General features: G+C 58.2%; 50 protein-coding genes and 1 riboswitch (1 of these 51 only partly in view). Of the genes, 17 read left to right on the top strand and 33 right to left on the bottom strand.

What is annotated here, in order from left to right; all coding sequences use genetic code 11:
- A protein-coding gene (locus LU196_RS09070; protein ID WP_232758971.1) for a Na/Pi cotransporter family protein crosses the window boundary here: on the top strand, window positions 1-1,061 show its 3' portion. 565 nt of this gene lie to the left of the window's left edge; the window shows 1,061 of its 1,626 coding nt (coding positions 566-1,626); its start codon lies off the left edge, out of view; its stop codon occupies window positions 1,059-1,061.
- Window positions 1,062-1,093: 32 nt separating this feature from the next.
- On the opposite strand, the gene gntU is transcribed toward LU196_RS09070, so the two are convergent.
- The 3 genes from gntU to gntR all read right to left on the bottom strand — a co-directional run bounded on the left by gntU (window position 1,094) and on the right by gntR (window position 4,110).
- Entirely contained in the window at window positions 1,094-2,434 is a 1,341-nt protein-coding gene (gene gntU, locus LU196_RS09065) for a gluconate transporter (protein ID WP_232758970.1), read from the bottom strand.
- Window positions 2,434-2,973 carry a gluconokinase gene (gene gntK / locus LU196_RS09060; RefSeq protein WP_232758969.1) on the bottom strand — a complete coding sequence of 180 codons (540 nt, stop codon included), beginning with the start codon at window positions 2,971-2,973 and terminating at the stop codon, window positions 2,434-2,436. Before gntK ends, gntU begins: the two co-directional genes overlap by 1 nt.
- A 141-nt stretch (window positions 2,974-3,114) precedes the next feature.
- A complete protein-coding gene (gntR, locus tag LU196_RS09055) occupies window positions 3,115-4,110 on the bottom strand; it encodes a gluconate operon transcriptional repressor GntR (RefSeq protein ID WP_232758968.1) in 996 nt (331 codons plus the stop codon).
- Between the two features lie 316 nt (window positions 4,111-4,426).
- Between gntR and LU196_RS09050 the strand changes: the two genes are divergently transcribed.
- A complete protein-coding gene (locus LU196_RS09050; protein ID WP_232758967.1) occupies window positions 4,427-4,924 on the top strand; it encodes a GNAT family N-acetyltransferase in 498 nt (165 codons plus the stop codon).
- A gap of 46 nt (window positions 4,925-4,970) precedes the next feature.
- Here LU196_RS09050 and ggt read toward each other — a convergent pair whose 3' ends face one another.
- The gene (gene ggt / locus LU196_RS09045; protein ID WP_232758966.1) at window positions 4,971-6,722 is read right to left on the bottom strand and encodes a gamma-glutamyltransferase; all 1,752 of its coding nucleotides are present in this window, start codon (window positions 6,720-6,722) and stop codon (window positions 4,971-4,973) included.
- Window positions 6,723-6,924: 202 nt separating this feature from the next.
- Here ggt and LU196_RS09040 point away from each other — a divergent pair, with 202 nt between their 5' ends.
- Window positions 6,925-7,215: a DUF2756 domain-containing protein gene (locus LU196_RS09040; protein WP_232758965.1), complete on the top strand. Its 291-nt coding sequence runs from the start codon at window positions 6,925-6,927 to the stop codon at window positions 7,213-7,215.
- Here the strand turns inward: LU196_RS09040 and ugpQ are convergent.
- The 10 genes from ugpQ to LU196_RS08990 all read right to left on the bottom strand — a co-directional run bounded on the left by ugpQ (window position 7,212) and on the right by LU196_RS08990 (window position 17,271).
- Window positions 7,212-7,955: a glycerophosphodiester phosphodiesterase gene (gene ugpQ / locus LU196_RS09035; RefSeq protein WP_232758964.1), complete on the bottom strand. Its 744-nt coding sequence runs from the start codon at window positions 7,953-7,955 to the stop codon at window positions 7,212-7,214. The two genes, LU196_RS09040 and ugpQ, sit on opposite strands and share 4 nt — an antisense overlap.
- Window positions 7,952-9,025, bottom strand: a complete 1,074-nt coding sequence (locus tag LU196_RS09030; protein ID WP_232758963.1) for a sn-glycerol-3-phosphate import ATP-binding protein UgpC — start codon at window positions 9,023-9,025, stop codon at window positions 7,952-7,954. The genes ugpQ and LU196_RS09030 overlap by 4 nt, the downstream gene beginning before the upstream one ends.
- On the bottom strand, window positions 9,026-9,868 hold the full coding sequence (gene ugpE, locus LU196_RS09025; protein WP_232758962.1) for a sn-glycerol-3-phosphate ABC transporter permease UgpE: 843 nt from the start codon (window positions 9,866-9,868) through the stop codon (window positions 9,026-9,028).
- Window positions 9,865-10,755, bottom strand: a complete 891-nt coding sequence (gene ugpA / locus LU196_RS09020; protein ID WP_232758961.1) for a sn-glycerol-3-phosphate ABC transporter permease UgpA — start codon at window positions 10,753-10,755, stop codon at window positions 9,865-9,867. Before ugpA ends, ugpE begins: the two co-directional genes overlap by 4 nt.
- Window positions 10,756-10,810: 55 nt before the next feature.
- Entirely contained in the window at window positions 10,811-12,127 is a 1,317-nt protein-coding gene (ugpB, locus tag LU196_RS09015; protein ID WP_232758960.1) for a sn-glycerol-3-phosphate ABC transporter substrate-binding protein UgpB, read from the bottom strand.
- Between the two features lie 219 nt (window positions 12,128-12,346).
- Window positions 12,347-13,060: a high-affinity branched-chain amino acid ABC transporter ATP-binding protein LivF gene (livF, locus tag LU196_RS09010; RefSeq protein WP_232758959.1), complete on the bottom strand. Its 714-nt coding sequence runs from the start codon at window positions 13,058-13,060 to the stop codon at window positions 12,347-12,349.
- Window position 13,061: 1 nt separating this feature from the next.
- Window positions 13,062-13,829, bottom strand: coding sequence for a high-affinity branched-chain amino acid ABC transporter ATP-binding protein LivG (livG, locus tag LU196_RS09005; protein WP_232758958.1), 768 nt, complete (start codon window positions 13,827-13,829; stop codon window positions 13,062-13,064).
- The gene (locus LU196_RS09000) at window positions 13,826-15,097 is read right to left on the bottom strand and encodes a high-affinity branched-chain amino acid ABC transporter permease LivM (protein ID WP_232758957.1); all 1,272 of its coding nucleotides are present in this window, start codon (window positions 15,095-15,097) and stop codon (window positions 13,826-13,828) included. Before LU196_RS09000 ends, livG begins: the two co-directional genes overlap by 4 nt.
- Window positions 15,094-16,020, bottom strand: a complete 927-nt coding sequence (gene livH, locus LU196_RS08995) for a high-affinity branched-chain amino acid ABC transporter permease LivH (RefSeq protein ID WP_232758956.1) — start codon at window positions 16,018-16,020, stop codon at window positions 15,094-15,096. The genes LU196_RS09000 and livH overlap by 4 nt, the downstream gene beginning before the upstream one ends.
- Window positions 16,021-16,143: 123 nt before the next feature.
- A complete protein-coding gene (locus tag LU196_RS08990; RefSeq protein ID WP_232758955.1) occupies window positions 16,144-17,271 on the bottom strand; it encodes a branched-chain amino acid ABC transporter substrate-binding protein in 1,128 nt (375 codons plus the stop codon).
- 403 nt (window positions 17,272-17,674) lie between these two features.
- Here LU196_RS08990 and panM point away from each other — a divergent pair, with 403 nt between their 5' ends.
- Window positions 17,675-18,061, top strand: a complete 387-nt coding sequence (gene panM, locus LU196_RS08985; RefSeq protein WP_232758954.1) for an aspartate 1-decarboxylase autocleavage activator PanM — start codon at window positions 17,675-17,677, stop codon at window positions 18,059-18,061.
- A gap of 68 nt (window positions 18,062-18,129) precedes the next feature.
- Here panM and rpoH read toward each other — a convergent pair whose 3' ends face one another.
- From rpoH to ftsY, 4 genes are all read right to left on the bottom strand, one after another.
- Window positions 18,130-18,987 carry an RNA polymerase sigma factor RpoH gene (gene rpoH / locus LU196_RS08980; RefSeq protein WP_145886382.1) on the bottom strand — a complete coding sequence of 286 codons (858 nt, stop codon included), beginning with the start codon at window positions 18,985-18,987 and terminating at the stop codon, window positions 18,130-18,132.
- 239 nt (window positions 18,988-19,226) lie between these two features.
- Window positions 19,227-20,225, bottom strand: coding sequence for a permease-like cell division protein FtsX (gene ftsX, locus LU196_RS08975; protein ID WP_232758953.1), 999 nt, complete (start codon window positions 20,223-20,225; stop codon window positions 19,227-19,229).
- The gene (ftsE, locus tag LU196_RS08970; RefSeq protein WP_232758952.1) at window positions 20,215-20,883 is read right to left on the bottom strand and encodes a cell division ATP-binding protein FtsE; all 669 of its coding nucleotides are present in this window, start codon (window positions 20,881-20,883) and stop codon (window positions 20,215-20,217) included. Before ftsE ends, ftsX begins: the two co-directional genes overlap by 11 nt.
- A 5-nt stretch (window positions 20,884-20,888) precedes the next feature.
- Window positions 20,889-22,382, bottom strand: a complete 1,494-nt coding sequence (gene ftsY / locus LU196_RS08965) for a signal recognition particle-docking protein FtsY (protein WP_232758951.1) — start codon at window positions 22,380-22,382, stop codon at window positions 20,889-20,891.
- Window positions 22,383-22,612: 230 nt separating this feature from the next.
- Here ftsY and rsmD point away from each other — a divergent pair, with 230 nt between their 5' ends.
- Window positions 22,613-23,212, top strand: a complete 600-nt coding sequence (gene rsmD / locus LU196_RS08960) for a 16S rRNA (guanine(966)-N(2))-methyltransferase (protein WP_232758950.1) — start codon at window positions 22,613-22,615, stop codon at window positions 23,210-23,212.
- A complete protein-coding gene (locus tag LU196_RS08955) occupies window positions 23,202-23,471 on the top strand; it encodes a DUF1145 family protein (protein ID WP_232758949.1) in 270 nt (89 codons plus the stop codon). The genes rsmD and LU196_RS08955 overlap by 11 nt, the downstream gene beginning before the upstream one ends.
- 30 nt (window positions 23,472-23,501) lie before the next feature.
- Here the strand turns inward: LU196_RS08955 and LU196_RS08950 are convergent, their stop codons facing one another.
- Window positions 23,502-23,858, bottom strand: coding sequence for a DUF2500 domain-containing protein (locus tag LU196_RS08950; protein WP_232758948.1), 357 nt, complete (start codon window positions 23,856-23,858; stop codon window positions 23,502-23,504).
- 160 nt (window positions 23,859-24,018) lie between these two features.
- On the opposite strand from LU196_RS08950, the gene LU196_RS08945 reads away from it, so the two are divergent.
- Entirely contained in the window at window positions 24,019-24,648 is a 630-nt protein-coding gene (locus LU196_RS08945; RefSeq protein WP_232758947.1) for a lysoplasmalogenase, read from the top strand.
- 90 nt (window positions 24,649-24,738) lie between these two features.
- A complete protein-coding gene (locus tag LU196_RS08940; RefSeq protein WP_232758946.1) occupies window positions 24,739-26,997 on the top strand; it encodes a zinc/cadmium/mercury/lead-transporting ATPase in 2,259 nt (752 codons plus the stop codon).
- Here the strand turns inward: LU196_RS08940 and tusA are convergent.
- Window positions 26,994-27,245: a sulfurtransferase TusA gene (gene tusA, locus LU196_RS08935; protein WP_232758945.1), complete on the bottom strand. Its 252-nt coding sequence runs from the start codon at window positions 27,243-27,245 to the stop codon at window positions 26,994-26,996. The two genes, LU196_RS08940 and tusA, sit on opposite strands and share 4 nt — an antisense overlap.
- Before the next feature lie 215 nt (window positions 27,246-27,460).
- Here tusA and LU196_RS08930 point away from each other — a divergent pair, with 215 nt between their 5' ends.
- Window positions 27,461-28,126 (top strand): 7-cyano-7-deazaguanine/7-aminomethyl-7-deazaguanine transporter, encoded by a 666-nt coding sequence (locus LU196_RS08930; protein ID WP_232758944.1) that lies wholly within the window; start codon window positions 27,461-27,463, stop codon window positions 28,124-28,126.
- Window positions 28,127-28,242: 116 nt separating this feature from the next.
- Window positions 28,243-28,800, top strand: coding sequence for a DcrB family lipoprotein (locus tag LU196_RS08925; RefSeq protein ID WP_232758943.1), 558 nt, complete (start codon window positions 28,243-28,245; stop codon window positions 28,798-28,800).
- Window positions 28,801-28,877: 77 nt separating this feature from the next.
- Here the strand turns inward: LU196_RS08925 and glgP are convergent, their stop codons facing one another.
- The 6 genes from glgP to asd form a co-directional block, all read right to left on the bottom strand.
- Window positions 28,878-31,325 (bottom strand): glycogen phosphorylase, encoded by a 2,448-nt coding sequence (glgP, locus tag LU196_RS08920; protein ID WP_232758942.1) that lies wholly within the window; start codon window positions 31,323-31,325, stop codon window positions 28,878-28,880.
- Window positions 31,326-31,344: 19 nt separating this feature from the next.
- The gene (gene glgA, locus LU196_RS08915) at window positions 31,345-32,778 is read right to left on the bottom strand and encodes a glycogen synthase GlgA (RefSeq protein ID WP_232758941.1); all 1,434 of its coding nucleotides are present in this window, start codon (window positions 32,776-32,778) and stop codon (window positions 31,345-31,347) included.
- Window positions 32,779-32,839: 61 nt separating this feature from the next.
- Window positions 32,840-34,132, bottom strand: a complete 1,293-nt coding sequence (gene glgC, locus LU196_RS08910) for a glucose-1-phosphate adenylyltransferase (RefSeq protein WP_232758940.1) — start codon at window positions 34,130-34,132, stop codon at window positions 32,840-32,842.
- 10 nt (window positions 34,133-34,142) lie between these two features.
- Window positions 34,143-36,122 (bottom strand): glycogen debranching protein GlgX, encoded by a 1,980-nt coding sequence (gene glgX / locus LU196_RS08905; RefSeq protein WP_232758939.1) that lies wholly within the window; start codon window positions 36,120-36,122, stop codon window positions 34,143-34,145.
- Window positions 36,122-38,308: a 1,4-alpha-glucan branching enzyme gene (gene glgB / locus LU196_RS08900; RefSeq protein WP_232758938.1), complete on the bottom strand. Its 2,187-nt coding sequence runs from the start codon at window positions 38,306-38,308 to the stop codon at window positions 36,122-36,124. Before glgB ends, glgX begins: the two co-directional genes overlap by 1 nt.
- A 359-nt stretch (window positions 38,309-38,667) precedes the next feature.
- Complete coding sequence (asd, locus tag LU196_RS08895; RefSeq protein WP_232758937.1) at window positions 38,668-39,777, bottom strand: aspartate-semialdehyde dehydrogenase; 1,110 nt, start codon at window positions 39,775-39,777, stop codon at window positions 38,668-38,670.
- 228 nt (window positions 39,778-40,005) lie between these two features.
- On the opposite strand from asd, the gene LU196_RS08890 reads away from it, so the two are divergent.
- On the top strand, window positions 40,006-40,599 hold the full coding sequence (locus LU196_RS08890; RefSeq protein WP_232758936.1) for a YhgN family NAAT transporter: 594 nt from the start codon (window positions 40,006-40,008) through the stop codon (window positions 40,597-40,599).
- Between the two features lie 36 nt (window positions 40,600-40,635).
- Here LU196_RS08890 and panS read toward each other — a convergent pair whose 3' ends face one another.
- A complete protein-coding gene (gene panS / locus LU196_RS08885) occupies window positions 40,636-41,562 on the bottom strand; it encodes a ketopantoate/pantoate/pantothenate transporter PanS (RefSeq protein WP_232758935.1) in 927 nt (308 codons plus the stop codon).
- 256 nt (window positions 41,563-41,818) lie between these two features.
- Entirely contained in the window at window positions 41,819-43,174 is a 1,356-nt protein-coding gene (gene lysC / locus LU196_RS08880; RefSeq protein ID WP_232758934.1) for a lysine-sensitive aspartokinase 3, read from the bottom strand.
- Between the two features lie 109 nt (window positions 43,175-43,283).
- Window positions 43,284-43,478, bottom strand: a riboswitch (Lysine riboswitch).
- Between the two features lie 400 nt (window positions 43,479-43,878).
- Between lysC and pgi the strand changes: the two genes are divergently transcribed.
- From pgi to LU196_RS08855, 5 genes are all read left to right on the top strand, one after another.
- Window positions 43,879-45,525, top strand: a complete 1,647-nt coding sequence (gene pgi, locus LU196_RS08875; RefSeq protein WP_232758933.1) for a glucose-6-phosphate isomerase — start codon at window positions 43,879-43,881, stop codon at window positions 45,523-45,525.
- Between the two features lie 592 nt (window positions 45,526-46,117).
- Window positions 46,118-46,366, top strand: coding sequence for an exopolysaccharide production protein YjbE (yjbE, locus tag LU196_RS08870; RefSeq protein ID WP_232758932.1), 249 nt, complete (start codon window positions 46,118-46,120; stop codon window positions 46,364-46,366).
- 75 nt (window positions 46,367-46,441) lie between these two features.
- On the top strand, window positions 46,442-47,089 hold the full coding sequence (locus tag LU196_RS08865) for a YjbF family lipoprotein (protein ID WP_232758931.1): 648 nt from the start codon (window positions 46,442-46,444) through the stop codon (window positions 47,087-47,089).
- A complete protein-coding gene (locus LU196_RS08860) occupies window positions 47,086-47,823 on the top strand; it encodes a capsule biosynthesis GfcC D2 domain-containing protein (RefSeq protein ID WP_232758930.1) in 738 nt (245 codons plus the stop codon). The genes LU196_RS08865 and LU196_RS08860 overlap by 4 nt, the downstream gene beginning before the upstream one ends.
- Window positions 47,823-49,913: a YjbH domain-containing protein gene (locus tag LU196_RS08855; RefSeq protein ID WP_232758929.1), complete on the top strand. Its 2,091-nt coding sequence runs from the start codon at window positions 47,823-47,825 to the stop codon at window positions 49,911-49,913. Before LU196_RS08860 ends, LU196_RS08855 begins: the two co-directional genes overlap by 1 nt.
- A 4-nt stretch (window positions 49,914-49,917) precedes the next feature.
- Here the strand turns inward: LU196_RS08855 and LU196_RS08850 are convergent, their stop codons facing one another.
- Window positions 49,918-50,136: a hypothetical protein gene (locus LU196_RS08850; protein ID WP_232758928.1), complete on the bottom strand. Its 219-nt coding sequence runs from the start codon at window positions 50,134-50,136 to the stop codon at window positions 49,918-49,920.
- 54 nt (window positions 50,137-50,190) lie between these two features.
- Between LU196_RS08850 and iclR the strand changes: the two genes are divergently transcribed.
- Window positions 50,191-51,024, top strand: a complete 834-nt coding sequence (iclR, locus tag LU196_RS08845; protein ID WP_232758927.1) for a glyoxylate bypass operon transcriptional repressor IclR — start codon at window positions 50,191-50,193, stop codon at window positions 51,022-51,024.
- Here the strand turns inward: iclR and aceK are convergent.
- The 4 genes from aceK to metA form a co-directional block, all read right to left on the bottom strand.
- Entirely contained in the window at window positions 51,021-52,754 is a 1,734-nt protein-coding gene (aceK, locus tag LU196_RS08840; RefSeq protein WP_232758926.1) for a bifunctional isocitrate dehydrogenase kinase/phosphatase, read from the bottom strand. The two genes, iclR and aceK, sit on opposite strands and share 4 nt — an antisense overlap.
- Before the next feature lie 46 nt (window positions 52,755-52,800).
- Complete coding sequence (gene aceA / locus LU196_RS08835) at window positions 52,801-54,102, bottom strand: isocitrate lyase (protein WP_232758925.1); 1,302 nt, start codon at window positions 54,100-54,102, stop codon at window positions 52,801-52,803.
- Between the two features lie 16 nt (window positions 54,103-54,118).
- Window positions 54,119-55,717 carry a malate synthase A gene (gene aceB / locus LU196_RS08830; protein WP_232758923.1) on the bottom strand — a complete coding sequence of 533 codons (1,599 nt, stop codon included), beginning with the start codon at window positions 55,715-55,717 and terminating at the stop codon, window positions 54,119-54,121.
- A gap of 272 nt (window positions 55,718-55,989) precedes the next feature.
- Window positions 55,990-56,919 carry a homoserine O-succinyltransferase gene (gene metA, locus LU196_RS08825; RefSeq protein WP_232758921.1) on the bottom strand — a complete coding sequence of 310 codons (930 nt, stop codon included), beginning with the start codon at window positions 56,917-56,919 and terminating at the stop codon, window positions 55,990-55,992.
- Window positions 56,920-57,384 lie beyond the last annotated feature (465 nt).

The following is a 57,384-nucleotide window of genomic DNA, read 5'->3' as shown; positions in this document are numbered from 1 at the left end:
TGGCGGCGGTGCTGATCACCGCCACGCTGACTGCCGCTGGGGTGATCTCGTTCAAAGTGGCGCTCTGTCTGGTGATTGGCGCCAATCTCGGCAGCGGCCTGCTGGCGATGATCAATGCCAGTACCGCCAACGCTGCGGGCAAGCGCGTGGCGCTCGGCAGCCTGCTGTTCAAGCTGATCGGCAGCCTCGCGGTGCTGCCTTTTATCGATCACCTCGCGCTGTGGCTGGACAAAATGCCGGTCAACGACGAAGAGCTGGTGATCTTCTTCCACGTGTTCTACAACCTGCTGCGCTGCATCCTCATGGTGCCGTTTGCCGATGCAATGGCCCGCTTGTGCCGCCGCATGATTGACGACGACGCCGAGACCGACGCCACGCTCAAGCCCAAACACCTTGATCGCAGCGCGCTGGATACCCCGGCGCTGGCGCTGGCCAATGCCTCGCGCGAAACGTTGCGCATGGGTGACGTGGTGGAGCAGATGCTGGAATCCTTTAGCAAAGTGGTGCACGGCGAGCTGCGCGCGGAACGCACCGTGCGCCGGCTGGATGATGACGTTGACGTGCTCTACACCGCGATCAAACTCTATCTTGCCCGCATGCCCAAAGAGGATCTGGCGGATGAAGATTCTCAGCGCTGGGCAGAAGTGATTGAGATGGCGCTCAACCTTGAACAGGCAGGTGACATTATTGAGCGCATGTCGGTGGAGGTGGTGGATAAATCGCTGCACGCGCGCCGCGCCTTTTCCGCGGAGGGCATTGAAGAGTTGACCACGCTGCAGGCGAAACTGCTGGAGAATTTGCGCCTGAGTTTATCGGTGTTTCTGTCGCACGATGTCACCAGCGCCAAACGCCTGCGCCGCGCCAAGCACCGTTTTCGCATCCTGATACGCCGCTTTTCCCACACCCACGTTGAACGGCTGCACATGCAAAACGTGCAGAGCATTGAGACCAGCTCGCTGCATCTTGGTCTGCTGGGGGATTTAAAACGCCTGAACTCGCTGTTCTGCGCGGTAGCCTATACGGTACTGGATCAGCCGGAAGATGAGCGGGAAGAGGATTAACAGACAGGCCGCTCAACGGCGGCCTGTAGAGATTACGACAGCAGGCTAAAGGCGATCATGCCGACCACCGCGCCGGTGGTGCCCAGAATGGTCTCCATCAGCGTCCAGGTCTTCAACGTCTCCGCCTCGGTGGCGCCGGTAAAGCGGCCGAATAGCCAGAAGCCGGCGTCATTCACGTGGCTGATAATGATTGAGCCGCCGCCAATGCAAATTGACAGCGCTGCCAGCTGCGCGCCGCTGTAGTGCAAGGGTTCAATCACCGGCATCACCAGCCCTACAGTGGTTAAACAGGCCACGGTAGCCGACCCCTGAATCACGCGGATGGCGCCTGACAAAATAAAGCACGCCAGCGCCACCGGCATGCCTGCGCCGGTTAACGCATGGCCCAGCACCGGGCCGACGCCGGAATCCACCAGCACCTGCTTGAATACGCCGCCTGCGCCGATCACCAGCAGAATGATGCCCGCGGGCTGCAGCGCGCTGCCGCAAACCTGCATCACCTTCTCTTTATCCATGCCCTGGCGGTAGGCCAAACCGTAGATGGCCACCAGACACGCCAACAGAATGGCGGTAAATGGATGGCCGATAAACTCCAGCCATGCGTAAAGACGCGAGTCCGGCGCAGTGAAGCGCGCGCCAATGGTTTTCAGCCCCACCAGCAGCAGCGGGAACAGGATCAGCGACAAACTGACGCCAAATGACGGCAGTCTCGCCGCGTCTACGTCGGGCTGATGATCTTCCGGCGGCGCGCTAAAGGTCACATGGCGCGCAATCAGCTTGCCGAACAGCGGTCCGGCAATCAGCATGCCGGGGATAGCGGCGCACAGGCCCAGCAGGATCATCCAGCCAAAATCCGCGTGCATCTGCGACGCCAGCAGCATCGGCGCGGGCCCCGGCAGCAGGAACGCCGCTGCGGCGGCCACGCCAGCAAACAGCGGGATCACCAGTTTTACCAGGTTGTCGTGGGTGCGGCGCGCCACGGCGAAGGCGATGCTGATCAACAGCACCACCGCCACCTCGAAAAACAGCGGCAGCGCGCAGATCAAACCGGCAATCCCCATGGCATAGTGCGCGCGGCTCTCGCCAAACACCTTAAGCATGCGGATCGCGATTTGGTCCACCGCGCCGGTTTCATGAAGAATCTTGCCGAACATGGCGCCCAGCGCCACCACAATCGCGAGAAAGCCAAGCGTGCCGCCCATGCCCTTTTGCATGGTGTCGGCGATTTTATCCAGCGGCATGCCCGAAAACAGACCGGCGCCAATCGACACCAACATCAGGGCGACAAAGGCGTGCATGCGCGCTTTCATCACCAAAAACAGCAGCAGCAGGACCGAGCCTGCTGCCGTTAACACCAGCGTTGCGGTACTCATTACTGACCCTTGTTGATGGCTTCCTTAATGGTCGCAACCGTGGCCGCAACAACGTCATCCAGCGTGTGATCGATATTCACCGCCAGCACATCCGGCTCATCCGCGCCGGGCTCTTCCAGGGTAGCAAACTGCGTCACCAGCATTTGCGGCTTGAAGAAATGGCCTTTACGCGCCTTTAGACGCGCTTCGATGGTGTCGAACTCGCCTTTCAAGTAGATGAATTTCAGGTTGTGATTGCCTGCGCGCAGGATGTCGCGGTAGGACTTTTTCAGCGCGGAGCAAACAATGATAGAGATGGCCTGCGTGCGCTGCATGGCAAACGCTGCATCATTCAGCGCCTGCAGCCACGGCTGACGATCCTGGTCGTCCAGCGGATGGCCTTCCGCCATTTTCATGATGTTGCTGCGCGGATGCAGGAAATCGCCATCCAGAAAGGCGGTGTTGAGCTGATGAGAAACCTGGTTAGCGACGGCAGATTTTCCGCTGCCGGAAACGCCCATCAGGATAAAAACGTGGTGCGAAGGTGATGGCGTGGTCATGGTTATGCACTCCGGCAGCGTAGCCTGCCAATGTTACCGATAACAAATTAAGAAGCCATTGTCGGAGGCCGTCTGAACCCTGACAACCTTTGACCGCCTGAAAAGCACAGAAGTGTGAGCTGATTCAAAAAAATGCCTGAATCAGATACTGCCCCCTTCGTCGATTTCAAACCCCACATCCAACGGCTGCTGCACGCTGCGATCGCCGCCAATGCGCCCCAGCAGTAGCCCTGCGGCTTCCCGGCCCATGGCTTCACGGGGCGTCAGTACCGTGGCAAGCCGCGGCGTGACCACTTGAGTAATATCATGGCCGTGAAAACCGGCGATCGCCATCTGCTCGGGTACGCGCAAGCCCTGACGCTGGCACTCAAACATCGCGCCCACCGCCAGATCATCGTTGGTACAAAACAGGCTGTCGGTGTCGGGATAGCGCCGCTGCGCTTCGCGCAGCAGCATCGCCCCGGCGCTGAACGACGAGGCTTCTTCCATCATGACGCTGTGCGCAGTCAGTCCGGCCTCGCGCATGGCGATTTCGTAGCCCTGCTGCTTTTGTAGCGTGCGTTCGTCGAGGCGTGCACCGAGGTAGACGGTGTGGCGGTGCCCTTTTTGCAGGATGGTGTGCGTCATCTGCCGCGCCGCCTCAACGTTATCAAACCCCACGGCCATATCGAGGGAGGGCGTGACGCAGTCCATGATCTCAATCACCGGAATACCTGCCACCTCGAGCATGCGCAGGGTGCCTGGCGTGTGCGTACGCTCAGAGAGGATCACGCCGTCAATATTCCAGCCCAGCAGCGAGCGCAGCTGGCGCTCCTCTTTTTCAGCGTTGTAGCCATAGTGCGCCACCAGCGTCTGATAGCCCGCGTCGTCGGTGACGTTTTCAATGCCGCGCAGCACGTCGGCAAACACCTGATTGGTAAGGGAGGGCAGCAACACGCCAATGGCGCGACTGGTGGCGTTGGAGAGCATGTCAGGCGCGCGATTGGGGATATAACCGAGCTCATCCAGCGCCACGGCAATCTTTTCGCGCAGCGCGCTGGAGACCTGATCGGGGTTACGCAGGTAGCGGCTGACGGTCATTTTTGTGATGCCGACACGATCGGCAACGTCCTGTAATACCGGTCTTTTCTTCTTCATCGTATGCGCCTGAAATCGGGAATACGCTGAGTCTACCATTTTTGCGCCCAGCGGGATCGTCCCCCGTCTGCGCTCTTATCCGCCGTCGCAGCGGCAAAAAAAAAGCCAGCACCCAAGCTGGCTTAAATAATACTGGAAGCAATGTGAGCAATGTCGTGCTTACCCGTGAGGCCGAGGCCTGTTGAGCTCGCATGACAATAATAATCATTATCATTCTCGTCTGTAAACATTTTTCTTCGCTTTTTTTTCATTGACGTCTCGACCAAACTCCTTAATGTTAATAGGGATTTCACTCAACTATTCAAGGAGTTGTCCGATGAGCCCGATCGCGATTCGTCACGCCGTTCCCGAAGATGCTGCCGCTTTAATGTACTTGTACAGCCAGCCGGAAACCCAGGCGAATACGCTTCATCTCCCGCATATGTCCCCGGCGCTATGGCAGGAAAAGCTGGCCAATATCGGACCTGGCGTGCAGATGCTGGTGGCGGAGCGTGACGGGAAGATCGTTGGGCAGCTGACGCTGGAAGTGCAGTCCCGTGCGCGACGGCGCCACGTGGCCGCGTTCGGCATGGGGGTCGACCCCGCTTTCCACCGCGGCGGTGTGGGATCAGCGCTGATGGCGGCGCTGGTGGATCTCTGCGATAACTGGCTGCAGGTAACGCGCATTGAATTAACCGTGTTTAGCGATAACCTCGCCGCAGTGAAGCTGTATCAGAAGTTTGGTTTTGTGATTGAGGGCACCGCCGCGCGCTTTGCCGTGCGCGATGGGGCGATGGTTGATGCGCACTATATGGCGCGCATCAAGCCGCAGTAGCCTTCCTGCGCCGCGCCAGCCTTCTTACGCTGACGCGGCGCGCGCATTAATAACCGGCGCTCAGGTCGTCCACAGAACGCGGATCGGAAGCGCCGTAGCGCATGCCGTCTGGCCCGATCATAATGCTTTGCGTGCTGCCCATTGCGGGCATCACTTTGACGTGCTGGCCTTTGCTCTCCAGCAGGCGCAGCGTATCCGGGCTAAAGCCTTTCTCGACGCGCAGCTGATCCGGCAGCCACTGATGGTGGAAGCGCGGTGCATTGGTGGCTTCTGCCACGTTCATACCGAAATCAATGCTGTTCACCACCATTTGCAGCACAGTGGTAATAATACGGCTGCCGCCTGGGCTGCCGGTCACCAGCCAGGTTTTCCCGTCTTTCGCCACAATGGTCGGCGACATCGACGAGAGCGGACGCTTGGCGGGCTGCACCGCGTTGGCTTCGCCACCCACTAAACCATAGACGTTAGGCGTACCGGGCTTGGCGGAAAAATCATCCATCTCGTTATTCATTAAAATACCGCTCTGGCCGGCCACGATGCCGCTGCCGAAATAGGTATTCAGCGTGTAGGTGACCGCCACCGCATTACCGTCTTTATCCACCACCGAGAAGTGCGTGGTTTGATTGCTTTCGTAGGGTTCCAGCTTGCCCGGTTTGATCTCACTGGATGGACGCGCTTTATTCACGTCAATCTGCTGCGCCAGGGTTTTCGCATAGGCTTTGCTGGTGAGCGCCTGCTGCGGCACCTTGACGAAGTCGGGATCGCCAAGGTACTCAGAGCGGTCGGCGTAAGCGTATTTTTCCGCTTCCGCCATCACCTGCATCGCGTCGGCGCTGCCGAAGCCCCATTTCGCCAGATCAAAGTTTTCCAGAATATTCAGGATCTGCACGATATGAATGCCCCCCGACGACGGCGGTGGCATTGAGAAGACTTCATAGCCGCGATAGGTGCCGCTCACTGGCTTGCGCTCGACCGCGCGGTAGGCGGCGAGATCCGCTTTGCCAATCAGTCCGCCGTGCTGCGCCATCTCACCGGCGATCTCATCGGCAATCTTGCCTTTGTAGAAGGCGTCCGGTCCCTCACGGGCAATCAATTGCAGGCTGTGCGCCAGATTTTTCTGCACCAAACGATCGCCCTTGGCATACGGCTTTCCGTCTGCCTTATAGAAAATGGCGCGGCTGTTATCATGGTTGATCAGGTTCTCTTTGCCATAGGTGGCGAGATCGTCCGCCAGCGCGTCGTTGACGACAATGCCGTCGCGCGCCAGTTTAATGGCGGGGGCCAGCAGCTTACTCAGCGGCAGCGTGCCGTACTTTTGCGCGGCCAGCGCAAAACCGGCCACGGTGCCCGGCGTGCCCGAGGCCAGATGTGAGGTCAGCGACAGTTTGCTGTCAGCGTTGCCCTGTTTATCAAGGAACATGTCGCGCGTGGCGCGCGCGGGAGCCATTTCACGGAAATCAATCGCCGTGGTGCGTCCGGACGCGGTGCGCAGCAGCATAAAGCCGCCGCCGCCCAGGTTACCCGCCTGCGGATGCGTCACCGCCAGCGCAAACCCTACCGCGATGGCCGCGTCAACCGCGTTCCCGCCCTGACGAAGAATATCGACGCCCACCTGGGTGGCCATCGCATCCACCGACGCCACCATGCCGTGCCTGGCTTTCACCGGATGGAAGGTGTCGCTGTCGACGCCGTACGAAATTGGCGGTGCGCTGGCGGGTGCCGCGGCGGCGCCTTGTATCACCGTAAAACTCATCAGAAGCGCCCAGCCAAGCTGACGCATGTTGCCCTGTTTCTTCATCCTGCCCCATCCTTTTCACTTATTTAAATTTGTAATTGCGTGATGCAAGTGTTTGCTATTGCGCCAAAAAGCCTAACACTAAGCCAAATTCAGCGCACTCCTGGATAAGGGGTTTGTGATATCGCATAAACTTATGACAGCAGCCCGTCACGCGCGGCGCGTATGGCGAACACACAGCAGGCTGCCTGAACGGAGGATAATCATGAAAAAATGGCTGATTGTGATTGCCGCCCTGCTGCCGCTGAGCAGCATGGCGAATATGTTGACCAACACGAACGAGCCCTATAAACCGGGCTACAACCCAAGCCAACAGCGGATGCAAACCCAGATGCAGGGCCAGCAGCTTCAGCAACAGCAGAAGCTGCGACAGGACCAGCAGCAGCAGAATCAGGAGATGCAGCGCAAGCTGCAGGAGCGCCGAGACAGCGCCCAACAGCGCGTGATCACCAACCAACCGGGTCAGCCGAACGCGACGTCCAACAGCAGTAACTAACGGAAGTCAGGTCCTATCTGATCGATGCGATCGGTGCAGATCGCGTCCACGCCCCATGACAGCAGCTCGCGCGCTCGCGCGGGCTGATTCACGGTATACACCAGAATACGCAGCCCGGCGGCTTTGATCGCCGCCGTGCGCGCCGCATCCAACAATTTGTGGTTCAGATGCAGCGAGACGCAGCCCAGCGCGTGCGTGAGCGCCTGCCAGTCCGCGTGCCACTCATCCAGCAGTAAACCGCGCGGCAGTTCGGGCGCAGCGTCTTTGGCCGCGTCCAGTGCGCTGTAGGAGAACGATGAGAGCAGCGGTGCTGGCTGGTCTTGCCACAGCGCACGTGCAGCCAGCGCCACCGCACGGCCCGTTTCAACGTCCATGCCGGTGGTGGGTTTGATCTCGATGTTAGCCATCATGCGATGTTGACGGCAGCGTGCCGCCACGTCGCTGAGCAGTGCCAGCGGTTCGCCGTCAAAGTCGCCGCCAAACCAGCTGCCCGCGTCCAGCTGCGACAGCTTGTCCCACGGCTGTTCACCCGCCACGCCCCAACCGTTGCTGGTGCGATCCAACGTGTCGTCGTGCAGCAAAAAGATCTGCTGATCCTGCGAGAGTTTGGCGTCAAACTCGATCATGGTGTGGCCGTACCTGGCCCCCACGTCGATCGCCGCCAGGGTATTTTCCGGTGCCAGTTTCCCGCCGCCGCGATGCGCGACGATGTGCGGGTAAGGCCAAGAGGATTCGCTCATTCCAGACGTTTTCCATTGGTAGAATCGAAGAAGTGTAACGCATCTGTCGGCAGATGTAGCCACAAGGTGCTGCCCGCCTGCGGACGCTCGCTGTGCGGCAGACGCACCACCAGCCGCGCGGCGCCGAGGCGGCCGTGCGCAAGATTATCGGCGCCAAGCATCTCCAGCGTGTCCACAATCAGCGGCACCCCGCCTTCCTCCCGGCCGACGAGCCGGATGTGTTCGGGACGGATGCCCAGCGTCAGGGGGCGGTTGGCCCATTTCGCCTTGATCTCCCCCAGCGGCAGGCTGTGCGGCGCATCCAGGGTAAAGTGGGTGCCGTGGCTGTTGATCTGCCCGCTCAGCAGATTCATCGCCGGCGCGCCAATAAATGAGGCCACGAACAGACTCGCGGGCCGTTCGTACACGTCCACCGGCGTGCCCACCTGCTCCACCACGCCTTTGTTCATCACCATCACGCGCTGCGCCAGCGTCATCGCTTCAACCTGATCGTGCGTGACGTATAAGCTGGTGGTTTTCAGGCGGCGGTGCAGCTGCTGTAGCTCCAGACGCATCTGGACGCGCAGGCGGGCATCCAGGTTCGACAGCGGCTCATCAAACAGAAATACCGCAGGCTCACGCACGATGGCGCGCCCCATTGCCACGCGCTGGCGCTGTCCGCCGGAAAGCTCTCGGGGACGGCGGCTGAGCAAGTGATCGAGTTCGAGGCTGCGGGCGGTCTCCAGCACGCGCTGCGCAATCTGCGCCTTGCCCATGCCGCGAATTTTCAGGCCGTAGGCCATGTTCTCTTCGACGGTCATGTGCGGATAGAGCGCGTAGTTCTGGAAGACCATCGCGATGCCGCGATCTTTCGGTTCCAGCTCGGTGACGCGCTGTTTATCAATGTAGATATCGCCAGAGCTGACGCGCTCCAGGCCCGCCACCATGCGCAGCAGCGTGGATTTCCCGCAGCCGGAGGGCCCCACCATCACCATAAATTCCCCGTCGTTAATGGTGATGTTCAGCGGTTGAATAATCGTATTTTTACCGTCGTAAGACTTGGTTACGGTTTGCAGGGTTACAGCTGCCATTTATTTGTCACTCTCCACCAGACCGCGCACAAAGGCGCGCTGCATTACAAGCACCACCACAACCGGTGGAATTAGCGTGAGTAAGGTGGCGGCCATCACCGCATTCCACTGCGTGGGACCACCGCTGGTATTAATCATGCTTTTTATACCTGCCACCGCCGTGCTCAGGCCGGCATCGTTGATGATCAGCAGCGGCCAGAGATACTGGTTCCAGCCGTAGATAAAGGTGATCACAAACAGCGCGGCAAGATTGGTTTTGGACAGCGGCAACACGATGTCCCAGAAAAACCGCATTGGGCTGGCGCCATCAATGCGCGCTGCTTCAATGAGCTCGTCGGGCAGCGACATAAAGAATTGGCGGAACAGAAACGTCGCGGTCGCGGAGGCCATCAGCGGCAGCGTTAAACCGCTATAGCTGTCGAGCATGTGCAGCGTAGAGATCACATCGACCGTCGGGAAAATACGCACTTCGACGGGCAGCATCAGCGTGATGAAAATCAACCAAAAGAACAGTCCGCGCAGTGGAAAGCGGAACCACACCAGCGCGAACGCCGACAGCATGGAAACGGTGATTTTGCCGACCGTAATGCCCAACGCCATGATCAAACTGTTAAGCAGCATGGTGCCGAACGCGGCGCTGCCGTTCACGCCCTGCGTCCAGATGTGGACGATGTTTTCCAACAGGTGACTGCCCGGCACCAGCGTCATCGGCACCTGATACACCGCGTCGTTATCCAGCGTTGCCGCGACAAACGCCACATAGAGCGGGAACACAATGGTTAACACGCCGAGCACCAGCAAGGTGTGGCTGAAAATATCCAGCCCGCGTCGATTTTCAATCATTGGTATTGCACCTTACGTTCGACAAAGCGGAATTGCAGGATAGTCAGGCCGATCACCAGCACCATGAGTACAACAGACTGCGCCGCCGATGAGGAGAGATCCAGGCCGGTGAATCCTTCACGGTAGATTTTGTAGATAAGCGTAGTGGTGGCCTGCACCGGGCCGCCGCCGGTGGCGGCATCAATCACCGGGAAGGTGTCAAAGAAGGCGTACACCAGATTCACCACCAGCAAGAAAAAGCTCACCGGGGTAATCAGCGGCAGCGACAAATTAAAAAAGCGGCGCACCGGCCCGGCGCCGTCGATAGCGGCGGCTTCGGTCAGCGATTTGGGGATGGATTGCAGCGCCGCGAAGAAAAACAGAAAGTTGTAGCTCATTTGCTGCCAGATGGACGCCAGCACGATCAGGAACATCGCTTGCCCGCTGTTTTGCGCATAGTTCCAGTTATAGCCCAGCTGATTGAGCAGGTGGCTGAACAGTCCCAGCCCCGGATTAAACAAGAACATCCACAGCACCGCCGCCACCACCGGTGCCACCGCGTACGGCAGCAGCAGCAGCGTCTGATAGAACTTCTTCAGGCGCAGCACGTAATCCACCAGCGCCGCCAGCAGCAGCGAGAACGTCATGCCGCACACGGTCACCAGCGCGCTGAACGTGAGCGTGGTCCAAAAGGAATCAAGGTAATAAGGATCGCTAAACAGGCGACGGAAGTTTTCCAGCCCGACAAACGTACTGGAAATGCCAAAGGGATCGATGCTCTGCAGCGAGTACCACAGCGCTTCCCCCGCGGGCCATAAAAAGAAGATTGCCGTGATGATCAGCTGAGGTGCCAGCAGCAAATACGGTAATAGCCGGCCACGGAACACCGGACGAGAAGATGAAGGCATAGCGAACTCACGCTGAAAGCGGGAGCGACGCAGCGCCGCTCCCGGTGGATCGGATTTATTTCACCTGCTGGGCAAAGCGGCGCAGCAGGTCGTTGCCGCGTTTGACCGCATCGTCCAGGGCTGCTTGAGGCGTCTGCTTACCGGTCCAGACCGCTTCCAGCTCTTCATCAATCACCGTGCGGATCTGCGGCATGTTACCGAGGCGCATGCCTTTGGTGTACGGCAGCGGATCTTTGTTGAGCATCTGCCGGGTGGCAATATCCGCGCCCGGGTTCTTCTCATAGAAGCCCTGCTGCTTGGTCAGCTCATACGCGGCGGTGGTGATCGGCAGGTAGCCGGTTTTCTGATGCCACTCGGCAGCGATCTCCGGCTGGGCGAGGAATTTCATAAACTCGGCGGCGCCTTTGTAGGTGGCCGCATCTTTGCCCTTCATCACCCACAGGCTGGCGCCCCCAATCAGGGCGTTCTGCGGCGCGTTGGGCACGGTGTCGTCATACGGCATCATGCCCACGCCAAAGTTGAATTTGGCGTAGTGTTTGATATCGGCCAGCGAGCCTGACGAGGCGGTAGTGATGCCGCAGTCGCCGTTATAGAACTTGGCAGTGGACTCATCTTTACGTCCAAAATAGGTGAAATCCCCTTTCTTGTTCATCGCTTCCAGCATGGCGATATGGCGTACCTGCACCGGTTTGTTGAACTCCAGCTCCGCGTCGGTGCCGTCAAAACCGTTGTTTTTGGTCGCCACCGGTAGGCCGTGCCAGGCGCTGAAGTTTTCAATCTGGATCCAGCCCTGCCAGCCGCTGGCGTAGCCGCAGCTCATGCCTGCCTTGCGCAGTGCTGCGGCATCGTTGGCCAGCTCCTGCCAGGTTTTGGGCGGCTGATCGGGGTTAAGGCCGGCTTTCTTAAACGCGTCTTTGTTGTAGTAGAGCACCGGGGTGGAGCTGTTGAACGGCTGGGAAATCAGCTGGCCGTTGCTGTCGCTGTAGTATCCGGCCACGGCGGGCACAAACTGCTTCGGATCCATTGGGATACCGGCGTTTTTAAACACCTCGTGCACCGGCACAATCGCCTTTGAAGCCATCATGGTCGCGGTGCCCACTTCGTAAACCTGCAGCAGCGCAGGCGCTTTGCCATTGCGCACGGCGGCGATGCCGGCAGCCAGGCTTTGCTCGTAATTGCCTTTGTAAGTGGGAACAATTTTGTAATCGGGATGCGTCTGATTAAAACGCTGTGCCAGAGAGTCAACTTCTTTGCCTAATTCCCCTTCCATGGAGTGCCAGAAAGGAATGTCGGTCGCAGCCAGCGCGTTACCGCTGAGTGCCAGACCCAGCAATACACTCATCAAACGGGGACGAAGCGTTGAAGCGGTCATAAAGTTTTCCTGTGCTTTTAGGTACGCGCGATATCACGCATTTTTTGTTCGCGGAGTAACATGACACGGGAAGATGATAGAAAAATAACCGAAATATGACAGAGATGTGACACACAGAAACGGCGCAGCCAGGCGGCAAAACGTTAACGTTGCGCACATTTTTAAGGAAAAAAGCGGGCAGGAAGAGGCGATCCGACCGGGTGTCGGATCGCCTGAGGATCAGGCACCCAGATAGGCGCTGCGTACTGCTTCGTTAGACAGCAGCGCCGCGCCGCTGTCTTCCAGCACCACGTGACCGTTTTCCAGGACGTATCCGCGATCGGCCAACTTCAGCGCCTGGTTGGCGTTCTGCTCTACGAGGAAGATCGTCATGCCCGCCTGACGCAGCTGTTCGATAGTGTCGAAAATCTGCTGAATAATGATCGGTGCCAGCCCCAGCGACGGTTCATCCAGCAGCAGCAGGCGCGGCTGGCTCATCAGTGCACGACCGATCGCCAACATCTGCTGCTCACCGCCAGACATGGTGCCGGCGCGTTGAATTTTACGCTCGGCCAAGCGCGGGAACAGCTGATACACCCGCTCAATACGCTCATGATACTGCGCGCGCGTGGCGAAGAAACCGCCCATCGCCAGGTTCTCTTCCACCGTCATGCGAGAAAACACGCGGCGCCCTTCCGGCACGATGGCTATCGCCTCGCGCATGATCTTCGCTGTTTGCCAGTCGGTAATGGTTTTGCCATCAAACACAACGGTACCGCTGGTGGCGCGCGGTTCACCGCACAGCGTGCCGAGCAGCGTGGTTTTACCCGCGCCGTTGGCGCCGATCAGCGTGACAATTTCGCCCTGGTTGATATGCAAATTGATGTTGTGCAGCGCCTGAATCGGGCCGTAATGGGCGTTGACACCCTGCAAGGTTAAAATCGGGTTTGCCATGTTACGCCTCACCTAAATATGCACGGATCACATCCGGATTGTTACGCACCTCTTCCGGTGTCCCGTTTGCCAGCGGCGTGCCCTGATTCACCACATAGATGCGGTCAGAAATGCCCATCACCAGCTTCATGTCATGTTCAATCAGCAACACCGACACCTTGTGCTCGCCGCGCAGCTCGGCAATCAGCGCGTCCAGCTCATGCGTTTCGCGCGGGTTAAGCCCGGCGGCGGGTTCGTCGAGCATCAGGATCTCTGGCTGCGTCACCATGCAGCGGGCAATCTCCAGACGACGCTGCTGACCATAGGCCAAATTGCCCGCCTGACGATTCGCCAGCGCCAGCAGTCCAATGCGTTCCAGCCACGTGGCGGCGCGATCCAGCGCTTCACTCTCGCCGCGACGAAAAGCGGGCGTTTTGAACAGCCCGGAAAACACGCCGCTTTTCAGGTGCTGGTGCTGCGCCACCAGCAGGTTTTCAATCACCGTCATTTCCCGGAACAGGCGCACGTGTTGAAACGTGCGCACAATGCCCATGCGTGCAATTTTTTGCCCCGGCAGCCCTTGCAGCTGACGGTCACGCAGCGTAATGGTGCCGCCGGTGGGTTTATAAAAACCGGTGAGGCAGTTGAAGACCGTGGTTTTACCGGCACCGTTAGGGCCGATCAGCGAAACAATTTCCTGCGGATGCAGCGCCAGGGATACGTTGTTCACGGCCAACAGGCCGCCGAAGCGCATCATCAGGCCTTCAACGGCTAATAAAGGCTGACTCATGCCTGCTCTCCTTGTTTACGGCTTTTCAACTTCAGATGCGGACGCTTCATTGGCAACAGGCCCTGTGGACGCCAAATCATCATCAACACCATTAATCCTCCCAACACCAGCATGCTGTACTCGTTAAGGTCACGCATCAGCTCGCGTGAAACCACCAGCAAAATCGCCGCGAGGATCACCGCCAGCTGCGAACCCATGCCGCCCAGCACCACAATCGCCAGCACAAATGCCGACTCCACAAAGGTGAACGATTCGGGGCTGACAAAGCCCTGACGCGCGGCAAACAGCGTACCGGCGAAACCGGCAAACACGGCGCTGATGGTGAAGGCCGTCAATTTGATGCGCGTAGGGCTGAGGCCCAGCGAGCGGCAGGCAATTTCATCCTCACGTAGCGCTTCCCACGCCCGACCCAGCGGCATACGCAGCAGGCGGTTGATCACAAACAGCGTCAATCCCACCAGCAGCAGCGCCACCAGATAGAGGAAGATCACGCGATCGTTGGGGTCATATTTCAGGCCAAAGAAATCGTGGAAGGTGCTCCAGCCGCCTTCGCTCACGCGACGGCCAAACTCCAGGCCGAACAGGCTGGGTTTGGGGATCTGCGCGATGCCGTTAGGCCCGCCGGTGATCGCCGTGTTATTGAGCAGCAGGATACGCACGATTTCGCCGAAGCCCAGCGTGACAATTGCCAGATAGTCGCCGCGCAGGCGCAGCACCGGAAAACCGAGCATCAGGCCAAACGCGCCGGCCACCAATCCGGCCAGCGGCAGGCTTTCCCAAAAGCCGAAACCGTAGTAGTGATTGAGCAAGGCAAAGGTGTAAGCGCCGATGGCGTAAAAGCCGCCGTAACCCAGCACCAGCAGGCCAGAGAGCCCAACCACCACGTTCAGACCTAGCCCGAGCATCACGTAGATCAGCGTCAGCGTGGCGATATCGACGCTGCCGCGCGACACGAAGAACGGCCACGCGATCGCCACCGCCAGCACCGCCGCCATCAGCCACTTCTGCTTCGCGGTAGAACCGTCAAAGCTTGGCAGCACCATACCTTTACCGCTGCGGGCAAACTTGCCGTGCAACAGCGGACGCAACAGTTGGAAAAGAAATACCACGCCGCAGCCGACGAAGATCCAGTTCCAGCGTACCTCGCCTGCGTTCGCGACCACTAATTGTGTGCCGTTTAAGTCGAGGCGCATCCCCATGAAGAAGGTGGCGAGCACCAGCAGCATCACCGTTGAGACAACGGCGTTAACCAGTCCGAGGCGTTTCATACTTTCTCCACCTCCGGGCGGCCCAGAATGCCCGTAGGCATCACCAGCAACACCACAATCAGCAGCGCAAACGACACCACATCTTTATATTCGGTCGACAAATAGGCCGACGTGAGCGCTTCGGCAATCCCCAGCACCAGGCCGCCTATCATCGCGCCCGGAATGCTGCCGATGCCGCCTAACACGGCAGCGGTAAATGCCTTCATCCCAGCCATAAAGCCAATGAACGGGTTAATGGAGCCGTAGAACTGGCCCAGCAGGACGCCCGCCACCGCCGCCATAGCTGCGCCGATCACGAACGTCAGTGAAATCACGCGGTCAGTGTTGATACCGAGCAGGCTCGCCATTTTCAAATCTTCCGCGCAGGCGCGGCAGGCGCGCCCCATGCGCGAGTAGCGAATGAACAGCGTCAGCGCCAGCATGGCCAGGAAGGTCACGACCCAAATCACCAGCTGCATGGTGGAGAGCGTGGTGGCGAAGCCGTTGCTTTCCCCGAGCGTCCACTGGCCGGTAATCAAACTGGGCAGCGCCAGGTCCCGCGAGCCCTGCGTCAGACTGACGTAGTTTTGCAGGAAGATCGACATGCCGATGGCGGAAATCAGCGCGATCAAGCGCTTAGAGGAGCGTACCGGCTTGTAGGCCACGCGCTCAATGCTCCAGCCGTAGGCGCTGGAGATGATCACCGCCATCACGAATCCGGCGGCGATCATCAGCCAGGTGCTGTCGATGCCCATCATCATCAGGGCGGCAATCACAATGAAAGAGACGTAGCTACCGATCATGTACACCTCGCCGTGCGCGAAGTTGATCATGCCGATAATGCCGTAAACCATGGTATAGCCAATGGCGATCAGCGCATAGGTGCTCCCGAGAGTAACCCCGTTGAACATCTGCTGAGTGAAATAGAGAAACTGCTCGGACATAACAATTACCTTAAAAACGCCCGCGATGGGCTGACGCGCGCGGCGTGAATCCGATCGGGGTGGATAAAGGGCGGCCCTGCGGCCGCCCCGTCGTTCGTACTGAAGGGTGACGCTTAAGCGGGATTACTTCACGGCAGTGGAAGAACCGTCTTTGTGCCATTTGAAGACGCCAAACTCGAAGCCTTTCAGATCGCCTTTCTGATCCCAGCTCAGGTCGCCCATCACTGTGGGTACCGGGGCACCGGTTTTCAGGTCTTTGGCAATGGCATCAGGCTCGTCGCTTTTGCTGCGCTCAATACCGGCCACCAGCGACTGAATCGCAGCGTAAGTGGTCCAGACAAACGGTCCGGTCGGATCTTTGCGGTTAGACGCAGTGTTGGCTTTGATCGCCTCGACAATGCTTTTGTTCTCTGGCAGCTGGTCGTAGCGCTTCGGCAGCGTCACGTACAGCCCTTCAGATGCATCACCGGCAATGTTAGACAGTGAGGCGTTGCCCACACCTTCCGGCCCCATAAAACCGGCTTTCAGGCCAGCTGATTTTGCCTGGCGCAGAATTTGTCCCAGCTCTGGGTAGTAGCCGCCGTAATAGACAAAGTCGACGTTCTCTTTCTTCAGGCGCGCAATCAGGGTGGAGAAATCTTTATCGCCGGCGGTGATCCCTTCGAACAGCACCACGTTGCCGCCTTTGGCTTTCAGGGTTTTCTGCACGGATTCCGCCAGCCCTTGACCGTACTGCTGCTTGTCATGCACCACCGCGATGCGCTTCGGTTTGATTTCGCTCAAAATGTAATTGGCGGCGGTCGGGCCCTGGTCGGAGTCGAGACCGGTGGTGCGCATCACGTCAGCGTAACCGCGCGCGGTCAGCTCAGGTGCCGTGGCGGCCGGGGTAATCATCAGAATCCCTTCATCGTTGTAAATATCCGATGCAGGCTGGGTAGAAGAAGAGCAAAGGTGGCCAATGACGTATTTGATGCCATCGTTAACCACTTTGTTGGCCACGGCCACGGCTTGTTTGGGGTCGCAGGCATCGTCGTATTCCACGCCAACCAGTTTGTCACCGTTGACGCCGCCTTTGGCATTGATGTCCTTGATGGCCTGCGCGGCACCGGTAAATTGCATGTCGCCATATTGCGCAACCGGACCGGTTGCCGCGCCAACGATAGCAATTTTAATGTCTTTGGCCAGTGCCGCGTGGCTTAGGGCCAGCGCCACGCAACCCGCCAGTAAAGCGCGTCCTTTACTCATTTTCATGCGTACTTCCCCATCTGTTGTGTCGTGTGTCTGTTGTGATTGGCTATTTTTCTGCCAGTGAAAAGGAAAACTGATTCCATAAGAAGGAGTTAGCGCTTTTTCTGGCATTATTAGTGAATAAGGCTTTATTTTTCAGGTTATTAAACAGGAACTTTCTTCTTTAAATCAACTGACATATTCAGTAATGAGCGGGTTATACAGCAGAATCATCTGGTTTTTATGGCCATGTTTTCGCCAGCTTGCCAGCGGCTTATGCTACCTTTTTCGACAAATACCGCAGGCTTACTCCACAATCCTGGCAAACCGGCTGCCATTTGACCTCTTTTTATCGCAAAAAAGTGACAGCACACTGACCGTCTAAATTCGCTACACTGATGCCTTTCTGGCAGTACAGGTAAAGGGTATGAAGCTCACGATTCAGCGGCTCACCGCGCTGACCACGCAGGACAGAACGGATTTAGCCAAAATCTGGCCGCAGTGCGATCTTGCACAGCTAGAAGCGGAACTCAGCGAGACGCAGCGCCTGTATGCTGCGCGGTTCAACGATCGTCTGTTGGCGGCCCTGCGGCTCACCCTGAGCGGCACCTTGGGCAAGATCACGCATCTTGAAGTGCGTGACGTGACTCGGCGCCGCGGCGTGGGACACTATTTGCTGGAAGAGACGCTCGCGCAGAACGGTGGACAGACGAGCTGGTGGATCGCTGACGACGGCAACGCCGATCAGCGCGTGCGCGCCGCGTTTATGCAGGCATGCGGCTTTCGGGCGCAAAGCGACGGCTGGGTGCGCTAACCACACGCGACTGGCGCGCAGGCATAAAAAAAGCGACCCGCAGGTCGCTTTTTTTTGCTGAAGGGCTGTTAAGCCTCGATCGCCATGCGTAATTTCTTCATGGCGTTTTTCTCCAGCTGACGCACGCGTTCGGCGGAGACGCCATACTGGTCAGCCAGCTCCTGCAGCGTGGTTTTGTTGTCATCATCCAGCCAGCGGGCGCGGATGATATGCTGGCTACGCTCGTCAAGGCTCAACATCGCATCGCTCAGCTTGTCCGCCGCGTGCGCGTCCCAGTTGTCCTCTTCGATGCCGTCAGCAAAGTCTGAGGTTTTATCCTGCAGATAAAGCACGGGCGCCATCGGCTTGCCTTCGCCAGCGTCGTCGTCAGAGGACATATCAAAAGTCATGTCCTGTGCGGCCATGCGCGATTCCATTTCGAGCACGTCTTTGCTGCTCACGCCCAGCTCGCGCGCAACCATCTCAACTTCATCCTGGTTAAACCAGCCCAGACGCTGCTTGGTTTTACGCAGGTTAAAAAACAGTTTGCGCTGTGCTTTGGTGGTGGCGACCTTCACGATACGCCAGTTGCGCAGTACGTATTCGTGAATTTCCGCTTTGATCCAGTGCACGGCGAAAGAGACGAGACGCACGCCCACTTCAGGATTGAAGCGGCGCACCGCCTTCATCAGGCCAATGTTACCTTCCTGAATCAGGTCAGCCTGCGGCAGGCCGTAACCGGAGTAATTACGAGCGATATGAACAACAAAGCGCAGGTGAGACAGGATCAGCGTCTTGGCTGCATCCAGATCGCCCTGGTAATGCAGCTTCTCAGCCAATGCTTTTTCCTCTTCTGCCGTCAGTACCGGCCAGTTGTTAGCCGCCCGGACGTAAGACTCCAGGTTGCCAAGAGGCGCAATCGCTAAAGTTTGCATTTCTTTGGTCATTCAAACCCTCACAAATTCAATGGACTTGCTGCATGATTCTTTGCGCAGCCGCTACATTATGTCAGCGCTGCAGAAAAACCAAAAGCAATGTGTGCTTATTGGACGACAAAGTTATCCACAAGTTCAATTATAGCAGTGAATAAGATAAGCACAGCTGTCGGCGGGGGATTTTGGGAAGAATCCTCTGCTCCCGTTCGTCGGCAGCAGAGGAAGAGTATATCAAAAAACGTTGCGGAGGGTTACTGGGGCGTAAATCGACGTAAATGTTGCGCCGTCGCCAGCCAGGCGGCGATCCAGCCGATGATCGCCGCCACCAGCAGCAGCAGCAGGCCTTCATCCCAGGAAAAACCTTCCAGCACGAAGGTGGTGCCAAACACCGAAGCCACCTGCGCCACCACTGACTGCAGGCGGAGCACTAACACCTCAGAAAGGATCAGCGAGAGCACGGCGCCCGAAAGTCCCAGCAGCGCGCCGCCGTAAAGAAACGGACGCAAAATAAAGCCGTCGGTAGCGCCGATCAGCTTCTGCACGTTAATGGTGTCGCGCCGGGCAAAAATACTCAGGCGAACGCTATTGCCAATCACCAGGAACACCGCGACCACCATCAGCAAGCCAATCATCGAGGCAACCTGTCCTACCAGCCCGGTCAGGGCCGCCAGGCGCGCGAACCAGCTGTCATCCATGCGCACTTCGTCCACCCCCTGCACTTTCGCCACGCGATCGCGCAGGTTTGCCATGGTGTCGGAATTTTGGAAATTGAGCTTCGGCGTGATGATCGCCACAGCAGGCAGCGGATTCTGCTCCAGCATGTCCATGGCACCGCCAAAGCCCGACCAGTTGCGGAACTCACTCTGCGCCTCTTCGCGCGTCATGTAGTTAACGTGATCCACGCCGTCGAGCTGCTTAAGCTGCGCGGTAACATTTTCTGCCGCCGTGTCATCCAGCGACTTATCCAGATACACGGTGAGCTGCGGAGCCGGATACCACTGCGCCGCCGCTTGGCTAACGTTTTTCCACACCATGTAACAGACGCTCGGTAGCGTCAGCGAGATGGCAATGACCATTACCGTCAACAAGGTTGCCAGCGGTTGGCGATACATATCAGAGAGCGTGCCGCGCCAGGCATAACGCCACTGCTCTTGCCAGCCGCCTTTAAGCGCTTTACTTTTCGACGGCTGTTTCGACGGTTGTTTTGCCGCTTTGGTCGCAGCCGGGCGCTTATTGCGTTTATTGACCATCGTGGCCTCCGTGCAGACGTCCCTGATTCAGCGTCATCACGCGGTAATTGCGGCGTGAGATCAGCCCAATGTCGTGCGTCGCCATTAACACCGTTACGCCCACGCGATTAAACTCTTCAAACAGGCGCAGAATGTCTTCGGACAACGCGTTATCAAGGTTGCCAGTGGGCTCATCCGCCAGCAGCACCGCGGGTTTGTTCACCACGGCGCGGGCAATGCCCACCCGCTGCTGCTCACCGCCGGAAAGCTGGATGGGGAAACTTTTCGCTTTGTCGAGCAGGCCCACCTTATCCAGCGCGGCAGAGACGCGACGACGAATGTCCTCGCCGCTGGCACCGGAAATGATCAGCGGGATCGCCACGTTCTCGTATACCGACCGATCCATCAGCAAATGATGATCCTGAAAAATCATGCCGATCTGACGACGCAGGAAAGGCACTTCACTGCGGCGCAGGCGCGATATGTCATGCCCGCTAAACCAGATCTGCCCGGCACTCGGGCGTTCAATGCCACAAATCAGCTTCAGTAAGGTACTTTTTCCCGCGCCGGAATGGCCGGTGAGGAACGCCATTTCGCCGGGGCGCAGATGAAAATCGACCCCTTGTAGCGCCTGGCGTCCGCCCAGGTATGCTTTACTTACCTCTTGAAAGCGAATCATCCCACTTATTCCTCTCGGGCAAACAGTGCCTCAATAAAATCTCCGGCCTTAAATGGCCGTAAATCCTCAATGCCTTCCCCAACACCAATGTAGCGAATCGGGATGCCGAACTGATCGGCGATCGAGAAGATCACCCCGCCTTTCGCCGTGCCGTCGAGCTTGGTCAGCGCAATGCCGCTTAGGCCCACGGCGTCATTAAACAGTTTGGCCTGGCTGATCGCGTTCTGCCCGGTGCTGGCATCGAGGGTCAGCATCACTTCATGTGGTGCGTCGTTATCCAGCTTTTTCATCACGCGCGTGATTTTTTTCAGCTCTTCCATCAGGTGCGCTTTGTTTTGCAGGCGTCCGGCGGTATCGGCGATGAGTACGTCCACGTTGCGCGCTTTCGCCGCCTGAATGGCATCAAAGATCACCGAGGCGGAATCCGCACCGGTGTGCTGCGCCACCACGGGAATATTGTTGCGCTGCCCCCACACTTGAAGCTGCTCGACCGCAGCGGCACGGAAAGTGTCACCGGCGGCCAACATGACGGATTTACCTTCTGACTGATACTGGCGCGCAAGCTTACCAATGGTCGTGGTTTTACCCACGCCGTTGACGCCGACCATCAGGATCACAAACGGCGTTTTACCGCTGACATCGAGCGGCGCGTCAACCTTGTTCAGAATCTCCGACATCTCGGTTTTCAGCAGGCCGTACAGCGCTTCCGCGTCACGCAGCTGTTTGCGGCTCGCCTGCTGGGTCAAACTGGTGATGATGCGGCGCGTGGTTTCTACCCCTACATCCGCAATCAGCAGCTGCTCTTCCAGCTCGTCAAACAGATCGTCATCAATTTTCTTGCCGCGGAACAGGCTGACAAAGCCAGAACCCAGATTTTCACGGGTTTTCACCAGACTGCGCTTCAGACGGGCGAAAAAGCCCTCTTTGGTCGGACGCTCTTGCTCCTGCGCAACCAGCGGCGCCGCAGCCAGCGGCAAATCGCTCACGGTATCCGCCACTTCGGCTTCGGCGTCTTCGGCGTAGGTTTCCGCCAGCGCCAGCGCTTCCAGCTCTTCATCGCTCAGCGGCGCGTCGTCCTGCGCCTGTGTCGCTGGCTGAGAGGCGTCCTCGGGAACGACGATCGCCGGTTCTGGCAAGTGTGCTTCCTGCTGCGGTTCTGGTTCGACCGGTGCGAGACCCGTTTCAGGCAGATCTTCCGGCAAAACCGCCGCTTGATGCGCGGTGACGCTATCGGGCTGAGCGGTCACTTCCTCTTCCGGCAGGATCTCTTCTTCGATATGGGTGATGGGCGCAGCGTCAGTGTCATCGTGCGTCGCTTCAGCGGTATGCTCCGCATGCGCTTCTGCCTGCGCCTCGGCGCGCGCGTGCGCACTCTCGTCGACGTCAGGTTCAGGTTGCTGCACAGCGTCGTGCTGCGGCACTTCCGCAGGCGGCTGCGCCTGTTCTTCTTTGCCAAAGCCTAGCCAGGAAAAAAAGCCGCGTTTCTTCTCTTTTGCCATTGTGTGACCACACTCCTCGATGGCTTATTCCCGGTGATTCGTTTTCCCAGGGGATAAAATTTAATGCTTTCGCGCATGAGCGGCGTAAAAATCAGGCAATTACGCGCGCGATACCAACTCAATAGTCTAACACTTTCCAGCCAGCGCACCACAGCACCCTTTTTTTAACGTTTCTTCTGCCCGCAGCGCCCGTTAAACTACGCAACAAATTATGACGAGTTATGAGCGACATGCCTAAATCCCCCCGCAGCAGCAGCGCCGCAGGCCAGATCCGCATTATTGGCGGGCAGTGGCGCGGCCGAAAACTTCCCGTTCCCAATAGCGATGGGTTGCGTCCCACCACCGACCGCGTGCGTGAAACCCTGTTTAACTGGCTGGCACCTGATATCCAGCAGGCCCGCTGCCTGGACTGCTTTGCCGGCAGCGGGGCGTTAGGATTGGAAGCGCTGTCGCGCTATGCGGCCTGCGCGACACTGCTGGAGCTGGACCGCAGCGTGGCCCAGCAGCTGACGCAAAATCTCCATACGCTGCGCGCTACGCAGGGCGTCGTGGTGCAGGCCAATACGTTGCAGTGGCTGAGCCAACCCGGCACGCCGTTTGATATCGTGTTTGTTGATCCGCCGTTCCGTAAAGGGCTACTGCAGGAAACCCTCACGCTGCTGGAGCAAAACGGCTGGCTGAGCCATCAGGCGCTAATCTATGTAGAGAGTGAAGTGGAACACGGCGCACCCGTCGCTCCGGCCAGCTGGGATTTATACCGCGAGAAGATTGCCGGACAGGTGGCTTATCGCCTTTATCAACGCCAACAGGAGACGCACGATGTGGCTTAATCTAGGACGCTTACTGATGGTCGGCGTGTGGGCTTTTTTACTGCTGAACCTGGTGCATCCGTTTCCGGTGCCGCTGCGCTATTTTGTGCACGTCGCCCTGTTCTTTATGGTGATTATGCACGGCCTCCAGCTGGTGCTGCTGCGCGCCACCCAGCCCAAAGAGGCGCCCAAGCTCAGCCGCGCCACCCAGGCGAAAATTTTCTTTTTTGGGGTGTTTGAACTGCTGGCGTGGCAGAAACGGCATTATCCTAAAATGTAACCCCAGCGCGCGCCTTCACGGCGCGCCAGGTTAGCGCGCGGGCGTAAAGCTTACAAAGCGGCTGCCCTGCATCTTTAACTCGCCTTTCACGCCTTTGTCCATGCGGTGATAGTCATCCGCGCTGAGCGCAACCTTAAAATCGCCCGCCCCATTTAGCGGGTGAAACCATGCTTCATATTTCATGTTTTCCGCCACGATTTGCTCGCGCTGGCGCGAGCGCAGATTCGGTGACGGCACCTCACGCTTGGTTTTGACCTCCACGGCCATGACGCGTACCGGTGACGCATCGTTCACGGCCGCTTCGCGGCGCTGCTTGATAAACTGACGGGTCGCCAAAATGGCAATGATCGCCAGAACGATAAAAAAGATTAGCGGTGGTTTGCTCATGTTTTCTCTCGCGCTTTGCGGTGGTGTCGGGAACGGTTTCAAGCCGTAAAGGATACAACCAGACGACACCGACTGTCACATTCGTCGGGGGTAACTTAAACTGAGAAGGCGATGTTGGGAAAATTAACGCTGAACGTGGAGTTCAGCAAAGGGAGAAATCATGCTGTGGTCTTTTCTTGCTGTACTTTTTTCCGGTTGGCTGTATGTCGACGCCTCCTACCGTGGTCCCCAGTGGCAGCGCTGGTTATTTAAACCCGTTACGCTGCTGCTGCTGGTCGCCTGGGCCTGGCAGGCCCCCACGCGCAATACCACGGACTATCTGATCCTCGCGGGGCTGGTTGCCACGCTGGTGGGCGACGCGCTGATGTTGCTGCCGCGTCAGCAAATGCTCTATGCGCTGGGCGCGTTCTTCTTGTCTCATCTGCTGTATACCATTAGCTTTGCCGCCCAAATGACCGTGAGCTTCTACTGGCCGATTCCCGTGACGCTGCTGGTGATGGGTGCCGTGGTCATTGGCATCCTGTGGAGCAAACTTGACGCTCTGCGTTGGCCAATCTGTACGCTGATTGGCATGACGCTGGTCATGAACTGGCTCGCCGCTGAAAATTACGTTTTCCGCCCAACGGATTACAGCTTTTCGCTGCTGGTAGGGGCCGGGTTGCTGCTGCTGGCCAATATTATTTGGTTTATTAGCCACTTTCGCCGTCGCTTCAGCGCCGACAGCGCGCTGGTGGCCGCCTGTTACTTCGCGGGCCATTTCATGATCGTGCGTTCTCTCTGGCTCTACTAACTCAGCGGCTCCTGCTTGACTCTGGAGTGGACTCCAGAGTGTAAGCTTCAGGACGTGGGCACGTGCTCACGTCCTGAACGCGGAGATCTTATGCATGCACCTTCCTCTTCCTGCCGCTGCGGCGTGTCTCACAGCGCGTTGCAACCTTGCTCACGCGCGGCTCACCGCCCGCACTCCCTCACCATTTCTGCCGCCACCCCCACCGTGCCGGAACCAGAGCGCTGCTGCGCGGCAGGTGAAACGGCTACGCCCGGAGAGGATGCAGAACCCGACGGCCCCGCGTCGGCTGCCGCACTCGCGTGGCGCATTCGCGGCATGGATTGTCCGTCCTGCGCGCGCAGCATTGAAACCGCCGTTCGTCAGCTGCCACAGGTGCGCGCGGCGCGCGTGCTGTTTGCCAGCGAAAAACTGGTGGTGGAGTCCGATTGCGACGTTGGCGGCGCCGTTGAGCAGGCGGTTAAACGCCTCGGCTTCACGCTATACGCTCATGCCGCGCCGCCGCCGGCCCCTTCCCGCTGGCCGTCGCAGTTTGGCCTGCTGCTACTGGCCCTGCTGATTGCCAGCAGCTGGCTGCTTGGCCGCGTGACGCCGCTGTGGGGCGATCGGCTGTTTGTGCTGGCGACCTTGGTTGGCCTCGCCCCCGTGGCGCGCAGCGCATGGCGGTTGCTGCGCAGCGGATCGCCTTTCAGTATCGAAACGCTAATGACGGTGGCGGCCGCCGGTGCGCTGGCGCTGGGGGCCCACGCCGAAGCCGCGATGGTGCTACTGCTGTTTCAGATTGGCGAACGGCTGGAGCGCTATGCCGCCACGCGCGCGCGACGCGGCGTGACGGCTTTGATGGCGCTGCGCCCGGCAACCGCAACGCGCCTGCGCGATCGGCGGCGTGAGCAGGTGGCGCTTGAGGCGCTGCGGCCAGGGGATGTGATTGAAGTGGCCGCCGGCGGTCGTCTCCCCGCCGATGCTCAACTGCTGAACGCCAGCGCCAGTTTTGATGAGAGCGCCCTTACCGGCGAATCGCTGCCGGTGCTGCGCGAGCCGGGTGAAGCCGTGATGGCCGGTGCCACCAGCGTAGATCGCCGCGTGACGCTTACCGTGCTGTCGCAGCCGGGGGAAAGCGCCATTGATCGCATCCTGCGCCTCATCGAAGAGGCCGAAAGCCATCGTGCGCCGGTTGAGCGCTTTATCGATCGCTTTAGCCGCATTTATACCCCTGCGATTATGCTGCTGGCGCTGCTGGTGATGGTGCTTCCCCCGCTGCTGGACGCGGGCGCGTGGTCAGCGTGGATCTACAAAGGCCTGACCCTGCTGTTGATTGGATGTCCCTGTGCGCTGGTGATTTCCACCCCCGCCGCCATCACGTCGGGTCTGGCTGCGGCGGCCCGTCAGGGCGTGCTGATCAAAGGCGGTGCGGCTTTGGAAACGCTCAGCCGCATTCAGGCGATTGCCTTTGATAAAACCGGCACGCTGACCGTGGGACAACCGCAGGTCACGCAGATCATTCCCCTGGCAGAAGGCGACGAAAACACGGTACTGCGCATGGCTGCGGCAATTGAGCAAGGCGCGCGGCATCCGCTGGCGCGCGCCATTGTGACGGAAGCGCAACAGCGCCAGCTCGCGCTGCCCGACGCCGAGCAGCAACAAACACTCGTGGGCAGCGGCATTTGCGCCCACATCGACGGGGTGAAATGGCAGCTGCGCGCACCGCGCGACGTCACCGACCTGAAGCCGGACGCGCAACAGCGCATTGCGCGACTGGAAGCCGAGGGCAATAGCGTGGTGGTCTTACTTCGGGATCAGCAGGCCGAGGGCATTATCGCCCTGCGCGATCGGCTGCGCGACGAGGCTGTCAATGCGCTGCAGGCCTTACGCGCGCTGGGGATCCGCAGCATCATGCTGACCGGCGACAATCCGCGCGCGGCGGCGGCGATGGCGGGACAGCTGGCAATCGATTACCGCGCCAGTCTGTTACCGGGCGATAAGGTGCAGGCGGTACGCGAACTGCGTCATCGCCAGCCGCTGGCGATGGTGGGCGACGGCATTAACGATGCGCCCGCCATGAAAGCGGCGGATATGGGCATTGCGATGGGCAGCGGCACCGATGTCGCCCTGGAGGCCGCTGACGCCGCCCTAAGCCACAGCAACCTCAACATTCTGCCGCACAGTATCGCACTGGCGCGTCGCACCCGGGCGGTGATTCGGCAAAACATCGCGATAGCGTTGGGACTCAAAAGCCTGTTCCTGATCACCACGCTGCTTGGATTTACCGGCCTGTGGCTGGCAGTGCTGGCGGATTCTGGTGCCACCGCACTGGTCACCGCCAACGCGCTGCGTCTACTGCGGCAGCGTTAAGCCGCCGCGCCTTTCTGGATGAGGTACTGGTATGGCAACGTGTCGGTTTGCTGTGCCAGCAATTGATGATCCATATAGCGGCAAAAGCCGGGGATGTCGCGCGTGGTGGCCGGATCGTCAGCCACGATCAGCAGGGTTTCACCTGCCTGCATGGTGCGCACCGTTTTGCGCACCATCATGACGGGCTCAGGGCAGCGCAGGCCGAGCGCATCAAGCGTGTGGTCCGGCGTAGAAAAGGCATCGCTCATAATGTGCTGTCTTCCGTAAAGGGTGGGCGCTCATTCTAGCGCGCCGATTCACCAGCGCAAGGCGATAACGATTGCGTTAAAATTAACCATTGCATTCGTTGCGCAACACGTTAAGATGCCGACCGTTTTGCTAATCGATCCGCCCCGCACTGACGGCACGCGCAGCGCGGACGGAAAAATTGGGTTCCCTCACCCCACCACTAAAAAGGTTCATTATGCTGGTTTTATCTGCAGGTCAGCGCATGCACGCGCTGTTTTGGCTGTCGCTTTTTCATTTGCTGGTGATCACCTCCAGTAACTATCTGGTGCAGCTCCCGGTGGCTATCTTTGGCTTCCACACCACGTGGGGCGCGTTCAGTTTCCCGTTTATTTTCCTCGCCACCGATCTTACGGTTCGCATATTTGGCGCACCGCTAGCGCGGCGCATCATTTTAGCGGTGATGATCCCGGCGCTGTTTATCTCCTATGTGGTCTCTTGCGTGTTCTATCAGGGCGCGTGGCAGGGCTGGTCGTCGCTGCAAAACGTCAACCTGTTCGTGGCACGCATCGCCTGCGCCAGCTTTATGGCGTATGCGCTGGGCCAGATCCTCGACGTGCACGTGTTTAACCGCTTGCGCCAGTTACCGCAATGGTGGATCGCGCCCGCTTCCGCCATGTTCCTTGGCAATATCAGCGATACCTTGGCGTTCTTTTTCATTGCCTTCTACAAAAGCCCGGACCCCTTTATGGCGTCACACTGGGTAGAGATTGCGCTGGTGGATTACAGCTTCAAAGTCTTGATCTGCATGATTTTCTTTTTGCCCGCCTATGGCGTACTGCTGAACACTGCGCTGAAACGCCTGGCCGAGCGCGCCGCGCAACGCCAGATAAATTTCAGCTAACGGGAGATAGACGTCCTGCCGCAGTGCGCTAAGATTTCCTGACAAAGCGACGGTTGCTTTTACCCGGTAAATTCGCTTGTATAGCGCCTGATTAGGATCTGAGAAAAGGGATAAGAATGCGTAACGTAGTGAAATATGCCGGAATTGGCTTGCTGATCGTTGGGCTTGCCGCATGCGATCAAAAGAAAGATGACACCCCTGCCAACCACAGCGACGCTGCCGCCACTCAGTCCGCTCAGACGGTGAATCTGATGGACGGGAAACTCAGCTTTAGCCTGCCTGCGGGCATGTCAGATAAGAGTGGAAAGCTGGGTTCTGAAGCGAACAATATGCACGTTTACGCCGATGAAACCGGTCAGCGCGCGATTATTGTGATTGCTGGCGATACCAACAATGATGCGCTGGATGTACTGGGACAGCGTTTTGAGCAGCAGCAGCGTAACCGCGATCCCCAGTTGCAGGTGGTATCGAACAAAGCGGTCATGCTGAAAGACCAGCCTGCACAGCAGTTGGATACGGTGATTTCCGCCAATAATCAGACCTCATGGTCATCGCTGATTCTGGCGAAAGTGGACGGTAAGCTCATGACCATGCAGATCACCCTGCCGGCTGATAACCAGCAAAAGGCGCAGAGTGACGCAGATGCCATTGTGAAAACCATCACCCTGAAGTAAATGCACACCAGCAGGCGTATGCCTGCTGCGCGCAATCAAACGCGTTCGCCGGAGACATCCCGCGAACGCGTTTTTTTTTACAGCCTGACGGGAGAGATATGCCAGATCTCGTCGGCGTACTCCTGAATCGTCCTGTCGGACGAGAAGTAGCCCATATTGGCAATGTTCAGAGCGGCGCGGCGCTGCCACTCGGCCGGTTGACGGTAAAGCTTGTCCACCTTGTCCTGCGTATCCACATAGCTGCGGTAGTCGGCCAGCAGCTGGTAGTGGTCGCCAAAACTGACCAGCGCGTCAAACAGATTGCGGTAGCGACCCGGCTCTTGCGGACTGAACACGCCGGTGGCGATCTGCGTCAGCGCCTGATGCAGTTCGGCATCTTCCTCAAAGTATTTACGCGGGTTGTAGCCCTCCTGACGCAGCTTCTCTACCTGCGGCGTGGTGTTCCCGAAGATAAAGATGTTATCGGCACCCACGTGCTCGCGCATCTCCACGTTGGCACCGTCCAGCGTGCCAATGGTCAACGCGCCGTTCAGCGCAAACTTCATGTTACTGGTGCCAGACGCTTCCGTGCCCGCCGTGGAGATCTGCTCTGAGAGATCCGCAGCAGGAATAATGATCTGCGCCAGGCTCACGCCGTAGTTGGGAACAAACACCACCTTGAGCTTGTTTTTCACCTGCGGATCGTTGTTGATCACATCGGCGACATCGTTGATCAGATGAATGATGTGCTTCGCCACGTAATACGCCGAGGCCGCTTTCCCGGCAAAGATGTTCACGCGCGGCACCCACGTGGCGCTGGGGTCGGCCTTGATACGGTTATAGCGCGTAATCACGTGCAGCACGTTCAGCAGCTGGCGCTTGTATTCGTGGATGCGTTTGATCTGCACATCGAACAGCGCGTGTGGATCGAGCACGATATCCATGTTTTTTGCTACCCACTCCGCCAACCGCTTTTTATTGGCGAATTTGGCGTCGGCCACCTGCTCAATAAAGGCCGGATAGTCAATGTGCGGGGTTAAATCACTCAGCTGGCTAAGGTCGGTACGCCAAGTGCGGCCGATGGTCTCATCCAGCACTTCGGAGAGCGCGGGGTTGGCCAGCGCCAGCCAGCGGCGCGGCGTGACGCCGTTGGTTTTGTTACAGAAGCGGCCGGGGAACAGCCGGGCAAAATCGGCAAACAGCGACTGCACCATCAAATTAGAGTGCAGCTCTGAAACGCCATTCACTTTATGGCTGACCACCACCGCCAACCACGCCATGCGTACTCGGCGTCCATCGTTCTCGTCGATGATTGAAATGCGTGCCAGCAGATCCCAATCGTCGGGATAGTACTCCTGAATGGTTTTCAGGAAGTAGTCGTTGATTTCAAAAATAATGCTCAGGTGACGCGGCAGAATTTTGCCGATCATGTCCACCGGCCAGGTTTCCAGCGCCTCGCTCATCAAGGTGTGGTTGGTGTACGAAAACACCTGACAGGTCACTTCGAACGCGTCATCCCACGTGAACTTGTGATCGTCGATCAGCAAGCGCATCAGCTCGGGAATGGCCAGCACCGGGTGCGTGTCGTTGAGGTGGATAGCGATCTTGTCTGGCAGATTGTCCCAGGTTTCATGCATCTGCCAGTGACGATGCAGAATGTCCTGCACCGTAGAGGAGACGAGGAAATACTCCTGACGCAGGCGCAGCTCGCGTCCTGAATAGGTTGAATCATCCGGATAAAGGACGCGCGACACGTTTTCCGAATGGTTTTTATCTTCTACCGCCGCAAAGTAATCGCCTTGGTTAAATTTCCCCAGGTTGATCTCGTTACTGGCCTGCGCGCCCCACAGGCGCAGCGTGTTGGTCGCGTCGGTGTCATAGCCAGGAATGATCTGATCGTAGGCCATCGCCACGATCTCCTCGGTTTCCAACCAGCGCACGCGGCTGCCTTCGTGCTGCAATCGTCCACCGAAGCGCACTTTATAACGCGTGTTGAACCGCTGAAATTCCCACGGATTACCGTACTCCAGCCAGTAATCGGGCGATTCACGCTGCTGGCCGTCCACGATGTTTTGCTTGAACATGCCGTAGTCATAGCGGATGCCGTAGCCGCGGCCCGGCAGGCCGAGCGTGGCGAGCGAGTCAAGGAAGCAGGCAGCAAGGCGTCCAAGGCCGCCGTTGCCGAGGCCGGGATCGTTCTCCTCCTCCATCAGCTCGCTGAGATCGAGACCCATCTCATCCAGCGCCTGATTGAGATCGTCATAGATCCCCATGGCCAGCAGGGCATTGCCCAGCGTGCGCCCCATCAAAAACTCCATCGACAGGTAGTACACCTGGCGCACATCCTGCGACAGCTGTGCGCGGCTGGAGCGCAGCCAGCGCTCCACCATGCGGTCGCGCACCGCCAGCAGTGCGGCGTTGAGCCACTCGTGTTTATTAGCAATAGACGGATCTTTACCAATGGTAAACATCAGCTTATAGGCGATTGAGTGCTTGAGAGCATCAACCGTCAACGTGGGTGAGGCATAGGTGAAAGGTGCGTTCATATCCAGTGTCCCAATCTCGTTACAGCAAGCGTTGATAAAGATCGCGGTAAGCCTGCGCGGCTACCTGCCAACTAAAATCCATCCCCATCGCCTGGCGCTGTACGTAACGCCAAAGAGCAGGACGGGACCAGAGTACAAAAGCGCGCCGGATCGCACGCAGCAGGGACCAGGCATTACTGTCTTCAAAGCTGAATCCGCTGGCCACCCCGTCGGCAAGGTTCTCGAGCGAACTGTCTTGCACGGTATCCGCTAATCCGCCGGTACGACGTACCAGCGGCAACGTGCCATATTTCAGGCCGTAAAGCTGCGTCAGACCGCACGGTTCAAACCGGCTCGGCACCATGATCACATCTGCGCCGCCCACAATGCGGTGGGAAAAGGCTTCGTGATAGCCAATCTGCACGCCCACGCTGCCTGGATGCTCCGCGGCCGCCGCCAGAAAGCCCTGCTGCAGCTCGGCATCGCCTTGACCCAGCAGCACCAGCTGACCGCCCTGCGCCAGCAGACCGGGCAGCGCTTCCAGCACCAGGTCCAGCCCTTTCTGCTTGGTTAAGCGGCTGATGACGCAAAACACCGGCACTTTGTCATCCACGCGCAGGCCCATGGCAATTTGCAGCTGGCGCTTGTTCTCCGCTTTACTTTCCAGCGTGTCGCGATCGTAGCGCGCCGTAAGCAGCAGATCGTGGGCCGGATCCCAAATGCCGGGATCCACACCGTTGAGAATGCCGCTTAACCGCCCTTCTCGCAGCCGCTGCTCCAGCAGCGCCTCCATGCCATAGCCAAATTCGGGGCGCGTAATCTCTAACGCATAGGTTGGGCTGACAGCCGTAATATGATCGGCAAAATAGAGCCCGGCCTTTAGGTAAGAAATCTGGCCAAAGAATTCGAGCCCGTGCATAGCGAAAAACGCCGGGGGAATCTGGATCTCGTCCAGATGCCGCGCCGAGAACAGGCCCTGATACGCCAGATTGTGTACCGTAAACACCGTTTTCGCCGGACGACCGCGATCGGCAATGTAGGCGCAGGTCAGACCCGCGTGCCAGTCGTGCGCGTGCACGATATCCGGCCGCCACTGCAAATCAATGCCGCTGGCCAACTCTGCGCCCATCCAGCCGAGCAGCGCAAAACGCAGATAGTTATCCACGTAAGCAAACTGCGCCGTATCGTGATAGGGGCTGCCGGGACGATCGTAGAGCGTCGGGGCGTCGATCAGGTAAATGCCGACACCGTTAAATTCGCCTAAAAGCAGACGAACCGGTCCGGCGAACGTTTGTAGCTCCGCCACAATGTCGGTCTCAGGAATCCCTTTAAGCAGATCCGGAAACGCGGGCAGCAGCACTCGCGTGTCCGTACCATCGGCTATTTGAGCCTGAGGCAATGCGCCGACGACATCAGCCAACCCACCGGTTTTTAACAGCGGGAAAAGCTCTGAACAGACATGTAAAACCTGCATCCTGAACCCCTATTGTGTTATTGCTCGCGTTCCACGCGACAATTTTTATGCCTTTCGTCACTTACTGACCCGCAGCGGCCAATTTGGCCAACATGGCGCGCGTCACCAGCACGATGCCCTCTTCTGAACGGTAAAAACGGCGACTGTCCTCGTCAGGGTTTTCACCGATCACCATGCCTTCTGGAATTACGCAGGCGCGATCGATCACGCAGCGTCGCAGGCGACAGGATCGATTTACCACCACGTCGGGAAGCAGCACCGTGGAATCAATGTTGCAAAACGAATTAATCCGCACGCGCGGAAACAGCACGGAATTCACCACCACCGAGCCGGAGATAATGCACCCGCCAGAGACCAGGGAGTTCATGGTCATGCCGTGGCTGCCGGATCGGTCTTGCACAAACTTCGCGGGCGGCAGCGGCTCCATGTGGGTGCGAATCGGCCACTCGTGGTCGTACATATCCAGTTCAGGCGTGACCGAGGCGAGGTCAAGGTTGGCGCGCCAATAGGCTTCCAGGGTGCCTACGTCGCGCCAGTAGGGCTCGGCACTTTCATCATGCTGCACGCAAGAGAGCGCGAAGGAGTGGGCATACGCCTCACCGCTGGCGACAATTTTCGGCAGCAGATCCTTACCAAAATCGTGGCTGGAGTCGCTCAGCAGCGCGTCCTCCTCAAGCAGTTGGTAAAGATAGTCCGCGTTAAACACATAAATGCCCATGCTGGCCAGCGCTTTGCTGTCGTCGCCGGGCATAGACGGCGGGCTTGGGGGCTTCTCAATAAAATCGATTACATTGTTCTGCGCATCAACCGCCATCACCCCGAACGCCGACGCCTCCGCAAGCGGCACCGGCAGGCAGGCGATAGTGCACTTCGCACCACGATCGGCGTGATCCAGCAGCATGCGCGAGTAATCCATTTTATAGATGTGGTCGCCTGCAAGAATCACGATGTACTGCGCGCGATAGCGCCGGATGATGTCGAGGTTTTGCGTCACCGCGTCCGCCGTACCGCGATACCAGTATTCGGTGGCCGCGCGCTGCTGGGCAGGCAGCAGATCAACAAATTCGTTCATCTCTTCGTTGAACAACGACCAGCCGCGCTGAATGTGCTGCGTCAGCGTGTGGGACTGGTATTGCGTGATCACACCAATGCGCCGAATACCGGAGTTGATGCAGTTAGAAAGGGCGAAATCAATAATGCGGAACTTACCGCCAAAATGCACGGCGGGCTTGGCGCGCTTCGCGGTCAGATCTTTCAGGCGCGTACCGCGTCCGCCAGCCAGGATCAAGGCAACCGTTTGTGTAGGGAGCTGGCGTGCCAGCATCAGGGGGTCGGTTCTATCTAACTTAACCATGTCTGACTCCTCAGGATTTTTTCATGAACACGCACACACCGTGCGCGGGTCCGTGCCAGACAGTTGTCACGATTGGGTTTTCTTCCCCGGCGAAAGGAGGAATGGCACGCCACTCTCCGTCTGGTAAGGCAAGGTCACTCACCTCTTCCGTGGCATTTATTGTTATTAACCAGCAGCCGGAGAGCAGGATTTGCAGTCTGTGCACGCCCTGTTCCCACGCGTGTGTTTCCAGTGGTCTGCCGCTGGCATTCAACCACTGAACGTTGCCATCACCCCCTTGCCACCACGCATCGGCGGTCAGCGCGGGAATGCGCTGGCGCAGCTGAATCAACGCGGCGGTGAAATCCACTAATCCCTTATCATCCTGCTGCCAGTTGAGCCAGGTCAGCGGGGTATCCTGACAGTAGGCGTTGTTATTGCCGTGCTGACTGTGACCGCGCTCATCGCCTGCCAACAACATCGGCGTGCCCTGCGCCAGCAGCAGCGAGGTCAATAACGCACGGGCGCTGAGACGACGCCGCTCGACGATATCGGCGGTCACGTTCAGCCCCTCTTTACCGTGGTTATGACTAAAATTATGGCTGCTGCCGTCGCGGTTATCCTCACCGTTGGCCTGGTTATGCTTGTGGTTAAAGCTCAACACATCGCGCAAGGTAAAGCCGTCGTGCGCGGTAATCAGATTGATACTGGCGTGCGGCAGGCGCGCGCCGCGCTGGAAGACGTCGCTGGACGCCGCAAAGCGACGCGCGAAGTCTCCGTTGCTGACATCGCCGTGCAGCCAGTAGCGGCGCACATCATCTCGAAAACGATCGTTCCACTCGGCAAACGCCGCCGGAAAATTCCCCACCTGGTAGCCGCCGGGGCCGATATCCCAAGGTTCCGCAATCAGCTTAACCTGCGACAGCAGCGGGCAAGCGCGCATCGCTGCCAACAGTGGCGCATCCTGATGAAACGCGGGCGTGCGACCCAGCACGCTGGCTAAATCAAAACGGAAGCCATCAATGTGGTATTCGCGTACCCAATGGCGCAGTGCCTCCAGCGCCCACGTCATCACGGCCGGATCGTGGAGGTTGAGCGTGTTGCCGCAGCCGGTCCAGTTATGGTATTCCCCGCCGTCGCCTAGCCAGTAATAGCTGGCATTGTCCACGCCGCGCAGCGACAGCGTGGGGCCAATCTCTTCCAGCTCGGCGGTGTGGTTGAACACCACATCCAGAATCACTTCTATACCCGCCGCGTGCAGATTTTTGATCGCCTGCTGCAGCTCCTGCTGCGGCGTGACGCCCTGCTCACCGGACGCATAGCGCGGATCCGGCGCCCACAGCGCAAATGGGTTATAGCCCCAATAGTTGCTTAACCCTAGCCGCTGTAGACGTGGCTCACTGGCAAAGTGGGCCACGGGCAGCAGCTCCAACGCGGTAATGCCAAGGTGGCGCAGATACGTCACCATAGCAGGATGGCCCAGTGCCGCATAAGTACCCTGCTGGCTTTCCGGAATGTCCGGATGCTGTCGGGTCAGACCGCGCACGTGCGCTTCATAAATCACCGTCTCTCCCCACGGCGTTCGCGGCGGCACGTCGTCTTCCCAGTCAAAATCGTCGGCCACCACCTGCGATTTAGGCGCGATGGCCGCGCTGTCTTGCGTATCGCGCGTCTGTTCGCCGCCGAGCAGACGCACATCGTCTGGCACGTCGCCGATCACCGCTTTGGCGCAGGGATCCACCAGCAGCTTTGCCGGATTAAATCGGTGCCCTTGCTGCGGCGCCCACGGACCGTGGACGCGGTAGCCGTAACGCTGGCCGGGTTTGAGGGCAGGCAGGTAGCCGTGCCAGATATCACCGCTGCGGGCCGGCAGCGTATAACGACGCTCGCCGCCCTGCGCGTCAAACAGGCACAGCTCCACTTTCTCCGCGTGGCGAGAAAACAGCGTAAAGTTAACGCCGCGCCCATCATAGTGGGCGCCCAGCGGCGAGGGCTCACCCGGCTCCAGCATTAATCGCCCTCCCGCACCAACCAGAGCGTTGACAGCGGCGGCAGCGTGAGACTCAGCGACTGGCCGCGACCGTGGCTCTCAATGTCATCCGTATGCACGACGCCGTGGTTGCGTGTGTCGCTGCCGTGATAGTCGTGCTGATCGGTGTTCATCACTTCCCGCCAGCCGCCGCGCTGGTTCACGCCGAAGCGATAGTGCTGGCGCACCACGGGCGTAAAGTTGCTGACAACAATGATTTCATTGCCGTCGCGGTCGCGGCGCACAAACGCAAACACCGAGTTTTCATGGTCATCGACCACCAGCCATTCAAAGCCGCTGCTGTCAAAGTCGAGCTGGTAAAGCGGCGCGTAGTGACGGTAGGTGAAGTTGAGATCGCGGACCAGCCGCTGCACGCCGTTGTGCCAGTTGTCTTCCCCCTCCAGCAGATGCCAGTCGAGGCTGGTGTCGTGGTTCCATTCGCGACCTTGGGCAAACTCGTTGCCCATAAACTGCAGCTTTTTGCCCGGGAAGCCCCACATCCAACCGTAATAGGCGCGCAGGTTGGCAAACTTCTGCCACGCGTCGCCCGGCATGCGATCCAAAATGGAGCGCTTACCGTGCACCACTTCATCGTGCGACAGCGGCAGCACGAAGTTTTCGGTGTGGTTATAGAGCATGCCGAAGGTCATCAGGTTGTGATGATAGCGGCGGTGCACCGGATCGAGTTTCATATAGTCGAGGGTGTCGTGCATCCAGCCCAGATTCCATTTGAACCAGAAGCCGAGGCCGCCTGCCTCAGACGGACGCGTGACGCCGGGGAAGTCAGTGGACTCTTCCGCCACGGTAATGCTGCCCGGGGCAGTACGTCCCAGCGTGCGATTGGTATGGCGCAGGAAGGAGATGGCTTCAAGGTTTTCACGCCCACCAAGGTGATTGGGCACCCATTCGCCCTCTTTGCGGCTGTAATCACGGTAGATCATGGACGCCACGGCATCGACACGCAGGCCGTCAATGCCAAAGCGCTCGACCCAGTAAAGCGCGTTACCTGAGAGGTAATTGCTCACTTCACGGCGACCAAAGTTATAAATCAGCGTGTTCCAGTCTTGGTGGAAGCCTTCGCGTGGATCGCTGTGTTCATACAGCGAGGTCCCGTCAAACTTGGCCAGACCGAAATCGTCGCTCGGGAAGTGGCCCGGTACCCAGTCCAGCAGCACGTTCAGGCCCGCTTCGTGCGCGGCGGCGATAAAATGGCGGAATTCATCGCGCGTACCAAAGCGGCGCGTTGGGGCGTACATGCCCAGCGGTTGATAGCCCCAGCTCCCGTCGAACGGGTGTTCGTTGATCGGCAGCAGTTCAAGATGGGTAAAGCCCATCTCTTTGGCGTAGGGCACCAGCTGTTCGGCCAGCTCTTTGTAGCTCAGCCAGAAATTGTTATCGGTGTGGCGACGCCACGAGCCGAGATGCACTTCGTAGATAGAGATAGGCTTATCAAATTCGTTTGCCGTCTTGCGCTGCGGCTGCATCTCCACCTTGGGCGGCAGGCCGCAGATCATAGAGGCGGTTTGCGGGCGCATTTGCGCTTCAAACGCAAAGGGATCGGCTTTGATGCGCAGCTGCCCATCAATATCGATAATTTCGTATTTATACAGCTGACCGTTGACCGCGCCGGGCACGAACAGCTCCCAGATGCCCAGCTCGCGACGAAAGCGCATCGGGTGGCGACGGCCATCCCAAAAGTTGAAATCACCCACCACGGAAACGCGCCGCGCATTGGGTGCCCACACGGTAAAACGCGTGCCGCTCACGCCATCAATGGTGGTACCGTGCGCCCCCAGCGTTTCATAGGGACGCATGTGCGTGCCTTCCGCCAGCAGCCAGGCGTCCATTTCCGCCAGCAGCGGGCCAAAGCGATACGCATCGTCAATCAGGTTTTGCTGCCCGTGCCAGGTCACCGCCAGCTGATAGCGAAAACGGTTTTTACGGCGCGGGATCACGCTGCTAAAGAAGCCGCGAGAATCAATACATTTTAGCTGCGCGCATTTGCGTCCCGTATTGGTCTCAATGACCCATACTTCTGAGGCGTCAGGCAGCAGCGCACGGACTTCAAGTCCGGCAGCGGTTTGGTGCATCCCCAGAATCGAAAAGGGGTCGGCGTAATGACCCGAAAATAGGGCATTGATCGCATGACGATCGGGAAGCTCAGACATGACTTTCTTCCTATGATTTATGCGCAGGCGACCGGAGTGAGCGACTATGCCTTCTCAGGTGCGCTGCTTTTCATTGAGCCATACATACAACAGCAAGAGAAAACACCGTCCGTGGGAAAGTACTTTGCCGTGTACAACAACCGTTCAGATCGGAAAGCAAAAACAGTAAAAAAACGGCATATCACTGTTCAATCATAGCTTGGGGCTGGCAGTTGCCAGGCAGGATTGAAAAAAAATCTTTGCGAACGCGTAAAAAAGGGAACTCGATCACTTGTCCGGCGTAATTTGCGTTAAGTTTCACGCGCTCAAGGTCAAAAAAAAAGGCCGGGAAACCCCGGCCTGTCTGGTTTACGCTGCGCTTAGTCGATCAGTAAACGTAACATGCGGCGCAACGGCTCGGCGGCGCCCCACAGCAGCTGATCGCCCACGGTAAACGCCGAGAGATACTCAGGCCCCATATTGAGCTTGCGCAGGCGGCCCACCGGCGTGGTCAGGCGTCCCGTCACCGCCGCTGGCGTCAGCTCGCGCATCGTGATCTCGCGATCGTTCGGCACCACGTTGACCCACTCGTTATGGGAAGCCAAAAGCTGTTCAATCTCCTGCAGCGGCAGATCTTTTTTCAGCTTGAGCGTAAAGGCCTGGCTGTGGCAGCGCAGCGCGCCAACGCGCACACACAGGCCATCCACAGGAATCACGTTGCGGGTAGAGAGAATTTTGTTGGTCTCAGCCTGCCCTTTCCACTCTTCACGGCTCTGGCCGTTGTCCAGCTGTTTGTCGATCCACGGAATCAGGCTGCCCGCCAGCGGCACGCCAAAGTTATCGGTAGGCAACGTGCCTGAGCGGGTGAAATCGGTAACGCTGCGCTCAATGTCCAGAATCGCCGAGGCGGGATCGTGCAGTGAGGTCGCCACGTGATCATGCAGCATGCCCATTTGCGTGAGCAGCTCGCGCATGTGGCGCGCACCGCCGCCGGAAGCCGCCTGGTAAGTGGCCACTGACGCCCACTCCACCAGATCGTTGGCGAACAGGCCGCCCAGCGACATCAGCATCAGGCTAACGGTGCAGTTGCCGCCCACGAAGGTTTTGATGCCGTTGTCCAGCCCCTGACGAATCACCTGGTGGTTCACCGGATCGAGAATAATGATGGCGTCATCTTTCATGCGCAGCGTAGAAGCTGCGTCAATCCAGTAGCCCTGCCAGCCGCTTTCGCGCAGCTTGGGGTAGACTTCACTGGTGTAGTCGCCACCCTGACAGGTGATGATGATATCCAACGCCTTGAGCGCCTCAATATCAAACGCATCCTGCAGCACGCTGGTGGTCTTACCGCCAAAGGTTGGCGCGGCCTGACCCAGCTGAGACGTGGAGAAAAAGACCGGATTGATCACATCAAAATCGCGTTCTTCACTCATGCGTGACATCAGCACAGAGCCGACCATGCCACGCCAACCAATAAAGCCTACATTCTTCATTTTCTGTCCGTCCGGGGCGCGTTTTACGCTGCCCTTCGTGGTGCAAGGAAAAGACGCGCTGAACTTGCCTGCACGTCTGCGTCATAATCAGGTTTACCTGCGTCCCTCAACTCTACAAAATGCAGCCCTTCTGGCAAGTGAATTAATTCGATTGTATTCACTTTTTCAGCAGCATCGCTAATACACTCACTGAATAATGAAAGAGGCAGGAAGGATGGTTTGTAACCTATGACTGAAATGATATCCGCCACCATATTGCTGTTATTGATTATGGATCCGCTGGGCAACCTGCCAATCTTTATGTCGGTGCTCAAGCACCTTGAACCCAAGCGCCGCCGCGCGGTGTTGATGCGCGAAATGCTGATTGCTTTGGCGCTGATGCTGCTGTTTCTGTTTGCCGGGGAGCGCATTCTGACGTTCCTTAACCTGCGCACCGAAACGGTGTCGATTTCCGGCGGGATTATTCTGTTTTTGATCGCCATACGCATGATTTTCCCGTCGGGGGAAACCAGCACCAGCGGCCTGCCCGCCGGGGAAGAACCGTTCCTGGTCCCGCTGGCCATCCCGCTGGTGGCCGGTCCGTCGTTGCTGGCGACGCTGATGCTGTTATCACATCAGTATCCTCAGCAAATGACGCATCTGGTGCTGGCGCTGCTGTTTGCCTGGGGACTGACGGTGGTGATACTGCTGCTGTCGGGGCTGTTTTTACGCCTGCTGGGGGACAAAGGCGTAAGCGCGCTGGAGCGGCTCATGGGGCTGATTTTGATTATGCTGGCCACGCAGATGTTTCTGGACGGCATTCGCGCCTACCTCAAACTGTAAGCGCAAAACGGGCGGCCCACCGGCCGCCCGTTGTCTTTACGACGCGCGTTTTTTCTCCACGGCTTTGCCCGACCAGTAGCCCGCCAGCAGCGAGCCCGACAGATTGTGCCAAACAGAAAACAGCGCGCCCGGCAGCGCCGCCAGCGGCGAGAAGTAGAGTTTCCCCAGCGTCGCCGCGAGGCCCGAGTTCTGCATGCCCACTTCCAGGGCTAAGGTGCGGCAAGTGGACTCGTCAAAGCCAAACAGCTTGCCGCCCCAGTAGCCTCCCAGCAAACCAATAGCGTTATGCAGAATCACCGCCGCAATCACCATCAGGCCGACCGAACCGATAAAGCCCTGGCTGCCCGCCACCACCGCGCTGATAATCAGCAAAATGCAGACCATGGAAAACGCGGGCAGATACGGTTCCACGCGGCGCACCACGCGCGGCATGCTGTGGTGAATGATCAGCCCCAACCCAATGGGGATCACCACAATTTTGATGATACTCAGCAGCATCCCCACCACATCCACCTGGATATGGGTATCCACGTAAAAGCGCGTAAGCAGCGGCGTAGCAAACACCCCCACCAGCGCAGACACCGACGAAATGGTCACGGAGAGCGCTACGTCGCCCTTTGCCAGATAAATCATGACGTTGGAGGCCGTGCCGCTGGCCACGCTGCCCACCAGAATCATACCGGCTGCCAAATCGGGCGGCATCTGAAATAACTTAGCCAGTGCCCAAGCGGCTAGCGGCATGACCAGATAGTGCAAAAAGGTGCCTGCAATCACCGGTGCCGGACGCACCAGCACCCGTTTAAAATCATCAATATTCAGCGTGACGCCCATACCAAACATAATCAGCATCAGTAGCCAGGTCACCCATGGCCCAATCGCGAGGAAGGTCGCCGGCGAAAAATAGGCGGCGAGTGAGAGCAGCACGGCCCAAAGCGGGAATAAGCGGGTGAGAGTGGCGAGCATGAACGTGTCCTTAGCGTTATCGGAAGGTGTGAGTACGGCTTCATCGCGTGCGGAGAACCACCGGCGCAGCCAAGCAGGCGATCATAACATTTGATTATCATGAGAAACGCGCAGGCGGCTAAATGCCACGCCTCTGCTGAGGATGGACCGGCAGATGCGGACATCATGCTGTGATTTACGGTAAATGCCCTCAGGGTGAGCGAGCGCCAATAAAAAAGCCGGACAATGTCCGGCTTCTAACAGGCAGGTAAACGGCTCAGGAACCGAAAAGATTCAGGTGCAGCGCCCGCACTACCGCTTCCGCATCCGCCGTCGGCACCAGGAAACAAAGATTGTAGCTGCTGGCCCCGTAGCAAATCATGCGCAGATTAAACGGCTCCAGCGCGCCAAACACCTCTTTACCCACGCCGCAGGCTTTCGACAGATTGTTGCCAATGATCGCCACCAGCGCGAGGTTCTCTTCCACTTCGACGCGGCACAGTGACGACAGCTCGGTGAGCAGCGCCTGCGTCAGCAAACTGTCGCCGGTGTTGGTGGAGCCGGTAGTATCCAGCGTCAGCGCCACGCTCACTTCCGACGTGGTCACCAGATCCACCGAAAGATTGTGGCGTGCAAGAATGGCAAACACTTCCGCCAGGAAGCCGGTCGCGTGCAGCATGTTAAGGCTATGCAGCGTCAGCAGAGTCTGCTTGCGGCGCAGTGCCAGCGCGCGAAACAGCGGTGGATCGCGGGTTTCGTTGCACACGCGCGTGCCGCCCGCGGCTGGATCCTTGCTCGACCCAACGAACACCGGAATGTCGCTGCGTACCGCAGGCAGCAGCGTAGCGGGATGCAGCACTTTAGCGCCAAAAATCGCCATCTCTGCCGCTTCTTCGAAGGTGATTTCTTCAATGCGCTTTGCCGTGGGCACCACGCGAGGATCGGTAGTATAAATGCCGGCTACGTCGGTCCAGATATCGACACGCGCCGCCTGCAGCGCCTCGCCCAATAGCGCAGCGGTATAATCGCTGCCGCCGCGGCCCAGCGTGGTGGTGCGCCCTTTGCTCTCGCTACCAATAAAGCCCTGCGTGACCACCAGCGTCTCGCCAACGCGTGGCGCAAGCTGCGCGTCACACTGCGCCTGCAGCGTGGCGACATCTGGCTCAGCACGGCCATAACGGTCGCTGGTGCGCATCACTTTGCGCACGTCAAACCACTCGGCGTTCACCTGGCGTTCGCGCAGGATCTCCACAAACAGCAGCGTGGACATCAGCTCACCGTGACTGACCAGCTCGTCTGTTAGCGCAGGCGATGTCGCCAGTGCCGCCGCTTCAGCCAGCATCAGGATGTTTTCCAGCATGCGATCAATCTCCTGACGGATCACATCAGCTGACTGTAAACGATCGATAATGGCGTATTGAATGGTGCGAATGTCGTCCAGCAGGTGCGCACGCTGCTCTAGCTCCCGGCCTTCCGCCAGAGAAACCAGCATATTCGTTACGCCTGCAGACGCGGACAGCACAACCAGCCGCGTATTGGCATCGGACAGCACGACATCCGCGCTGCGGTTCATGGCCTCAAAATCGGCAACGCTGGTGCCACCAAATTTCGCCACGATCAAGGATTGGGTCATGTAACAAACCTCGTGTCAGGTTATCTCCTCCCGTTAATGGAAGAGAAGATCGGGTAACAGCCTTGGCACAAGAGAAGAGCAGAATTGGACAGACAAGATCAGGAGATGAGTCACCAAAAGCACTTCACCTTGCGAAACGTCCGACTGCGGACGTTTCTGGTGACAACCCAGAGGATTCAGCCCCTGCAGCCGACAGTACAACACTCCGCGTGTTACACCACCTCGGCGTCGCACCCCCTGATGTGTTGTCTACGGATACGGATCCTCGAACACACTGCCTGGGCGACGCGCCTCTTCTGGCTTGCACCCGGAGGTGCAAGTCGCGCGGACAAAATACTGATTAATTGTTTCGCTGTCCAGCCTTGTGGCAGAGGGGGTTACGCATTTTTACACTTGGGCTCAGGCAGCATGAAGCGCGGGGCATGTTACCGCTGCGTTTGGCTGGCGCAAGGCTGCGCTCACAGGCGCGTTTTTCTGATGCAGCGCAGGGAACCGCCCACGCGTTTCAGGCAGAATCCACGCCGGATTAACCTGAAACCGTGCGGCCGCGGTCACAAATTTTTTCCTTTCGCTGACAACTGTGGTCATACTGAAATTCGCCTTAAGGCGGCGAAAGCTGAGAAGCCAAACGCGTGGATTAACAGGTCAGGCACGCAGGACGCGCCTGGCTGCATGACGGTTCCCCTATCAACAAGAGTGTTGCCATGAAAAATATCAATCCGACACAAACCGCAGCCTGGAAAGCGCTGCAGCAGCATTTTGAACAGATGAAATCGGTACAAATTGCCGATTTATTTGCGCAGGATGCCGATCGTTTTGCGAAATTCTCTGCCACCTTTGACGACCAGATGCTGGTGGATTTCTCAAAAAACCGCATCACCGAGGAAACCCTGACGGCATTACAGGCGCTGGCTAAAGAGACCGATCTGGCGGGCGCGATCGCATCCATGTTCTCCGGCGAGAAAATTAACCGCACCGAAGATCGCGCCGTGCTGCACGTGGCGCTGCGCAACCGCAGCAATACACCGATTCTGGTGGATGGCAAAGATGTGATGCCTGACGTGAATGCCGTGCTGGCAAAGATGAAGAGTTTCTCTGAGCGCATCATTAGCGGTGAGTGGAAAGGCTATACCGGCAAAGCGATCACTGATGTGGTTAACATCGGTATTGGCGGATCTGACCTCGGTCCCTTTATGGTGACTGAAGCGCTGCGTCCGTACAAAAATCACCTCAACATGCACTTTGTCTCCAACGTGGACGGCACGCACATTGCCGAAACGCTGAAAGACCTGAGTCCAGAAACCACGCTGTTCCTGGTGGCGTCAAAAACCTTTACCACGCAGGAGACCATGACCAACGCCCATAGCGCGCGCAGCTGGTTCCTGAAAACGGCCGGCGATCAGCAGCACGTGGCGAAGCACTTCGCGGCGCTCTCCACCAATGCCAAAGCCGTCGGCGAGTTTGGTATTGATACCAACAACATGTTCGAATTTTGGGACTGGGTAGGCGGACGCTACTCGCTGTGGTCCGCTATCGGCCTGTCAATTGTGCTCTCTATTGGCTTCGACAATTTTGAGCAGCTGCTGAGTGGCGCGCACGCCATGGACCAGCACTTCGCTACCACGCCTGCAGAGCAGAACCTGCCGGTGCTGCTGGCATTGATCGGCATCTGGTACAACAACTTCTTTGGGGCGGAAACCGAAGCCATTCTGCCTTACGACCAGTACATGCACCGTTTCGCCGCTTACTTCCAGCAGGGCAATATGGAATCCAACGGCAAGTATGTCGACCGCGCGGGCAATCCGGTGGATTACCAGACCGGCCCCATCATTTGGGGTGAGCCAGGCACCAACGGTCAACACGCGTTCTACCAGCTGATTCATCAGGGTACCAAGCTGGTTCCCTGCGATTTTATCGCGCCGGCACAAACGCATAACGCGCTGGCGGATCACCACCAGAAGCTGCTGTCGAACTTTTTCGCCCAGACCGAGGCGCTGGCGTTTGGTAAATCTCGCGAAACCGTCGAGCAGGAGTTTGCCGACGCGGGCAAATCTGCCGAATCGGTGGCGCACATCGTGCCGTTCAAAGTGTTTGAGGGGAATCGCCCCACCAACTCCATTCTGCTGCGTGAGATCACCCCCTACAGCCTGGGTGCACTGATCGCGCTTTACGAGCACAAAATCTTTACCCAAGGCGCGATCCTGAACATCTTCACCTTCGATCAGTGGGGCGTGGAGTTGGGCAAACAGCTGGCGAATCGTATTTTGCCCGAGCTGGAAAATGACGCGGAGATTTCCAGTCACGATGCATCAACCAACGGCTTAATTAATCGTTATAAAGCCTGGCGTTAAGCTTCGAATGGCGATAACTAAGGCGGCCACACGGTCGCCTTATTTTTTGCCACGCGGTCGACGCTGTCATTCAATTGCCACACTAACACTAGAAAAGTCTTAAAATAGCCTAAGGAATATCTGATCCTGCATGCAATATGTCCCGCAGCCTGGACAAATAATTGGCCCTGTTTATCAGGGAATAATTAACTATCGCTATGATAAGACGTCATTTTGTAATTTTAGTAAAATGCGTAAATTCTGAATCTTATTATTTCGCGCCAATAATAGTTGGAAAAGTGAATAATTCTGTTGCCTCTCGCGGAACCATACCGTTATGCCACTTGAGCGCAAAAACCTCGGTAAAAAAAGCAGCTATCGCCAATATGGCGCCATTATCGTCACAATATGTATAAATTTTGCCACCCTTTTTCTCGCGCTCAACTCTGATAATTTATTGCCCTATACTGAACGCGCCTTCGGGCTGTCCTTTATATCGACATGCGGCAGAGAATAACGTCCGGGGCGTATCCGGCCATTTCTCATAGCCGCTGCGCGAATATGGCGGGCATCATCCTTCATTCATTTTTTAATCGATGCAGGAAACGCAGTGATGAAAAAACTGATGGTTGCCGGTGCAACTTTACTTTACGTTGCCGTCTCTTCTGCGGCGTTTGCCGCGCCAGAAGAAGCCGGTGCCGCAGCCGGTGCGCAGGCGGGAACATTCGCCACGGGCGCGTCCACCGCGGTCGGTATCGGCGCACTCGGTGCGTTGGTAGGGGTCGGAATCGCCGCGGCTGGCGGCGGTGACGGCGCAAACACCGGTACAACAACAACCACCACGACGAGTACGACTCGTTGATGCAACACCTTTAAACATAACCACACAGCCGTGTGGTTATTTTTTGTTTTATTTGCCTCACACAGGGATTACATCGTGCGCAGACGCTCACTCCTTCTTCTGTGCCTGTTACTACAGGCCTGCACGCAAACGCAAAAAGGACTCGAACAGACGCTAATGCTGGCTGTCGAGGGCCCTTCGGACGTTACGGTCACTGACCAACAGGTGGCCAGCCTGCCTTATGCCAGCCAATATGTGCGCATCAATGACGGTCCGCGCATCTTTGTGGTACTGGGTTATAACGAACAGGGCCAGCAGAAATGGATCACCCAGGATAAAGCCATGCTGGTGATGCAGCATGGGCGGCTGGTGAAAACCTTAGGGCTTGGCAGCAATCTGGATGCCGTGAGTAACCTGCAGGCCGATCCGCTGGCGCAGCCGCTGCGGCTGCAAGACGGCGCGCGCTGGACGCGCGTGGTGCAGTGGCACGAGCAAGGTAAAGTCCGCGCGGCAACGGCGGTGTCCACCTTCACGCGCGGCAGCGATACGGTGCTGGATATCGCGGGCGAACGCATTGCCTGCCGCGTCTGGCATGAGACCGTGTCGATGCCCGGCCCGGACGTCACGTGGCAAAACACCTTCTGGATCGATAACCGTGACGGCACCCTCTGGCAAGCGCAGCAGATGCTGGCCGCAGACCAGTTTCCCATTGCAACCACCCTTCTGAAGCCAGCGAAATCATGAAAAAAATTCCTCAACGGCTTGCCGCCGCGCTGCTGCTTGCGGCGGGCCCGGCGCTGGCTGATGCGCAGATCACCGTACACCGTGCACAAGGCCAACCCACCATCCAACTCGGTCCGATGCAAAACCTTAGCCAGCTCGTCACCGATCCTGCTCTACAAAGTGAGTGGCCCGCCACCGCGATCGCTGAACGGGGTGCCACCGCCGTGGCTCAGCGGCAACAGCAGCAGCTGCTGCACGATTTACGCGCATGGCAAGCAGACAGCAGTGCGGATCTGGCCGCCACGCTGGGCGCCGTGATCCACCAGCTCAGCGCGGTACAGGTCATTGGCCGCCAGTTTACGTCGCTGGATCCTGACGTGGTGCGCCTACGCCCCGAGGCCAACCGTACGCTGTCCGGCCAGTACGACCTCTATCTCGTCGCCGCGCCAGAGACCGTGACCGTGGCAGGCGCGCTCACCGCACCGGGCAAAATGCGCTGGGAGCCGGGCAAAACCGTGCGGGCGTATCTGGCTGACCATACGCCGCTTGCGGGTGCTGACCGGAATATCGCCACGGTGATCTCGCCGGACGGGCAGCTGCATGAAGCGCCGATTGCCTACTGGAATCAGCGCCACGTTGAAGTCGATCCAGGCAGCCTGATCTGGCTTGGCCTTGGCGCCGGGGTACTGCCTTGGGGCAAGGCAGATTTCAATGCACGCATGCTTTCTGTTCTGACTCACCGGATCCCAGACTGATGAAAAAACACCTCTTAATCAGCTTCATCGCGGCTTCGGTCTCGGCGGCGTGTCAGGTACATGCTGAAACCTGGCCTGAGCCTATCGGCCCTTCACAAACGGATTTTGGCGGCGTGGGCCTGCTGCAAACGCCCACGGCGCGCATGGCAAAAGAAGGCGAATTCAGCCTGAATGCACGCGATAACCGACAATATCGCTATTACTCTGCGTCGCTGCAGCTGTTTCCCTGGCTGGAAACCACGGTGCGCTATACCGACGTGCGTACTCGCCGCTACAGCGCGGTGGAAGGGTTTAGCGGCAATCAAAGTTACAAAGACAAAGCGTTCGATCTCAAGCTGCGCCTGTGGCAAGAGGGCTTCTGGCTGCCTGAAGTGGCGGTGGGATCGCGCGATCTTGGCGGCACCGGCCTGTTTGACAGTGAATATCTGGTGGCCAGTAAAGCGTGGGGACCGTTTGATTTCACGCTGGGCCTCGGCTGGGGCTATCTGGGCAACAGCGGCACGGTGAAAAACCCCTTCTGCTCCGCCAATGACAGCTTCTGCCATCGCACCGGCAACGGTGAGCCGGGGGCGATCAACGGCTCGCAGATGTTCCACGGCCCCGCAGCCCTGTTTGGCGGCGTCGAATACCAAACGCCGTGGCAGCCACTACGCCTAAAGCTGGAATACGAAGGGAACAACTATCAGGATGATTTCGCCGGTCGCCTTGAGCAGCGCAGCAAGGTCAACGTGGGCGCTATCTACCGTCTGACCAACTGGGCAGACTTCAACGTCAGCTATGAGCGCGGCAATACCTTTATGTTTGGCGTCACGGTGCGCACTAACTTCAACGACTTGCGCCAGTCGCATATTGACGAGGCGCCCCCCGCTTACCAGCCGCAACCGCAGGACGAGCTGCTGGAGCCCACGGTGGTGGCCAGTCAACTGAGCGCGCTGAAATATAATGCCGGACTGGATGGCCCGCGCATTCAAACCAAAGGCAGCACGCTGTACGTGAGCGGTGAACAGAGCAAATATCGCGATACGCGCGAAGGCGTGGATCGCGCCAACCGCATCATCATGAACAACCTGCCGGCGGGTATTCAAACCCTGGATGTCACGGAAACACGCTACGGTATGCCGCAGGTCACAACGCGCACGGACGTAGCCAGCCTGCATCAATCGCTGGTGGGCTATCCGCTGGGGCACGAGCAGCCGCTGCAGCAAACGCGCGTTGCACCCACAGAGCCGGTGAACAGCGAGCAGGGCTTCTTTATTCGTCCAGATCGGCTGAACTACAGCCTGGCACCGGTGTTGAATCAGTCGGTAGGCGGGCCAGAAAACTTCTACATGTACCAGATTGGCGTGATGGGTAACGTCGATTATTGGCTCACCGATCACCTGCTGGTCGGCGGCAGTGTGTTTGCCAACGTGGCCAATAACTATAACAAGTTCAACTACAACGGCGCCCCATCCGACTCTACCCTGCCGCGCGTGCGTACCCACATTCGCGACTACGTGCAGAATAACGTCTACGTGAATGACTTACAGGCGAACTACCTGCGCTATTTAGGCGGCGATGTCTACGGTCAAGTGTACGGCGGTTATCTGGAGACCATGTACGGCGGCGTCGGCGGCGAAGTGCTTTACCGCCCTATCGACAGCAATTGGGCGGTGGGCCTTGATGCCAATTACGTGAAGCAGCGTGACTGGGACAACATGATGCAGTTCACCGACTACAGCGCGCCCACCGGCCATTTGACCGGCTACTGGCGACCGTGGTTCAGCCAGGATGTGTTGGTAAAGGCAAGCGTGGGGCAGTATCTGGCGAAGGACAAGGGCGTCACGCTGGATGTGTCCAAGCGCTTTGACAGCGGCGTCATGGTGGGCTTCTACGCCACGAAAACCAACGTCTCGGCCAAAGATTACGGCGAGGGTGACTTCACCAAAGGGTTCTACATTTCCATCCCAATGGATCTGTTTACGGTGACGCCAACGCGCGGTCGCGCCATGGTGAACTGGGTGCCGCTGACGCGTGATGGCGGACAGATGCTGGGCCGCAAATATCAGCTGTATGACCTCACGTCCGATCGCGACGCACGCTTTAACTAACCTTTTAGGCGGCCGTCAGGCCGCCTTTTTTCACTGCCGTTTCACCCATACGCCTGCCCTGTTTACGCGTGACCTCAAGAAGGCGCAGACCGCCTCTACGCGCCGCATTATCGTCCGCCATGACCCTGTTCACGCCGTTACCGGCACAGAACGGTGAGCCTGCGAAGCGTGCGCGGGTTAACGCCAGGCAACACAGATCCGACCAGTGAAGCAGCGTTTGCATTCATCCCGTTAAAAACGAAAATGGTTTCCAGTATTAATGCCCTCAGGAGAGATCATGGCCACCCCCGTACCCGCTAAACGCGGCAAGAAACCGCGCGCCACGCCGGCCGCCGCGCCTGCCGCCGCCGGTGGTCAAGTTCAGTCGCTGACGCGCGGCTTGCGCCTGCTTGAGCTGATTGCCGAGTCGCAAGGCAGCGTGGCGCTGACCGAGCTGGCCCAGCAGGCTGGTCTGCCCAATTCCACCACGCACCGCCTGCTGGCCACCTTGCAGCAGCAGGGATTCGTTCAGCAAACGGGCGAGCTGGGTTTCTGGACCATGGGCGCGCACGCCTTTGTGGTCGGCAGCAGCTTTTTACAGAGCCGTAATTTGCTGGCTATCGTTCATCCGATCCTGCGGGAATTGATGATGGACGCCGGCGAGACGGTAAATCTGGCGGTGCTGGATCTCAGTGATTATCAGGCGGTGATCATCGATCAAGTACAGTGTACGCAGCTTATGCGTATGTCGGCCCCCATCGGCGGCAAGCTGCCGATGCACGCCTCGGGCGCGGGCAAAGCGTTTCTCGCCCATCTCAGCGACACGCAAATCACCGCCCTGCTGCATCAGAAAGGGTTGCACTGCTACACGCCAAAAACGCTGATGTCGCCGCACAGCCTTAAGGACAACCTGGCGCTGATCCGTAAAATCGGCTATTCGCACGACGATGAAGAGCACGCGCTCGGCTTGCGCTGCGTGGCCGCGCCCATCTACGACGAGCACGGCGAGCCCTTCGCGGCCATCTCCATCTCCGGCCCGCTGGCGCGCATGACCGACGACCGCATTACCGAACTGGGCGCGCTGGTGATTCGGGCGGCGCGGCGCGTCACCCAAGCGTATTCTGGACGCTAAGCGGCCACCGTGGCGTAGCGCACGCAGAAACGCTGCGTCGTGCGCCACGCCATGACCTCTTCGATATGCCCGGCGCGAATACGCGCCTGTACCGCGCGCCACCAGCCAGCCTCAAACAGCTGTGGATGCAGCGCCTGAAGCAGCTTGCCGCTGGTCGGTTCGCTGCATAAGGCGTAGCGGAACGTTTCGGGAAACACGTCGTCCGGGCCTACGCTGTACCACGGCTCAGCCTGCAATTCCTGCTCTTCATAGCGCACAGGCGGCACGTCGCGGAACACCAGCTCGGTCATCGGGCGGATTTCGTCATAGTCGTAAAACACCACCCGCCCGTGCCGCGTCATGCCAAAGTTTTTAAACAGCATGTCGCCAGGAAAAATATTCGCCGCCGCCAGCTGGCAAATGGCATCGCCGTATTCAGCAATGGCATGTTGCCGCTGGTCTGGCGTCGCCGCGGTTAACCACAAATTAAGCGGCTGCATGCGGCGTTCCAGCCATAAGTGGCGAATGATCACCACGTCATCGCGCACGTCGATTTTTTGCGGAATATCGCGCATAAACTCCGCCAGCAGCAACGGCGGAATGCGATGGCGCGGCAGCGCAAAATGCTCAAACTCTTGCGTATCGGCCATGCGTCCCACGCGATCGTGCTCTTTGACCAGGCGGTAGCAGTCGCGCACCTGCGCTTCCGTGACCTCTTTTTGCGGGGCAAAGCGGTCTTTAATCACTTTAAAAACCCGATCAAACCCCGGCAGCGTAAACACCAGCATCACCATGCCGCGCACGCCGGGTGCCAGCGTAAACGCTTCGTCGCTGTGCGCCAGATAGTGCAGGTATTCGCGGTAGCATTCGGTTTTGCCGTGCTTCTGGCAGCCAATCGCCATGTAGCGTTCGGCCGTGGTTTTGCCGGGCAGAATCGGTTGCAGCCAGGCGACCAGCGCGGCGGGGACCGGCGCGTATACCATGAAATAGGCGCGCGCAAAGCCAAACACTATGCTGGCGTCGTTGCTGTCAGTCAGGCAGGTATCGATCCACAGGCGGCCACTGTCGTCGCGCTGAATCGGCAGCAGAAAGGGCACCATTTCCTCGCGTAACTGCAAGCGAGCCACGACCCACGCGGTTTTATTGCGATAAAACAGTTCGCTGGCGACGTCGAGCGTGGCGTGTTGCAGCTGCGCCGGGCTGAACTGCTCCTGCAAATGACGCACAATCCAGCCAATGTCTCGCGCCCTGTCCTGCCACGGCAGGCGCAGCGGCAGATCGCTGAGTACATGGTGCAGTACCTGATGCCACCCTTGCTGCGCGCAGTAGCCGCGCGACAGCGGGCGCAGCGCCTGCGGTACCGACGTTGCAGGCTGCGACGAAAAGATAAATAGCCGCTCAGGGTGCAGATGGCTATGCCCTTGTAAGCGGCAGAACACAGAATTGAAGAAACTTTCGGCGATTTCCGGGCGCGGATACTCCGGCAGCAGCGTTTCATAATGGTGTTTGACCCGCAGCCAAAATGCGCCGTCCCACTGCGCCACATCATTGAGAATACGCAGCTGATGCGCCACCAGGCCGACGTGGTGATCGTAAAGATGGATGCGCGCCTTCATGGCGTGCTGGACGGCCTGCCACTCCGCCTGTTCAAAGCGCTGCTGCGCCCCGGCGGTGATATCAAGAAACCGGCCATACTGGGCGTCAAATCCCTGCAAAATGGTATGGGCAATCAGCAATTCTCGCGGTGACATCGGCGTTCTCCTGTGCGGACGGCCCTTCCCTGGGCCGGAAAACGGCTCAGAACTGCGCGGCTTCGGTTGAGCCTTTCATGGCGGTAACAGAGGACTCCCCGCCCTGGATGACGTGGGTGATGCGATCGAAATAGCCGGTGCCCACTTCTTGCTGATGGGACGAGAAGGTGTAGCCCCGCGCGCGCGCCTCGAACTCCGGCTGCTGCACTTTCTCAACGTAATGACGCATCCCTTCGCCCTGCGCGTAGGCATGCGCGAGGTCAAACATGTTGAACCACATGCTGTGGATGCCGGCCAGCGTAATGAATTGGAAACGGTAGCCCATGTCGCTGAGTGCCTGCTGAAAGTGTGCAATGGTGCGATCGTCGAGATTTTTCTTCCAGTTAAAGGAGGGCGAACAGTTGTAGGCCAGCAGCTTGCCGGGATAGCGCGCGTGGATCGCGTCGGCAAAGCGCTGCGCCATCTGCAAATCTGGCGTTGAGGTTTCGCACCACAGCACGTCGGCATAAGGGGCGTAGGCCAGTCCGCGACTGATCGCCTGTTCGATGCCTGCGCGGGTGCGAAAGAAGCCTTCCGCCGTGCGCTCGCCGGTAATGAACGGCGCATCGCGCGGGTCGCAGTCGGCGGTAATGAGATCGGCCGCGTCGGCATCGGTGCGCGCCAGCAGGACGGTGGGCACATTCATCACGTCCGCTGCCAGACGCGCCGCAACCAGCTTCTGAATCGCTTCCTGCGTCGGCACCAGCACTTTGCCGCCCATATGGCCGCATTTCTTCACCGCCGCCAGCTGATCTTCAAAGTGGACGGCTCCCGCGCCGGCCTCAATCATCGCCTTCATTAGCTCATAGGCATTGAGTACGCCCCCAAAGCCCGCTTCGGCATCGGCTACTATCGGCAAGAAGTAGTCGATGTAGCCTGCATCCTCGGGCGACAGGCCACTGGCCCACTGAATCTGATCGGCGCGCTGAAAGCTCTGGTTGATGCGCTGCACCACCTCAGGCACCGAGTTAACCGGGTAGAGAGACTGATCGGGGTACATCTGCCCGGCCAGGTTCGCATCTGCCGCCACCTGCCAGCCTGAGAGATAAATGGCTTCAATGCCCGCTTTGGCCTGCTGTACCGCCTGACCGCCGGTTAATGCGCCAAGGCTGTTGATGTAGCCTTTACGGGCGCTGCCGTTAAGCAGCGCCCACAGTTTGGTCGCGCCCCGCTCAGCCAGCGTGCAGACCGGATTCACCGAACCGCGTAAATTCACCACGTCTTCCGCGCTATAGGGACGAGTAATTCCCTGCCAGCGTGCGGTATTCCAGCTTGATTGCAGTTGTGCGATCTGTTGCATACGATTCATAGCGCTATCTCCAGGGTCAGGGCAGCAGGCGGTAGCCCGGCAGCGTGAGGAAAGAAACCAAGGTGTCGTCAGTGGTGATCTCAGCCATCAGTGCCGCCGCGTCCGCGTAGCGGCCCTGTGCGTAACGTGTCTCGCCCACGCTGTGGCGCAGTGACGCCAGTTCGTCGGCCAGGTACTGCTCAAACAGCGCCGCAGTGACCAGTTGGCCGTCGCTAAGGATTTGCTTGTGATGTATCCACTGCCAGATTGAGGCACGGGCAATTTCCGCCGTGGCGGCATCTTCCATTAAGCCTTCGATGGGTACGCAGCCGTTGCCACTGATCCAGGCTTCCAGATAGTGAAGCGCAACGCGGATATTGGCGCGCATGCCGTCTGCGGTACGCGGACCGCGACAGGGTCGCAGCAGGCGCTCGGCGCTGATGGGCGCATCCTGCTCACGCCTTACCACGAGCTGGTTGGGCTGCGTACCGAGCGCGTCGGTGAATACTGCCATCGCCACATCCGCAAGGCCGGGATGGGCGACCCATGTGCCGTCGTGGCCGTTGGCCGCTTCGCGCGCTTTATCTTCCTGCACTTTTTGCAGCACCCATGCGTTACGCTCGGGGTCTTTGTGCGGGATGAGCGCCGACATGCCGCCCATCGCCAACGCGCCGCGGCGATGGCAGGTTTTGATCAGTAATCGTGAATAAGCGTCGAGAAAAGGCTGATCCATTCCGATGTGTTGACGATCCGGCAGAATACGATCGCCGTGCTGCGCCAGCGTTTTGATATAGCTGAAGATATAGTCCCAGCGCCCACAATTGAGCCCGACAGCGTGATCGCGCAACGCCCACAGGATCTCGTCCATCTGAAAGACCGCTGGCAGGGTTTCGATCAATACCGTGGCTTTGATGGTGCCCCGCGGCAGATCGAGGCGATCCTCGCTGAAACGGAAGATCTCGCGCCACCATGCCGCTTCATTGGCATGTTCGGTTTTAGGCAGATAAAACCACGGACCATGCCCTTTTGCTAACAGCGCCTCCGCGTTGTGAAACACATAAAGCGCGAAATCAAACAGCCCCGCCGGAATCGCGCTATCGCGCCACTCTACGTGCTTCTCCTCAAGATGCAGCCCGCGCACGCGGCACATCAGCAGCGCAGGATTCGATTTCAGCTGATAAATCTTGCCGCTCTCGCTGGTGAACTGCAGAGTGCCGTTGACGGCTTCGCGCAGCGTGAGCTGTCCGTCAATCAGCTTTTGCCACGTGGGCGCAAGGGAATCCTCAAAGTCCGCCATGAAGACGTTGACGTTGGCGTTGAGGGCGTTGATCACCATTTTGCGGTCCGGTGGGCCAGTGATCTCTACGCGGCGATCCTGCAACAGAATCGGCAGCGGACGGACTTGCCAATCACTTTCCCGAATGGAAACAGTTTCTGGATCGAAGTCCGGAAGCATGCCGCGATCATAAGCGTTTTGACGCTGTTGCCGTGCCTTAAGTAGCCGCTCGCGTTCAGGGGCGAAGCGCGCGACCAGCGCGTGGAGAAAATCTATGCATGCGGGTGTAAACAGCTGCTTTTCCGCGTGGGTAAAGCGCTGCGTGAAGGTAAGCGTATTACTGATTACAGAATCTGTCATAGCGGCTGCCTCCTGATCTGATCCGACGCTGACGCAGCGGATCGCGGTGTCGGGTGTTTTTTAACCTACAGGATCAGAGCATAAGCATTTTTATTTTAATTTCAAAAACTATTTCCATTTTTATTGAATAACAAAACAAAACCACTGTTTTTCCTGTAATTTAAACTCTCGAATTAAAGGCAAATACTTCCATAGTTGTGTGGAGGCCATAAAAAAAACCGCGACAGTGAGTGACTGTCGCGGCGGCATTGGGGCGAGCGAATAGGTGTAACTTACTCGAGCGTGGGATTCATATGGCGCAGATCGAACGGCGTAATCTGGTAAACGTAGTAGTTGAGCCAGTTGGAAAACAGTAAATTACCGTGACTGCGCCAGGTGGCGCGTGGTGACTGTGTCGGATCGTTGTGTGGAAAATAGTTAAAGGGCACGTCAGGGCTGAGGCCAGCCTCAGCGTCACGGTGATATTCACCTGCCAGCGTAAGCGCGTCGTATTCAGGGTGGCCGGTAACAAACGCCAGGCGCTTGTCTTTGCTGGCCATCAAATAGGCGCCGGTACTTTCTGATTCTGCAAACAGCTCTAAATCGGTGTAATCGCGGATAAGCTGGCTGGGAAAATCAGCATAGCGCGAGTGCGGCGCAAGGAAGTTGTCATCAAACCCGCGCGTCAGCAGCGCATGCGGATGTAAGATCTGATGCTCATAGACGCCGGAAAGTTTGGTCTGCCGCGTTTGCTTCGGGATGCCGTACAGAATATTCAGTGCAGCTTGTACCGCCCAACACACAAACAGCGTGGAGGTGACGTGTTCTTTGGCCCAATGCAAGACACGGTGGATTTGGGGCCAATAAGCCACATCGTTGAAATCCACTAATCCCAGCGGTGCACCTGTGACAATCAGGCCGTCAAAGTTGTCGTGTGCGATATCATCGAAATTGCAGTAGAAGTTATTCAGGTGCTCGCTGGGCGTGTTGCGCGATTCCCGGCTATCAATGCGCAGGAGCTGAACATCGATTTGCAGCGGGGAGTTAGAGAGCAGGCGCAGAAACTGGTTTTCAGTCTCGATCTTTTTCGGCATCAGGTTGAGGATCAGGACTTTTAGCGGACGGATCTCCTGCACACGCGCGCGCGATGACGTCATGACAAAGACATTTTCATCGCGCAAGATATTCACTGCCGGTAATTCGTCGGGAACCCTGATTGGCATAGCCTACTCACCTCTTACTGATAACCGTATAAACGTTTAGACATCCAGATGCCCGAGATTAGCCTGGTAGGCTCATAATGTCGATACTTCATGCGTTTTATGAAAATGTTTCAGCATTGGGTGGGAAAGGAAGCGGGGTGAGATAGCGAGTTAATCAAAGGTGCAGTCAACCGAGCGGGCGCGGTGGCGTACGAATCCCTGGCGAGCAGCCGACGTTTGAGCCAACGCGCCGAGTTTGCTCGCGTTTGCACAACGAGAAAGATCGCCCAGCAGCGACAGCGGGGGCGGAAAGGTGGCCTGCGTAAGTTGGGTAAACGGGCGCTTTCTTCAGTCTCTTTTTCTGCAGACGTAAAAAAGCCCTGAACGGTCGTTCAGGGCTCTTCTGTTTGATGCCTGGCAGTTCCCTACTCTCGCATGGGGAGACCCCACACTACCATCGGCGCTACGGCGTTTCACTTCTGAGTT

Origin of the sequence: Pantoea sp. Mb-10, from assembly GCF_021272205.1 — a bacterium.
Taxonomy (GTDB): Bacteria; Pseudomonadota; Gammaproteobacteria; order Enterobacterales; family Enterobacteriaceae; genus Pantoea.
This window is presented reverse-complemented; position numbering and strand designations above follow the sequence as displayed.

What these genes read in the sequence shown, in the direction of transcription:
- iclR (WP_232758927.1), top strand. Translation starts at nt 50,191, where the DNA reads ATGGCCACCCCCGTACCCGCTAAACGCGGCAAGAAACCGCGCGCCACG.
- gntR (WP_232758968.1), bottom strand. Translation starts at nt 4,110, where the DNA reads ATGAAGAAGAAAAGACCGGTATTACAGGACGTTGCCGATCGTGTCGGC.
- livG (WP_232758958.1), bottom strand. Translation starts at nt 13,829, where the DNA reads ATGAGTCAGCCTTTATTAGCCGTTGAAGGCCTGATGATGCGCTTCGGC.
- aceK (WP_232758926.1), bottom strand. Translation starts at nt 52,754, where the DNA reads ATGTCACCGCGAGAATTGCTGATTGCCCATACCATTTTGCAGGGATTT.
- ugpB (WP_232758960.1), bottom strand. Translation starts at nt 12,127, where the DNA reads ATGACCGCTTCAACGCTTCGTCCCCGTTTGATGAGTGTATTGCTGGGT.
- aceA (WP_232758925.1), bottom strand. Translation starts at nt 54,102, where the DNA reads ATGAATCGTATGCAACAGATCGCACAACTGCAATCAAGCTGGAATACC.
- ftsY (WP_232758951.1), bottom strand. Translation starts at nt 22,382, where the DNA reads ATGGCAAAAGAGAAGAAACGCGGCTTTTTTTCCTGGCTAGGCTTTGGC.
- LU196_RS08855 (WP_232758929.1), top strand. Translation starts at nt 47,823, where the DNA reads ATGAAAAAACACCTCTTAATCAGCTTCATCGCGGCTTCGGTCTCGGCG.
- glgX (WP_232758939.1), bottom strand. Translation starts at nt 36,122, where the DNA reads ATGCTGGAGCCGGGTGAGCCCTCGCCGCTGGGCGCCCACTATGATGGG.
- LU196_RS08850 (WP_232758928.1), bottom strand. Translation starts at nt 50,136, where the DNA reads ATGCAAACGCTGCTTCACTGGTCGGATCTGTGTTGCCTGGCGTTAACC.
- LU196_RS08860 (WP_232758930.1), top strand. Translation starts at nt 47,086, where the DNA reads ATGAAAAAAATTCCTCAACGGCTTGCCGCCGCGCTGCTGCTTGCGGCG.
- LU196_RS08925 (WP_232758943.1), top strand. Translation starts at nt 28,243, where the DNA reads ATGCGTAACGTAGTGAAATATGCCGGAATTGGCTTGCTGATCGTTGGG.
- LU196_RS08990 (WP_232758955.1), bottom strand. Translation starts at nt 17,271, where the DNA reads ATGAAAATGAGTAAAGGACGCGCTTTACTGGCGGGTTGCGTGGCGCTG.
- pgi (WP_232758933.1), top strand. Translation starts at nt 43,879, where the DNA reads ATGAAAAATATCAATCCGACACAAACCGCAGCCTGGAAAGCGCTGCAG.
- panM (WP_232758954.1), top strand. Translation starts at nt 17,675, where the DNA reads ATGAAGCTCACGATTCAGCGGCTCACCGCGCTGACCACGCAGGACAGA.
- glgA (WP_232758941.1), bottom strand. Translation starts at nt 32,778, where the DNA reads ATGCAGGTTTTACATGTCTGTTCAGAGCTTTTCCCGCTGTTAAAAACC.
- yjbE (WP_232758932.1), top strand. Translation starts at nt 46,118, where the DNA reads ATGAAAAAACTGATGGTTGCCGGTGCAACTTTACTTTACGTTGCCGTC.
- LU196_RS09030 (WP_232758963.1), bottom strand. Translation starts at nt 9,025, where the DNA reads ATGGCAGCTGTAACCCTGCAAACCGTAACCAAGTCTTACGACGGTAAA.
- aceB (WP_232758923.1), bottom strand. Translation starts at nt 55,717, where the DNA reads ATGACAGATTCTGTAATCAGTAATACGCTTACCTTCACGCAGCGCTTT.
- ggt (WP_232758966.1), bottom strand. Translation starts at nt 6,722, where the DNA reads ATGAAGAAACAGGGCAACATGCGTCAGCTTGGCTGGGCGCTTCTGATG.
- LU196_RS09040 (WP_232758965.1), top strand. Translation starts at nt 6,925, where the DNA reads ATGAAAAAATGGCTGATTGTGATTGCCGCCCTGCTGCCGCTGAGCAGC.
- LU196_RS08890 (WP_232758936.1), top strand. Translation starts at nt 40,006, where the DNA reads ATGACTGAAATGATATCCGCCACCATATTGCTGTTATTGATTATGGAT.
- LU196_RS09050 (WP_232758967.1), top strand. Translation starts at nt 4,427, where the DNA reads ATGAGCCCGATCGCGATTCGTCACGCCGTTCCCGAAGATGCTGCCGCT.
- glgC (WP_232758940.1), bottom strand. Translation starts at nt 34,132, where the DNA reads ATGGTTAAGTTAGATAGAACCGACCCCCTGATGCTGGCACGCCAGCTC.
- rsmD (WP_232758950.1), top strand. Translation starts at nt 22,613, where the DNA reads ATGCCTAAATCCCCCCGCAGCAGCAGCGCCGCAGGCCAGATCCGCATT.
- LU196_RS08950 (WP_232758948.1), bottom strand. Translation starts at nt 23,858, where the DNA reads ATGAGCAAACCACCGCTAATCTTTTTTATCGTTCTGGCGATCATTGCC.
- LU196_RS08945 (WP_232758947.1), top strand. Translation starts at nt 24,019, where the DNA reads ATGCTGTGGTCTTTTCTTGCTGTACTTTTTTCCGGTTGGCTGTATGTC.
- glgB (WP_232758938.1), bottom strand. Translation starts at nt 38,308, where the DNA reads ATGTCTGAGCTTCCCGATCGTCATGCGATCAATGCCCTATTTTCGGGT.
- ugpE (WP_232758962.1), bottom strand. Translation starts at nt 9,868, where the DNA reads ATGATTGAAAATCGACGCGGGCTGGATATTTTCAGCCACACCTTGCTG.
- tusA (WP_232758945.1), bottom strand. Translation starts at nt 27,245, where the DNA reads ATGAGCGATGCCTTTTCTACGCCGGACCACACGCTTGATGCGCTCGGC.
- LU196_RS08940 (WP_232758946.1), top strand. Translation starts at nt 24,739, where the DNA reads ATGCATGCACCTTCCTCTTCCTGCCGCTGCGGCGTGTCTCACAGCGCG.
- ugpQ (WP_232758964.1), bottom strand. Translation starts at nt 7,955, where the DNA reads ATGAGCGAATCCTCTTGGCCTTACCCGCACATCGTCGCGCATCGCGGC.
- gntU (WP_232758970.1), bottom strand. Translation starts at nt 2,434, where the DNA reads ATGAGTACCGCAACGCTGGTGTTAACGGCAGCAGGCTCGGTCCTGCTG.
- metA (WP_232758921.1), bottom strand. Translation starts at nt 56,919, where the DNA reads ATGCCAATCAGGGTTCCCGACGAATTACCGGCAGTGAATATCTTGCGC.
- lysC (WP_232758934.1), bottom strand. Translation starts at nt 43,174, where the DNA reads ATGACCCAATCCTTGATCGTGGCGAAATTTGGTGGCACCAGCGTTGCC.
- glgP (WP_232758942.1), bottom strand. Translation starts at nt 31,325, where the DNA reads ATGAACGCACCTTTCACCTATGCCTCACCCACGTTGACGGTTGATGCT.
- ugpA (WP_232758961.1), bottom strand. Translation starts at nt 10,755, where the DNA reads ATGCCTTCATCTTCTCGTCCGGTGTTCCGTGGCCGGCTATTACCGTAT.
- gntK (WP_232758969.1), bottom strand. Translation starts at nt 2,973, where the DNA reads ATGACCACGCCATCACCTTCGCACCACGTTTTTATCCTGATGGGCGTT.
- livF (WP_232758959.1), bottom strand. Translation starts at nt 13,060, where the DNA reads ATGGCAAACCCGATTTTAACCTTGCAGGGTGTCAACGCCCATTACGGC.
- ftsX (WP_232758953.1), bottom strand. Translation starts at nt 20,225, where the DNA reads ATGGTCAATAAACGCAATAAGCGCCCGGCTGCGACCAAAGCGGCAAAA.
- rpoH (WP_145886382.1), bottom strand. Translation starts at nt 18,987, where the DNA reads ATGACCAAAGAAATGCAAACTTTAGCGATTGCGCCTCTTGGCAACCTG.
- panS (WP_232758935.1), bottom strand. Translation starts at nt 41,562, where the DNA reads ATGCTCGCCACTCTCACCCGCTTATTCCCGCTTTGGGCCGTGCTGCTC.
- LU196_RS08955 (WP_232758949.1), top strand. Translation starts at nt 23,202, where the DNA reads ATGTGGCTTAATCTAGGACGCTTACTGATGGTCGGCGTGTGGGCTTTT.
- ftsE (WP_232758952.1), bottom strand. Translation starts at nt 20,883, where the DNA reads ATGATTCGCTTTCAAGAGGTAAGTAAAGCATACCTGGGCGGACGCCAG.
- LU196_RS09000 (WP_232758957.1), bottom strand. Translation starts at nt 15,097, where the DNA reads ATGAAACGCCTCGGACTGGTTAACGCCGTTGTCTCAACGGTGATGCTG.
- livH (WP_232758956.1), bottom strand. Translation starts at nt 16,020, where the DNA reads ATGTCCGAGCAGTTTCTCTATTTCACTCAGCAGATGTTCAACGGGGTT.
- LU196_RS08930 (WP_232758944.1), top strand. Translation starts at nt 27,461, where the DNA reads ATGCTGGTTTTATCTGCAGGTCAGCGCATGCACGCGCTGTTTTGGCTG.
- asd (WP_232758937.1), bottom strand. Translation starts at nt 39,777, where the DNA reads ATGAAGAATGTAGGCTTTATTGGTTGGCGTGGCATGGTCGGCTCTGTG.